The sequence below is a fragment of the Kineococcus lubricus genome, from assembly GCF_050871965.1.
GTDB lineage: Bacteria > Actinomycetota > Actinomycetes > Actinomycetales > Kineococcaceae > Kineococcus.
In genome coordinates this window covers 57,672-112,157 of sequence record NZ_JBJLSK010000014.1, presented here as the reverse complement: position 1 = coordinate 112,157, position 54,486 = coordinate 57,672, and the positions used below count along the sequence as shown (strand labels likewise).

64 protein-coding genes and 3 tRNA genes (1 of these 67 cut by a window edge) are annotated in these 54,486 nt (G+C 74.0%); 37 read left to right on the top strand and 30 right to left on the bottom strand.

All coding sequences use genetic code 11. From position 1 onward, the window contains the following. A protein-coding gene (locus ACRYRX_RS12590) for a SpoIIE family protein phosphatase (protein ID WP_432512276.1) crosses the window boundary here: on the bottom strand, positions 1-93 show its 5' portion. The gene continues 1,884 nt to the left of window position 1, outside the view; 93 of the gene's 1,977 nt are visible here — the first part of the coding sequence; it begins with the start codon at positions 91-93; the stop codon falls past the left edge of the window. 431 nt (positions 94-524) lie between these two features. After that, complete coding sequence (locus ACRYRX_RS12585; protein WP_432512312.1) at positions 525-1,175, bottom strand: ANTAR domain-containing protein; 651 nt, start codon at positions 1,173-1,175, stop codon at positions 525-527. A 636-nt stretch (positions 1,176-1,811) separates the two neighbouring features. Here ACRYRX_RS12585 and ACRYRX_RS12580 point away from each other — a divergent pair. Next, positions 1,812-2,417 (top strand): hypothetical protein, encoded by a 606-nt coding sequence (locus ACRYRX_RS12580; RefSeq protein ID WP_432512275.1) that lies wholly within the window; start codon positions 1,812-1,814, stop codon positions 2,415-2,417. A gap of 97 nt (positions 2,418-2,514) precedes the next feature. Here ACRYRX_RS12580 and ACRYRX_RS12575 read toward each other — a convergent pair whose 3' ends face one another. Next, on the bottom strand, positions 2,515-4,008 hold the full coding sequence (locus tag ACRYRX_RS12575) for a hypothetical protein (RefSeq protein ID WP_432512274.1): 1,494 nt from the start codon (positions 4,006-4,008) through the stop codon (positions 2,515-2,517). 593 nt (positions 4,009-4,601) lie between these two features. On the opposite strand from ACRYRX_RS12575, the gene ACRYRX_RS12570 reads away from it, so the two are divergent. Continuing rightward, the gene (locus tag ACRYRX_RS12570) at positions 4,602-5,255 is read left to right on the top strand and encodes a hypothetical protein (protein ID WP_432512273.1); all 654 of its coding nucleotides are present in this window, start codon (positions 4,602-4,604) and stop codon (positions 5,253-5,255) included. Positions 5,256-5,404: 149 nt separating this feature from the next. Here ACRYRX_RS12570 and ACRYRX_RS12565 read toward each other — a convergent pair whose 3' ends face one another. Beyond that, positions 5,405-5,854 carry a hypothetical protein gene (locus tag ACRYRX_RS12565; RefSeq protein WP_432512272.1) on the bottom strand — a complete coding sequence of 150 codons (450 nt, stop codon included), beginning with the start codon at positions 5,852-5,854 and terminating at the stop codon, positions 5,405-5,407. Between the two features lie 484 nt (positions 5,855-6,338). Here ACRYRX_RS12565 and ACRYRX_RS12560 point away from each other — a divergent pair, with 484 nt between their 5' ends. The 3 genes from ACRYRX_RS12560 (at position 6,339) to ACRYRX_RS12550 (ending at position 7,819) form a co-directional block, all read left to right on the top strand. Continuing rightward, complete coding sequence (locus ACRYRX_RS12560) at positions 6,339-6,815, top strand: DUF6157 family protein (RefSeq protein WP_432512271.1); 477 nt, start codon at positions 6,339-6,341, stop codon at positions 6,813-6,815. A 55-nt stretch (positions 6,816-6,870) separates the two neighbouring features. Continuing rightward, entirely contained in the window at positions 6,871-7,311 is a 441-nt protein-coding gene (locus ACRYRX_RS12555) for a grhN (RefSeq protein ID WP_432512270.1), read from the top strand. 172 nt (positions 7,312-7,483) lie between these two features. Continuing rightward, positions 7,484-7,819, top strand: a complete 336-nt coding sequence (locus tag ACRYRX_RS12550; RefSeq protein WP_432512269.1) for a hypothetical protein — start codon at positions 7,484-7,486, stop codon at positions 7,817-7,819. Between the two features lie 193 nt (positions 7,820-8,012). Here ACRYRX_RS12550 and ACRYRX_RS12545 read toward each other — a convergent pair whose 3' ends face one another. Next, a complete protein-coding gene (locus ACRYRX_RS12545) occupies positions 8,013-8,993 on the bottom strand; it encodes a hypothetical protein (protein WP_432512268.1) in 981 nt (326 codons plus the stop codon). Between the two features lie 496 nt (positions 8,994-9,489). Further along, positions 9,490-10,332, bottom strand: a complete 843-nt coding sequence (locus ACRYRX_RS12540; RefSeq protein ID WP_432512267.1) for a helix-turn-helix transcriptional regulator — start codon at positions 10,330-10,332, stop codon at positions 9,490-9,492. 206 nt (positions 10,333-10,538) lie between these two features. Between ACRYRX_RS12540 and ACRYRX_RS12535 the strand changes: the two genes are divergently transcribed. From ACRYRX_RS12535 to ACRYRX_RS12520, 4 genes are all read left to right on the top strand, one after another. Further along, positions 10,539-11,297, top strand: coding sequence for a DUF3159 domain-containing protein (locus ACRYRX_RS12535; RefSeq protein ID WP_432512266.1), 759 nt, complete (start codon positions 10,539-10,541; stop codon positions 11,295-11,297). 104 nt (positions 11,298-11,401) lie between these two features. Further along, positions 11,402-12,352 (top strand): SDR family oxidoreductase, encoded by a 951-nt coding sequence (locus ACRYRX_RS12530; RefSeq protein ID WP_432512265.1) that lies wholly within the window; start codon positions 11,402-11,404, stop codon positions 12,350-12,352. A gap of 272 nt (positions 12,353-12,624) precedes the next feature. Further along, positions 12,625-13,131, top strand: a complete 507-nt coding sequence (locus ACRYRX_RS12525; RefSeq protein ID WP_432512264.1) for a DUF1648 domain-containing protein — start codon at positions 12,625-12,627, stop codon at positions 13,129-13,131. A 173-nt stretch (positions 13,132-13,304) separates the two neighbouring features. Continuing rightward, complete coding sequence (locus tag ACRYRX_RS12520; RefSeq protein WP_432512263.1) at positions 13,305-13,904, top strand: hypothetical protein; 600 nt, start codon at positions 13,305-13,307, stop codon at positions 13,902-13,904. Positions 13,905-14,197: 293 nt separating this feature from the next. Here ACRYRX_RS12520 and ACRYRX_RS12515 read toward each other — a convergent pair whose 3' ends face one another. Further along, positions 14,198-14,728, bottom strand: coding sequence for a GNAT family N-acetyltransferase (locus ACRYRX_RS12515; protein WP_432512262.1), 531 nt, complete (start codon positions 14,726-14,728; stop codon positions 14,198-14,200). A gap of 49 nt (positions 14,729-14,777) precedes the next feature. Further along, positions 14,778-14,933 (bottom strand): hypothetical protein, encoded by a 156-nt coding sequence (locus ACRYRX_RS12510; RefSeq protein WP_432512261.1) that lies wholly within the window; start codon positions 14,931-14,933, stop codon positions 14,778-14,780. A gap of 317 nt (positions 14,934-15,250) precedes the next feature. Here ACRYRX_RS12510 and ACRYRX_RS12505 point away from each other — a divergent pair, with 317 nt between their 5' ends. Continuing rightward, positions 15,251-15,472, top strand: coding sequence for a hypothetical protein (locus ACRYRX_RS12505; protein WP_432512260.1), 222 nt, complete (start codon positions 15,251-15,253; stop codon positions 15,470-15,472). Positions 15,473-15,589: 117 nt separating this feature from the next. On the opposite strand, the gene ACRYRX_RS12500 is transcribed toward ACRYRX_RS12505, so the two are convergent. Genes ACRYRX_RS12500 through ACRYRX_RS12480 form a run of 5 tightly spaced genes read right to left on the bottom strand, consistent with a single transcriptional unit; the run spans position 15,590 to position 19,568 of the window. Beyond that, complete coding sequence (locus ACRYRX_RS12500; protein WP_432512259.1) at positions 15,590-16,216, bottom strand: class I SAM-dependent methyltransferase; 627 nt, start codon at positions 16,214-16,216, stop codon at positions 15,590-15,592. 27 nt (positions 16,217-16,243) lie between these two features. Then, entirely contained in the window at positions 16,244-17,035 is a 792-nt protein-coding gene (locus tag ACRYRX_RS12495) for an SDR family NAD(P)-dependent oxidoreductase (protein ID WP_432512258.1), read from the bottom strand. Positions 17,036-17,077: 42 nt separating this feature from the next. Continuing rightward, positions 17,078-17,815, bottom strand: a complete 738-nt coding sequence (locus tag ACRYRX_RS12490; protein ID WP_432512310.1) for an SDR family NAD(P)-dependent oxidoreductase — start codon at positions 17,813-17,815, stop codon at positions 17,078-17,080. Next, the gene (locus tag ACRYRX_RS12485) at positions 17,812-18,438 is read right to left on the bottom strand and encodes a response regulator transcription factor (RefSeq protein WP_432512257.1); all 627 of its coding nucleotides are present in this window, start codon (positions 18,436-18,438) and stop codon (positions 17,812-17,814) included. The genes ACRYRX_RS12490 and ACRYRX_RS12485 overlap by 4 nt, the downstream gene beginning before the upstream one ends. Then, entirely contained in the window at positions 18,435-19,568 is a 1,134-nt protein-coding gene (locus ACRYRX_RS12480; protein WP_432512256.1) for a sensor histidine kinase, read from the bottom strand. Before ACRYRX_RS12480 ends, ACRYRX_RS12485 begins: the two co-directional genes overlap by 4 nt. A gap of 77 nt (positions 19,569-19,645) precedes the next feature. Between ACRYRX_RS12480 and bla the strand changes: the two genes are divergently transcribed. Further along, positions 19,646-20,572 (top strand): class A beta-lactamase, encoded by a 927-nt coding sequence (gene bla / locus ACRYRX_RS12475; RefSeq protein WP_432512255.1) that lies wholly within the window; start codon positions 19,646-19,648, stop codon positions 20,570-20,572. 17 nt (positions 20,573-20,589) lie between these two features. Here bla and ACRYRX_RS12470 read toward each other — a convergent pair whose 3' ends face one another. From ACRYRX_RS12470 to ACRYRX_RS12450, 5 genes are all read right to left on the bottom strand, one after another. Continuing rightward, positions 20,590-21,399, bottom strand: coding sequence for an ABC transporter permease (locus ACRYRX_RS12470; RefSeq protein ID WP_432512254.1), 810 nt, complete (start codon positions 21,397-21,399; stop codon positions 20,590-20,592). Further along, entirely contained in the window at positions 21,396-22,316 is a 921-nt protein-coding gene (locus ACRYRX_RS12465; RefSeq protein ID WP_432512253.1) for an ABC transporter ATP-binding protein, read from the bottom strand. Before ACRYRX_RS12465 ends, ACRYRX_RS12470 begins: the two co-directional genes overlap by 4 nt. Positions 22,317-22,557: 241 nt before the next feature. Continuing rightward, positions 22,558-23,397, bottom strand: coding sequence for a MaoC family dehydratase (locus ACRYRX_RS12460; protein WP_432512252.1), 840 nt, complete (start codon positions 23,395-23,397; stop codon positions 22,558-22,560). Then, the gene (locus tag ACRYRX_RS12455) at positions 23,397-24,701 is read right to left on the bottom strand and encodes a 3-oxoacyl-ACP reductase (protein WP_432512251.1); all 1,305 of its coding nucleotides are present in this window, start codon (positions 24,699-24,701) and stop codon (positions 23,397-23,399) included. The genes ACRYRX_RS12460 and ACRYRX_RS12455 overlap by 1 nt, the downstream gene beginning before the upstream one ends. Continuing rightward, positions 24,698-25,942, bottom strand: coding sequence for an acetyl-CoA C-acetyltransferase (locus ACRYRX_RS12450; protein WP_432512250.1), 1,245 nt, complete (start codon positions 25,940-25,942; stop codon positions 24,698-24,700). The genes ACRYRX_RS12455 and ACRYRX_RS12450 overlap by 4 nt, the downstream gene beginning before the upstream one ends. A gap of 85 nt (positions 25,943-26,027) precedes the next feature. On the opposite strand from ACRYRX_RS12450, the gene ACRYRX_RS12445 reads away from it, so the two are divergent. After that, positions 26,028-26,663, top strand: a complete 636-nt coding sequence (locus tag ACRYRX_RS12445; protein WP_432512249.1) for a TetR/AcrR family transcriptional regulator — start codon at positions 26,028-26,030, stop codon at positions 26,661-26,663. Beyond that, positions 26,660-28,645: an acyl-CoA dehydrogenase family protein gene (locus ACRYRX_RS12440; RefSeq protein WP_432512248.1), complete on the top strand. Its 1,986-nt coding sequence runs from the start codon at positions 26,660-26,662 to the stop codon at positions 28,643-28,645. Before ACRYRX_RS12445 ends, ACRYRX_RS12440 begins: the two co-directional genes overlap by 4 nt. Before the next feature lie 9 nt (positions 28,646-28,654). Here the strand turns inward: ACRYRX_RS12440 and ACRYRX_RS12435 are convergent, their stop codons facing one another. Further along, entirely contained in the window at positions 28,655-29,179 is a 525-nt protein-coding gene (locus ACRYRX_RS12435) for a hypothetical protein (protein WP_432512247.1), read from the bottom strand. Positions 29,180-29,252: 73 nt separating this feature from the next. Here ACRYRX_RS12435 and ACRYRX_RS12430 point away from each other — a divergent pair, with 73 nt between their 5' ends. Further along, positions 29,253-30,302 carry a lipoate--protein ligase family protein gene (locus ACRYRX_RS12430; RefSeq protein ID WP_432512246.1) on the top strand — a complete coding sequence of 350 codons (1,050 nt, stop codon included), beginning with the start codon at positions 29,253-29,255 and terminating at the stop codon, positions 30,300-30,302. Positions 30,303-30,777: 475 nt separating this feature from the next. On the opposite strand, the gene ACRYRX_RS12425 is transcribed toward ACRYRX_RS12430, so the two are convergent. Beyond that, positions 30,778-31,251 carry a hypothetical protein gene (locus ACRYRX_RS12425; RefSeq protein WP_432512245.1) on the bottom strand — a complete coding sequence of 158 codons (474 nt, stop codon included), beginning with the start codon at positions 31,249-31,251 and terminating at the stop codon, positions 30,778-30,780. A 376-nt stretch (positions 31,252-31,627) separates the two neighbouring features. Here ACRYRX_RS12425 and ACRYRX_RS12420 point away from each other — a divergent pair, with 376 nt between their 5' ends. From ACRYRX_RS12420 to ACRYRX_RS12395, 6 genes are all read left to right on the top strand, one after another. Next, positions 31,628-32,629 (top strand): NAD-dependent epimerase/dehydratase family protein, encoded by a 1,002-nt coding sequence (locus ACRYRX_RS12420; protein WP_432512244.1) that lies wholly within the window; start codon positions 31,628-31,630, stop codon positions 32,627-32,629. A 135-nt stretch (positions 32,630-32,764) separates the two neighbouring features. Beyond that, positions 32,765-33,625, top strand: coding sequence for a hypothetical protein (locus ACRYRX_RS12415; RefSeq protein WP_432512243.1), 861 nt, complete (start codon positions 32,765-32,767; stop codon positions 33,623-33,625). A gap of 292 nt (positions 33,626-33,917) precedes the next feature. Continuing rightward, entirely contained in the window at positions 33,918-34,148 is a 231-nt protein-coding gene (locus ACRYRX_RS12410) for a FitA-like ribbon-helix-helix domain-containing protein (RefSeq protein ID WP_432512242.1), read from the top strand. Further along, the gene (locus tag ACRYRX_RS12405) at positions 34,135-34,527 is read left to right on the top strand and encodes a type II toxin-antitoxin system VapC family toxin (protein ID WP_432512241.1); all 393 of its coding nucleotides are present in this window, start codon (positions 34,135-34,137) and stop codon (positions 34,525-34,527) included. The genes ACRYRX_RS12410 and ACRYRX_RS12405 overlap by 14 nt, the downstream gene beginning before the upstream one ends. Positions 34,528-34,657: 130 nt before the next feature. Beyond that, positions 34,658-35,095: a GNAT family N-acetyltransferase gene (locus ACRYRX_RS12400; protein WP_432512240.1), complete on the top strand. Its 438-nt coding sequence runs from the start codon at positions 34,658-34,660 to the stop codon at positions 35,093-35,095. An 87-nt stretch (positions 35,096-35,182) separates the two neighbouring features. Continuing rightward, positions 35,183-35,617, top strand: a complete 435-nt coding sequence (locus ACRYRX_RS12395; RefSeq protein WP_432512239.1) for a hypothetical protein — start codon at positions 35,183-35,185, stop codon at positions 35,615-35,617. 149 nt (positions 35,618-35,766) lie between these two features. Here ACRYRX_RS12395 and ACRYRX_RS12390 read toward each other — a convergent pair whose 3' ends face one another. Further along, positions 35,767-36,021, bottom strand: a complete 255-nt coding sequence (locus ACRYRX_RS12390) for a hypothetical protein (protein WP_432512238.1) — start codon at positions 36,019-36,021, stop codon at positions 35,767-35,769. Between the two features lie 856 nt (positions 36,022-36,877). Here ACRYRX_RS12390 and ACRYRX_RS12385 point away from each other — a divergent pair. The 4 genes from ACRYRX_RS12385 (at position 36,878) to ACRYRX_RS12370 (ending at position 38,336) form a co-directional block, all read left to right on the top strand. Continuing rightward, complete coding sequence (locus tag ACRYRX_RS12385) at positions 36,878-37,069, top strand: hypothetical protein (protein ID WP_432512237.1); 192 nt, start codon at positions 36,878-36,880, stop codon at positions 37,067-37,069. A 274-nt stretch (positions 37,070-37,343) separates the two neighbouring features. After that, entirely contained in the window at positions 37,344-37,886 is a 543-nt protein-coding gene (locus ACRYRX_RS12380; protein WP_432512236.1) for a tyrosine-type recombinase/integrase, read from the top strand. After that, a complete protein-coding gene (locus ACRYRX_RS12375; RefSeq protein ID WP_432512235.1) occupies positions 37,841-38,017 on the top strand; it encodes a tyrosine-type recombinase/integrase in 177 nt (58 codons plus the stop codon). The genes ACRYRX_RS12380 and ACRYRX_RS12375 overlap by 46 nt, the downstream gene beginning before the upstream one ends. A gap of 136 nt (positions 38,018-38,153) precedes the next feature. After that, a complete protein-coding gene (locus ACRYRX_RS12370) occupies positions 38,154-38,336 on the top strand; it encodes a hypothetical protein (protein WP_432512234.1) in 183 nt (60 codons plus the stop codon). A gap of 67 nt (positions 38,337-38,403) precedes the next feature. Here ACRYRX_RS12370 and ACRYRX_RS12365 read toward each other — a convergent pair whose 3' ends face one another. The 3 genes from ACRYRX_RS12365 to ACRYRX_RS12355 form a co-directional block, all read right to left on the bottom strand. Further along, a complete protein-coding gene (locus tag ACRYRX_RS12365) occupies positions 38,404-38,775 on the bottom strand; it encodes a type II toxin-antitoxin system VapC family toxin (protein ID WP_432512233.1) in 372 nt (123 codons plus the stop codon). Continuing rightward, a complete protein-coding gene (locus tag ACRYRX_RS12360) occupies positions 38,775-39,023 on the bottom strand; it encodes a type II toxin-antitoxin system Phd/YefM family antitoxin (RefSeq protein ID WP_432512232.1) in 249 nt (82 codons plus the stop codon). The genes ACRYRX_RS12365 and ACRYRX_RS12360 overlap by 1 nt, the downstream gene beginning before the upstream one ends. 189 nt (positions 39,024-39,212) lie before the next feature. After that, a complete protein-coding gene (locus ACRYRX_RS12355; RefSeq protein WP_432512231.1) occupies positions 39,213-39,896 on the bottom strand; it encodes a LysE family translocator in 684 nt (227 codons plus the stop codon). 442 nt (positions 39,897-40,338) lie between these two features. Here ACRYRX_RS12355 and ACRYRX_RS12350 point away from each other — a divergent pair, with 442 nt between their 5' ends. Further along, on the top strand, positions 40,339-40,506 hold the full coding sequence (locus ACRYRX_RS12350; RefSeq protein WP_432512230.1) for a hypothetical protein: 168 nt from the start codon (positions 40,339-40,341) through the stop codon (positions 40,504-40,506). A 639-nt stretch (positions 40,507-41,145) separates the two neighbouring features. Beyond that, positions 41,146-41,364, top strand: a complete 219-nt coding sequence (locus ACRYRX_RS12345) for a hypothetical protein (protein WP_432512229.1) — start codon at positions 41,146-41,148, stop codon at positions 41,362-41,364. Here ACRYRX_RS12345 and ACRYRX_RS12340 read toward each other — a convergent pair. Then, a complete protein-coding gene (locus ACRYRX_RS12340) occupies positions 41,324-42,268 on the bottom strand; it encodes a hypothetical protein (protein WP_432512228.1) in 945 nt (314 codons plus the stop codon). The two genes, ACRYRX_RS12345 and ACRYRX_RS12340, sit on opposite strands and share 41 nt — an antisense overlap. After that, the gene (locus ACRYRX_RS12335; RefSeq protein WP_432512227.1) at positions 42,265-42,930 is read right to left on the bottom strand and encodes a MerR family transcriptional regulator; all 666 of its coding nucleotides are present in this window, start codon (positions 42,928-42,930) and stop codon (positions 42,265-42,267) included. The genes ACRYRX_RS12340 and ACRYRX_RS12335 overlap by 4 nt, the downstream gene beginning before the upstream one ends. Before the next feature lie 38 nt (positions 42,931-42,968). Here ACRYRX_RS12335 and ACRYRX_RS12330 point away from each other — a divergent pair, with 38 nt between their 5' ends. Together ACRYRX_RS12330 and ACRYRX_RS12325 are read left to right on the top strand one after the other, a co-directional pair. After that, entirely contained in the window at positions 42,969-43,340 is a 372-nt protein-coding gene (locus ACRYRX_RS12330) for a DUF2834 domain-containing protein (RefSeq protein ID WP_432512226.1), read from the top strand. Positions 43,341-43,378: 38 nt separating this feature from the next. Further along, positions 43,379-44,548 (top strand): phytanoyl-CoA dioxygenase family protein, encoded by a 1,170-nt coding sequence (locus ACRYRX_RS12325; protein WP_432512225.1) that lies wholly within the window; start codon positions 43,379-43,381, stop codon positions 44,546-44,548. A 51-nt stretch (positions 44,549-44,599) separates the two neighbouring features. Here the strand turns inward: ACRYRX_RS12325 and ACRYRX_RS12320 are convergent, their stop codons facing one another. Next, positions 44,600-45,058 (bottom strand): Lrp/AsnC family transcriptional regulator, encoded by a 459-nt coding sequence (locus ACRYRX_RS12320; RefSeq protein ID WP_432512224.1) that lies wholly within the window; start codon positions 45,056-45,058, stop codon positions 44,600-44,602. 93 nt (positions 45,059-45,151) lie between these two features. On the opposite strand from ACRYRX_RS12320, the gene ACRYRX_RS12315 reads away from it, so the two are divergent. Then, entirely contained in the window at positions 45,152-45,577 is a 426-nt protein-coding gene (locus tag ACRYRX_RS12315; RefSeq protein ID WP_432512223.1) for a rhodanese-like domain-containing protein, read from the top strand. Between the two features lie 44 nt (positions 45,578-45,621). On the opposite strand, the gene ACRYRX_RS12310 is transcribed toward ACRYRX_RS12315, so the two are convergent. After that, positions 45,622-46,317, bottom strand: coding sequence for an SDR family NAD(P)-dependent oxidoreductase (locus tag ACRYRX_RS12310; RefSeq protein ID WP_432512222.1), 696 nt, complete (start codon positions 46,315-46,317; stop codon positions 45,622-45,624). A 103-nt stretch (positions 46,318-46,420) separates the two neighbouring features. Between ACRYRX_RS12310 and ACRYRX_RS12305 the strand changes: the two genes are divergently transcribed. After that, entirely contained in the window at positions 46,421-47,296 is an 876-nt protein-coding gene (locus ACRYRX_RS12305; protein ID WP_432512221.1) for a helix-turn-helix domain-containing protein, read from the top strand. Here the strand turns inward: ACRYRX_RS12305 and ACRYRX_RS12300 are convergent. Continuing rightward, on the bottom strand, positions 47,232-48,275 hold the full coding sequence (locus ACRYRX_RS12300) for a PHP domain-containing protein (RefSeq protein ID WP_432512220.1): 1,044 nt from the start codon (positions 48,273-48,275) through the stop codon (positions 47,232-47,234). The two genes, ACRYRX_RS12305 and ACRYRX_RS12300, sit on opposite strands and share 65 nt — an antisense overlap. 68 nt (positions 48,276-48,343) lie before the next feature. On the opposite strand from ACRYRX_RS12300, the gene ACRYRX_RS12295 reads away from it, so the two are divergent. From ACRYRX_RS12295 to ACRYRX_RS12265, 7 genes are all read left to right on the top strand, one after another. Further along, on the top strand, positions 48,344-49,450 hold the full coding sequence (locus tag ACRYRX_RS12295) for a DNA topoisomerase IB (protein ID WP_432512219.1): 1,107 nt from the start codon (positions 48,344-48,346) through the stop codon (positions 49,448-49,450). A gap of 91 nt (positions 49,451-49,541) precedes the next feature. Continuing rightward, positions 49,542-49,614, top strand: a tRNA-Glu gene (locus tag ACRYRX_RS12290). Positions 49,615-49,724: 110 nt separating this feature from the next. Then, positions 49,725-49,798, top strand: a tRNA-Asp gene (locus ACRYRX_RS12285). Between the two features lie 29 nt (positions 49,799-49,827). Continuing rightward, a tRNA-Phe gene (locus ACRYRX_RS12280) sits at positions 49,828-49,900 on the top strand. 293 nt (positions 49,901-50,193) lie between these two features. Further along, positions 50,194-51,690, top strand: coding sequence for a hypothetical protein (locus ACRYRX_RS12275; protein WP_432512218.1), 1,497 nt, complete (start codon positions 50,194-50,196; stop codon positions 51,688-51,690). Positions 51,691-51,876: 186 nt separating this feature from the next. Then, the gene (locus tag ACRYRX_RS12270) at positions 51,877-52,197 is read left to right on the top strand and encodes a hypothetical protein (protein ID WP_432512217.1); all 321 of its coding nucleotides are present in this window, start codon (positions 51,877-51,879) and stop codon (positions 52,195-52,197) included. Continuing rightward, positions 52,194-53,024, top strand: a complete 831-nt coding sequence (locus ACRYRX_RS12265) for a GGDEF domain-containing protein (RefSeq protein ID WP_432512216.1) — start codon at positions 52,194-52,196, stop codon at positions 53,022-53,024. The genes ACRYRX_RS12270 and ACRYRX_RS12265 overlap by 4 nt, the downstream gene beginning before the upstream one ends. A gap of 7 nt (positions 53,025-53,031) precedes the next feature. Here the strand turns inward: ACRYRX_RS12265 and xylB are convergent, their stop codons facing one another. Further along, positions 53,032-54,459 (bottom strand): xylulokinase, encoded by a 1,428-nt coding sequence (xylB, locus tag ACRYRX_RS12260; protein ID WP_432512215.1) that lies wholly within the window; start codon positions 54,457-54,459, stop codon positions 53,032-53,034. Between the last annotated feature and the right edge of the window lie 27 nt (positions 54,460-54,486).

Here is a 54,486-nt window from a genome sequence, read left to right as displayed (position 1 = left end):
CTCGGTCACCAGAGCGATCACCGGCAGGCGCTCGAACGCGTCCGCCGCCGCCTGCACGTCGCCGAACACAGCGCGGCCCCCGGCGTCCTCCACCCCGACCTCCCACGCTCCGACTCACAGCCCGTCCCAACACTTCTCAACACTGCCTAGCACCTTCACGCCACGACGGCTCGTGCGCACCCCGCACTACCGCAGAGCCCGGTGCCGCCACGAAGCCCGGTGCCGCTGCAGGACCCGCACCACGAACACCGGGCTCCGCGTTCCAAAGACACCGTCACGCGTCGGTGAACACCTCCGGTCTTCCACGCCTCCCTCGGCCTGCTCGACGACCCCGGGTGCCCGCCGGGATTCCGAGGACGACCCGGGGACGACCTGGGGACGACCCGGGGACGACCCGGGGACGACCCGGGGACGACCCGGGGACGACCCGGGGACGACCCGGGGACGACCCGGGGACGACCCGGGGACGACCCGGGGACGACCCGGGGACGACCCGGGGACGACCCGGGGCCGACCGGGCCGGCTCAAGGGTGGGCGGAGTTGCGCACCAGCTCTTCGGCGATCTCGCGCAGCTTGCGGTTGGTGTGCTGGGACTGCCGGGCCAGGTGGGCGAAGGCCTCTTCCGGGCTGCAGTGCAGCCTGGCGATCAGGATGCCCTTGGCCTGCTCGATCACCGCTCTGCTCTGCATCGCGGCCTGCAGGTTCGCGCTCAGCGCCACGGAGGAGGCGTACAGGGAGTGGTTGGCGATCGCCACGGCGGCGTAGCCGGCGAAGACCTGCAGCAAGCGCACCGCGTCCTCGTCCAGCGGGGTGTCCTCGAAGCGGTAGACGTTGATGCCGCCCAGGAGGCGCTGGGGCATGGGCATGCCCACCGAGACGGTGCTGCGCACGCCCTGGCGGGCGGCGGCGGCGGCGAAGTCCGGGTAGGTCTGCTCATCGGTGGTGTCATCCACGCGGATGGTCTGACCGGACTGAGCCGCGTCGATGCACGGGCCGAAGCCGGCCTCGTACTGCCGCTCGTCCAAGGCGGAGGCCAGTGAACCGGTGAAAGCCGCGCTGTGGGCCCGGCCGTCCTCCAGCACGGTCACCGAGACCTCCTCAGCTCCGGGCACGCACGCCCTGGCCAGCTCAGCCACGCGGGTCAAGACCTGCCCCAGCGGGGTCTCACCGACCACGAGACGGCCCAGCTCGGCGAAGGCGCGCTCCGGCTCCAGCAGGTCACGGCCCCCGCGTCCGGAAGGATCCGAGCGGGTGGCCTCGGCGGGGGCACGGGCGGAAGCGGCGTCAGGTGTCTGCGGCACGGGCGGGCCCTTCCGTCTCCTGGTCTCCGAGCAAGGGGTGCACCCGTGCCCCATCGGGGACACCGCCCCCACAGCGAGTGCGGTGCTGCGAGGGCCGCCGTCTCGACCCGGTCGGTCACGCGCACCCACCTGGCGCGGTGGGCCCCAGGCGGCGGTGCAGCGCCACGAGTGTAGAGCTCCAACCCTCGAAGTCGTCCAAGGTCGAGCAGCCCGGGGTCGAGCAGCCCGGGTCGAGCAGGACGAGGACCCACCGACGACCACCCGACCTCACCAGTGATCGCCCTGAGCGGCTGGTCGTCGACCGGACCCGGCGGTGGACCTTCCCGCGGCGCGCGCGGCCTCACGGTCATCCCGCAGACCGCGGGGTGCTAAGCCATTTCGATGCCGTAGGCAGTGTCGTTCACCCGTGTCGACGGCAGACGCCCGGCTTTCGTGCAGGGCTTGTGTGCACCTGCGGGGGTCTGACAGAACCAGCCGCTCTAGAGGTACCTGGCACCGAACATGAGTGGGGTGAGCCGCACCTTCGTCCCCAGCCGATCAGCTACCTGGCTGTGGTGCCTCGGAATCATCAGCCTGATCGGATCCACTGTCGTTGCCAGCACAACGATGGGCTGGGATGACGTCTGGGTCATCGGGTCCTGGGTGCCGCGTCGCACCAACGCCGTCGGTGCCCTCACCGGGGTCGGCCTGCTACTCCTCGTCGTGGGAACCCGTTGGAGGATCGTGCTGACCCGCCGCGGAGCACTACCCCGGAACAGGCACCGGGTACGGGTAGCCGGGGTTCGAGTGCTGACCGTCCTGGTACTGATCGTCGCGCTCCCGCTGACCCTGTTCGTCGCGTGGCTGGATGGCTGGGACGCTTTCCACGTGCTGCACCCCGTCAGCGCTGACGGTTGCCGGATCGTGGTCCAGGAGAGCGACTCCTTTGACGGCGATGGCACGATCACGGTGTACGTCACGCCCGCGGGGGAGCATCGCGCACGGCGGGTCGGCTACCGCGGTAGCGATAGCCGGATGTTCGGCGCGGACCGCTACGAGCTGACCTGGCACGGTGAGAGTGCTGCCCTGCGACTTCCTGCCGGCTCCGCTACCGGGCCGTGGTCCTGTTCTGGTTGAGCGCCGATGCAACGCAGCAGCCTCCACCCGTGGCGTCGAGCGAACGCTCGGTCATCCCGCCGTCCGCGCGGTCCGCAATCTTCCAAGCCGTAGCGCCTCACATGTCGAGGAAGCCGTCGCGGGCATCCTCCAGCGGCGGCACCCGCTCCGTGTCCAGGTCCTCCATCAAACCGATATCAGCGTACTCGGGGTTGTCGATGGCCCCCAGCTCATCGAACAAGGCGATGTAGCGCCGCAACCGCACCCCCGGACGGGGCGCGTAGTCGAAGGTGAACTCCACCCGCGTCGCCGGCCAGTCCCCGACCAACCGCGCCCGACTGCCGCTGACCCCGGTCGTCAACGGGTGCCACCCATCGGGACCCCGCCAGTAGTGGTCCATCCGGCTCCACGACGCCAGCACCTGCTGGGCATAGGAGTCCGCGTCCAACGGCTGGGGCAGCAGCGGCCAGCACAGATCGCTGATGTCGACCTCGTCCCCGCTCAACCACAGCCGCAGCTGACCGGTGCCCGGCTGCAGCGCCACGACGCATGGTGAGGACTGCTCCCGCCGTCCTGCACGCCTCTCCGCCTCCGGCCCGCCCGCCTGCAGCCCACTCGCCTGCGACGCGCCCGCCTCTGAACCACCTGTCTTTGGCCCGCCCGGGGTCGGCTCGAGCGAGGGCGGCGGAGCGCCGGCCACCACCACCAGGTGCTCGCCCACCCCGGCCGCCGCAGTGATCCCATAGCTGCCCATCTGGAAGACCCGTACCGGTTCGGTGCTGGGCTCATCCACCCGCGGATCCGGCTTCACCAGCGGATCCGGCACCGCGAAGGCCGCAGCGACGAACCGGCCAGGACGGCGGCCCCCCGACTCGTCCTGCGCATCCGGCTCCCACCCCATCCGCCACAACGATCCGGCCGCCTTCACGACCTCTTCGCTGTCCGCATCGGCGTGCGGGTCGTAGGAGTAGCCGGACCAGTACCCCATCCGGCCCAGGTCAACAGCTGCCGCGGTCGAGGGCAGCTGCGGCTGCCCGCTCGCCGCCTCGATCCGCTGCGGAAGGTCCCCGACCCAGGGCAGCGGCACCCAGCGGCTGGACCAGTTCACCTCGTAGGTTTCCCCACCCAGATTCCGCAGCACCGCCGGCTCGACGTCCAGCTGCACCCACACCGCGTCCTCGGTGGTGGCCAGCGCACTGACCGGGGCGTCCGTGAACACCTTCCGCACCGTGCCGTCGGGTCCCACCCGAGCCACGGTCGCGCCGCTGGTGAAGGTGACCGGTTTTGCCCTGGCGCCGTGCACCAGTTCCTGCGCCGGGGGTGGCGAGGTGCACCACGCGCCTCCGAAGCCAGCTGCGGCCAGGACCAGGCCCTGGGTCCACACCGCGGTGGCGACCCCGTCCAGGTCTACTCGCACCAGCGGGCCGAGGCGGGAGTGCTGGACCCACAACCCGTCCTCGTCGGCGCAGACCACCACGTCCTCCCCGGCAGGTGGTGGGGGCAGCTGGGCCCATGAGACGAGTCGGCGCATCGCCCCGGTGTCCGGATCGAGGACCGCCGCCACCGGTTGCCGCTCGTCCAGCACCCAGACCCCTGATGAGGTGACGATCATCCGGTCCGGCCGTAGCGTCCGCATCCAACGATCATCGCGAACGGGAGCGGCCAGCGGGACGACTTCACGGTCATCCCGCAGACAGCGTGCGGTCAGGGGCGGGCGGCGACGTCACGGACTTGCCGATGTCCGGATGCAAGTCGAGCACGATGATCACCCGCATATCGCCGATGACCGGTCACTCACATGCGCGCCGTGTGGTGCCCTCGCACGGCGCACCAGCGAGGATGCAGATCATGTTTCGGCCTTGGGGCAACGTCGTGCTCATCGTCGGTGCTCTCGCTCTGATCGTCGTCTCCCTCGTCGACGTCAAACGGCGGCGACGGCGCGGGGAGCAGGGCTGGACGACAGGTCACAAGCTGGGAGTCGTGTCCATGTCCCTCGTCGTCCTGTCGCAGGCTCTACCCCTGATCTAGTCGCACGGTCATCCCGCGCTCAGCGCACGATCACGGCTGGTCGAGAACGCCCGCATCTGTCGATGACCGAGGTCAAGATGGCACTCCACGGCCCACCGCAGCTACCGTGATCAGGTCGTCCACCTGGTGAGCGGCAGCGCCCGCTGCCCGGCTACGCCGAGACGGCAAAGGAGCACCGTGAGCGGCACGGTCCACGACTACCACCGCCTTGACCAGCTCAACGTCTTCGACCACGTCCGCTGGCGCGGACCCGACGAATTCGCCCGCCGGCTCGGCCTGCAACCAGACCACCCCGGGCAGCTCCTGTGCGCCGATGAGACCCACGCCGTCATCGACTGGGTCGACGTCCCCGGCATCGGCCGCTACGACGGCCGCTTCGACCCCCACTGGGTCGAACGCATCTCCGAGCAGGAGTACGAGCAGGCCGCGCACCAGCTGCGCAGTCGATGGCCCGGCTTCGACCTGAGCGAGCGCGACGTGCGCGCCGCCTGGACCCAGAACCGCTGGATCGGTCCGGACGACCCGTTCCTGCCCGATACCCGGGTGAAGTGGATCGGCGACCAGCAGGCTACCGACCACCTGGGTCTTCAGCCGGAGCACCCGGGCACCGTCCTGAGCAGTTCGGAGAAGCACGCCATCGTGCACTGGGTGGACGCCGAGGGGATCTTCGAGCACGAGGGCGTCATGGATCCCGGCCACCTGGAGGCCATCGACGAGGAGGACTTCCAGCGACGTGCGCAGGTGTTGCGCGACTCAGGTTGGCGCTGGATCTACTACAACGCAGCCGACGGCTGGGTGGACCCGGCTCTGCGAACTCGTCCTGGTGAGTAGTCGTGGCGATTGCCGTGCGCCGGTCCAAGCAACCGCACGGTCATCCCGCGGTGCGCGCACGGTTGTCTCGCGCTCAGTGCGGTAGACCACCGTGGAGCGACTACGCCGACCGTGCCGTCCCCCGCGTGCCGCAGCGGGCACCGACGTCCTCACATGCCGGCGTCGGCGATCTTCCACGCTTCAGCGTCGGTGTTGCGGACCAGTTGATACCCCCACGCGGTGGGACCGTCCGGCATGCTCTCGTCCGCACCGTGCAGGGTGAACCTCACCGGCACGTACACCGCCTGCTCGTACCGCCCCTCGGCCGCGGTGCCCTCCGGTGACTCCGCCACCGCGTCGAGGACTTCGACGTCCTCGATGCTCGGAGGGTCACCGGCCCAGCTGTCGCGTTCGGAGTACGGAGCGGTCGTCAGCGACACCGCAGCGGACTCGTCGTCCTCCTGCAGAGCGCCGAGGTAGCTGCGCACCACGTCCTCGGGGGTGGTGTCCGCGCCGACCGAGGCCGCACCCGACGGCTGCGTATCTGCAGGAGGTCCGCCGCACGCGGTGAGGACGGCGACAGCCGTGATGAGGGGGCTGACCAGGAGCGGCTTCTTCACCCTCCACGGTGTAGCACCACGAGGTGACTGTCCGCAGTCGACGAGGAAAGGCTCCACCTCGGAGGCACGCTCTGGGCACCAGCCGTCGACACCTCGTGCTCGACGTCACGGTCATCCCGCCGCCCGATTGTCATTCCGCGCGTCCTCAGCGAAGCAGCTTCCGTCGGGGTGCGTTGCCTGGAAGGGTTGACGAGTGACAGACGAAGGCAAACCTGGTGCCCGATCGAACCGGCGCCGCATCTGGCCGTGGTTCGTCGCGGCGGTGGTCACGGCGGTCTTGGTCGCTGAGCTTTCAGACAGCTTTGGATGGCCGTGGTGGGTGCGGGGGGTGCTGTTCGGTGGGTGCATCGGCGGCTTCAGTGCCGTCGGAGGTCGCCTCTGGCGTCAACGCCTGGACGACACGTACCGCTGAGGCCCCTGACTTCACGGTCATCCCGCGTTGTGCGCGCTGACGCTGGCGGCCGACGACGTCGCAGTCTTGCCGATGTCCGCCCTACCGCAGTGTCGGTCCGACGCGATAGGAACGGGCATGGGCTACCGCGGCACCTTCATCTCCGTGGCCGAGGACTGCCGGGCGAGCACCGGCGAGACACCACCCGCACGCGGCGGAAAACCTACCGTGGCCGGTCTGCAGCACACGATGCTCACCACGCGCCCGGGTCATTACACCCAGGAGGAGGTGCTGCTGGCCTCCTCACCGGTGTTCCGCTCCCGCGAGGACGTCGACGCCCTGGAGGACCTGCCCCGCGAGGAGCTGCAGCGGATGTTCGCGGAGTACTTCGTCCAGCCGCGCGCCTGCCTGCGCGCCTCCCCGCTGAGCAAGACCTACGGCTGGGGCCTGCACTACGACGACCAGGGCCGCATCACCGCCCACCCCGTGGACTCGGACGAGTACGCCCGCTTGAGCCAGGACGCCTCCCTGACCCAGCTGAGGGCGATGCGCTCACGACGCGCCGACTGAACTCGCCCCCACCCCCTACCGGCTCTCCACCGCGGCAACGCAGGACAGGACGATCGTGAGCCCGCACATCCAGGACCGGCGCCCACCGCGCTGGCTGACCCACCACATCGCCAACCCCCTGGTGCGGCGCCTGATGCTGACCCGGTTCGGCGCACGCCTGCCGGTGGCGGTGCTGAAAGTCACCGGCCGGCGCAGCGGCCGGCGCTTCGAGGTTCCCGTCGGCGTGCACGAGGTCGCCGGACAACGCCTGGTCTTCACCGACGCACCGTGGCGGCTGAACTTCCGCGGCGGTGCCGCCGCAGAACTGCTCAGCGCGGGGCAGTTGAGCGCGGTGCAGGTGCACCTGGTGGAGGACCCCGCCGAGGTGGGTGCCCTCTTCCGTGCCGCCTTCGCGGCGGGCACCACCCCGGCGCAGATCGCCATGGCCATCCCTGCCGGGTACGACCCCAGCGATGAAGAGCTCGCCGCACGACGCAGCGTGCTGGTACTGGCCTGAGTCCGAAGTCCTGGGGACCTCACGGTCACCCCGCGTTGTGCGCGCTGACGCTGGCGGCCGACGACGTCGCGGTCTTGTCGATGACCAAGCGGCGGTACATCACCGCTGTCGCGGATTCCTACGCCCCACTGCCTCGGCCCTGAAGCCGAGCGCCGGATGCCATGATCGTCAGATGGAGGAGCCTTACCGCCCCGTCGCCCTGCGGGTGGTGGCGGAGTGGGTCGAGCAGGATCCAGTCTGGGACGGCGACATCGACCACATGGGTCCCGTCGACCCGACCGAGTTCGGTGCCAGCGACGTGCTCGTCGAGCAGCTGCGGAGATGGAACAAGCGCTCCAACGCTCTGGAGGAGACCGGCTACGACTGGCTCGACGCCGAGCAGGTGCGGGCCTGGCGAGACGAGGGCTTGGGCTTGGCCTACCAGCTGCAGAACGAACTGCCCGACATCGAGATCAGCTACGCCCACGACGGTGACGACCGGCCCCTGCGGCAACGCCGCGGTCGTTGAGGGCAAGCCTCTGACCTACCGGTCATCCCGCGTTGTGCGCGCTGCCGCCGCGGCCCGCGACATCACGGTCGTGCTCGGTGCGTGGGTGATCGAGGGCACGTGACTTCGACCGTCGACGCACATCGACGTGGCTGGAGAGCTACCGGGACCGATCGGCGCGCAGCCACCGGCGCTGAACTGGCGGCACCTGAGCTCACGGCGTGCAGGGCGGGCGACCAGCCATTCCGGAGAAGCACTCGGCAACCGCCTGGAACGCCTGCTTGCGCACCAGGACACCATCGACGTCGACGACCAGGGCGAAGCCCGCCTTGTCCAGGTCGGCGGCGGGGTCCTGGCTGCGGGGGTAGCCGGGCATCGCGTAGGCGAAGACGAAGCAGCCACGGGCTCCCTCGGCGTCGTAGAGGCCGATCAGTTCACGGAGGTAGCTCGCCTGCACGGACTCGTCGCGAGGGAGGTCGCCGTCGATGCGTGGAGGGTCGCTGAACCAGTTGACGGCGTGGAAGGAACCGGCGCCGCGGTCATTCGCGCCGACGAACGCTCCACACCCGAACTCCGTGATGAGCAGCGGCCGGCCGTGATCGCGGGCCAGGGCCCGCACACGTTCCCGGTAGCCGTCCCGGTTGCGGGCGGAGCGGTAGAAGCTGACCCCGACGTGGTCGAAGACCGCCCAGTCGACCTCTTCCCACCCCGCGGCGGCGTAGGTGACCGGACCGCGGAAGTGCTCGCGGGCGACGGCGACGGATCGGGCGAGCAGGGCGTTGAGGCGGTGGTGCAGCCAGCGGCGCAGGATGCGGCGGTGGCGCACGACGAGGCGGAGGCGGATGAACGACCGCGGACCGGGAACGATCCCGGAGACGGTGTGGGAGAACTCGCTACCCACCAGGAGCACCACCCGGTGCGGGTGTTCGACGCGCAGCGCCTCCGCGGCCGTGGCGGCAGCGGCCAGCCGGTTCAGCATCGTCGCGGGCCGCAGATCGGTGGCGTCGGGACGCAGGTACACCGCCAGGCCCAGCTCCAGCGCTCTGCGCGCGCACGACACGAGGCGCTGGGGGTCGTTGCTGATCAGCATCACCGCGTTGCAGTGCAGCTCACGGCTGATCACGGTGAGGTCCCGGTCGACGTCGCCGGGCTCTGCGCCGTCCACCAGGTAGCAGACCCCGCGCACGGTCAGCACGGGGAAACTCCTGCAGCCGGGCGGTCGGGGTCGTGACCGGTGCTGCACTGCGCGGCGTTGCGCACCTGGTCATCGTCGACCGCGTCCACGCGCCCCCCTCTGGCCGTTGCCCGCCCAGGGTGTCGCAGCACCGGGTGAAGCTTCAAGCCCGCCGAGCCGGCCGTCACGCCTCGCGCTCGGTCGTGGCGCCGCGACTCTCAGTCACGACACCGCCCACGAGGTCTCGGTGGTGCGGCCGGTCGCCTGGTGCGGAGTCGTTCAGGAACTGCTCACGACCTCCGGACGATGGACGGGGTTCGATGCGGTGACCCGACGCCCATCAGAGGTCCGGCACTCCACACGCACCCAGGCACCGGCGCTGAGGTGAACCCTCCGCAGCGGGTCCAAGACCGCTGTCGATCCCGGTTCGCAGGCGCACACCGGAGCGGGGCGGACCCGGTGGGCGCGCCGCGATCCCGGCGCGACCGCCTCGTCCGTCAGCCGGCGCGACGTCGCCTCAACTCCCGGACGGCGCACCGAGGACCGAGAGCAGTTCCAGCTTCTCCTGGTCCCGCGTCCCGGGGACCGCGGTGTAGACCAGCAGCAGGTGCGACTGCTGCGGGTCCAGCAACGTCTGGCAGTGCAGCTGGATCTGACCCACCGACGGGTGCACGAAGCGCTTGACGTCATCGGGGCGGACGCCCACCTCGTGCATTTCCCACAACCGGCGCAGCTCCTCCGACTCCGCCAGGGCCAGATCGGCCAGCTCAGCAGCCCGGGAGCCGGGCCCACGGCGGGTGACGACCTCGCGCAGGTGCGAGGCGTACAACCGGGACAGGAACGCGTGGTCCTCGGGCGCGTACCGCGCTCTGGTCCCGGGGTCGGTGAACCACCGGTAGCCCAGGCTGCGGGCCGGGCCGGTCCACCGGGCGGCGTCGCCGGACAAGGCGACGCCCATCGGGGTCTGGCGCAAGGTCACCCCCAGTTCGGTGACGATCTCCGCGGGGGTGTCTCCCAGCCGGTCCAGGATGCGCAGCAGTCCGGGGCTGACGTGCTCGCTGAGGGCGCCGCGCGGCGGCGGCTGGTGCCCGGCCAGGCGGAACAGGTGATCTCGCTCGTCCAGGCCCAGGTGCAGCCCCTGGGCGATGGAGGCGATCATCTGCACCGACGGTTGCGGCCCGCGTTCGCGCTCGAGCCGGGCGTAGTAGTCCGTCGACATGTGGGCCAGGGCGGCGACCTCCTCGCGCCGCAGCCCGTTGGTGCGCCGCCGCTGCCCGCGGGGTAGGCCGACGTCCTGCGGTTGCAGGGCTTCGCGCCGTTGCCGCAGGAACTGCGCCAGTCCCGTCCTGTCGATGTCCATGGTTCTCCCTCGCCGTCCTGCGCCCTTCCTACCTGCTGCGGTCGACGCCGGCCACGGCCTGACGATCCCCCTCTCACGACTCCTCCCCGACCGTGGTCACCTCACCGTGGAACCGGCGCCGGTCGCTGGGGTGGATCGGCAGGTCCTGGATGCGACCGCGGACCCTGGCTGAGGCTGGTCTCACCGCCCCCGACCCAGGAGGACCCGTGACCCAGCGAGCCACGCCCGGAGCCGAACTCCTCGAGCACACCGGCCCGGGCCACCCGACCGGCCCCCGGCGGCCGGTCGCCAGTCCCAGCGCCACCACCCGACGCGTCCTGGGCCTGGACGAGGTCGCGGAGCGGTCCCTGACCCGCACGACGGTGGACGGAGCCCTCCAGCGCGTCGGTGGACCGGTCGGGCTGATCTCGGCCGCAGCCCCCACGACCGCCTTCGTCATCACCGAAGCCGCTGCCGGTCTCGGGCCGGCCCTGATCGCCCTGCTGGTCACCGCGGTGGCCGCCTGCGTCGTGCGCCTGGCCCGGCGGGAACCTGCCGGGGCCGCAGCGGCGGGGCTGGTGGTGGCCGCGGTGTGCGCCGGGGTCGCATCGGTGACCGGGCAGGCCCGGGACTTCTTCCTGCCGGCGATGGTGGTGCCCGTGCTGTTCGTCCTGGCGTACACCGGGTCCCTGCTCGCCCGGCGCCCGTTGATGGGCCTGATCGTCAACCCGCTCTCCGGTGGGCCGCGCACGTGGCGAACCCACCGCGGGCTGCGGCGGCTGTACACCGCCAGCACGCTGGTGGGTCTGGGGCTGGCGGGGCTGACCCTCCTCGCCCGGGTCCTCCTCTACCTCGCCGACCAGCCGGCAGCCCTGGTGGTGGTGCAGGTCGTGTCCACCACCAGCTTCGCCCTGCACTTCGCCGCGACCGTGGTCCTGGCCCGCCGCAGCGCCGACGCACCGGCCAACGCCGGCGCTGCCCACTAGCCGCCCACCGGACCACTCCCCCGGAACTCTCCCCGTCCACCACGTCGCCGCGCTCGACCTCCCTGCATCCCCACGACCGCCACCCTCGACCGTAGGAGAACGTCATGCCTCGCACTCCCCAGTTGTCCCTGCCCGACCTGTCCGGGCGCCGTGCTCTGGTCACCGGAGCCAGCGACGGCATCGGCTTCGGCATCGCCCGCCAGCTCGCCGGCGCCGGCGCCGAGGTGCTGATGCCCGTGCGCAACCGCACCAAGGGCGAGGCCGCCCTGGCCCGCATCCGCGACCAGCACCCCGCGGCCGAGGTCACCCTGCACGACCTGGACCTGTCCTCGCTGTCCTCGGTCGCCGCTCTCGGTCGCCGCCTGCAGGCCGAAGGGGCCCCGATCAACCTGCTCGTCAACAACGCCGGGGTCATGACCCCACCGCAGCGCCAGACCACGGCCGACGGGCTGGAACTGCAGCTGGGCACCAACCACCTCGGCCACGTCGCCCTGGTCGCCCACCTGCTGCCCCTGCTGCGCGCCGGCCGGGCCCGGGTCACCTCCCAGATCAGCGTGGCCGCCCGCAGCGGCTCGGTGAACTGGCCGGACCTGAACTGGGAGAACAGCTACCGCGGCATGCACGCCTACCGGTCCTCCAAGATCGCGTTCGGCCTGTTCGGCCTCGAGCTGGACCGCCGCAGCCACGCCGGGGGCTGGGGCATCACCAGCAACCTCACCCACCCCGGCGTCGCACCCACCAGCCTGCTCGCCGCCCGCCCCGAACTGCAGCGCGAACGCAACACCCCCCAGATCGCCGTCATCCGCCGGCTCTCCCGCGCAGGCGTCCTGGTCGGCACCGTGGACAGCGCCCAGCTCCCGGCCCTCTACGCCGCCACCGCACCGCAGGCTCGGGGTGGACGGCTGTACGGGCCCACCGGGCCCGGGAACCTGGGCGGCGGCCCCGGTGAGCAGCCGCTGTACCGCCCCCTTCGCGACCGAGCCGAAGCCGGCCGCGTCTGGACCGTGTCCCAGGAGCTGGCCGGGGTGTCCTTCACCACCGCTGCCTCAGCGTAGGAGTGGACGCGATCCCGTCATCGCGGGGTGCTCAGCGACGAAGCCACCGCTTCTGCGCGACCGACTGCCAGGTGGGTGGTCCCTCACCTGCGCCAGCTCGCGGACCAGGTGCCTCAACGGTGTCGCGTCGTGGCGGTCCGCGGAAGACGCGGCAGGACTTCACGGTCGTCCCGCGGTGCGCGCGCGGGCGCCGGCGGCCGACGACGTCGCGGTTCTGACGATCTCCGGGCGGTCGCCACCAGCGCGGTACTACGAGTCGCTAGCGTCGCTCCATGCGTCGCCCCACCCTCGCTGTGCTGACCTTCACGATCACCACGGCGCTGGCGCTCATCGCCGTCGCTGTCTCCGCGACCCTGCTGCCCGAGCGGGTACCCACCCACTTCGGCGCCAACGGCGCAGCCGACGACTGGGGCACCCGCACCGGCGCCGTCGCCTCCCAAGCTGCGATCACGGCAGGTCTGGCGGCCCTGTTCGCGGTGCTGGCCTGGCAGGTGCCGAAGGTGTCCTGGGAGTGGATCAACCTGCCCGGCAAGCAGCGCTGGGCTGAGGCGGGCCTGCAGGATGAGGTCAGACGCCGCCTGCGCACCGACCTGCTGTGGATGGGCAGCGCGATGGCCCTGCTCAACACCGCGCTCACCTTCTCCACCGTCGACGCCACCCGCAGCGGCACTGACCGCCTGCCGTGGTGGTTCTTCCTCGCCTTCGGCGCCTGGCTGGTGGCGATGGCCGGCTACGTGGCCTTCATGGTTCTGAGGCGCTACCGACTGCCTGAGCGTTGATGAGGTACCCCGACCGACCTCACGGTCATCGCGCGGTACGCGCGCGACGACCGCTGACGACGCCACTCTCGTGCTGAGTCCAGGTGATCGACTCCTCACTCCACGACCACCTGCACGGTCCTGCCGCGAAAGCAGCAAGACCTCCGCCCCCGGGGTGCGGCAGGGTGAGCCCAGTGAGCGTGACCCTGTGCAGCGACGTCTCCGCGGCCGCGTGGATCGACAGCACGGACCTGTCCTGGGGACGGCTGGTCTGCCTCGGCCCCGACGGTTTCGAGCGCTACGCCCGGCTGCGCTTCATCCCCGACCCCGAACGGCCCGACCAGCACGAAGGTGACGTCCTCACCACCGGTGACCCCCCTCCCGAGATCGAGCAGCTGCGCGCGGCCGCGGACGTCCTGCGCGCCCACACCAGCACCCCCGGATCCTGCTTCTTCGGGCTGTGGGACGGCTGGGGGGTGTTCCCCGCCGAGGGACCGGCCAAACCCGCCTGGGTGGTGCCGGACCGCGACTTCTTCCTCTTCCACGGCCCCCTGGACGCTCTCGGCGACCAGGAGCAGTGGCGCCCGGTGCTGCGGTCGTCCGGTCAGGGGTGGTGGCTGCCCACCCCCGCGTTCGTGTGGCCCGAGGACCGGGCCTGGTGCCTGACCAAGGACGTCGACCCGCACTACGCCGGCATCGCCGCCGCACCCGCCGCGATCGAGGACCTGCTGGCCCACCCGCACCTGGACGTCGTCCCCGCCGATCCCACGCGAGTACCGCCGCACTACTCGTGACATCTGGCCTCAACCGCAGGTACGTCCGGTCATCCCACGTTCACCGCGACGCGACCCCGCTCAGGACGCACGACGGCCGCCGAGCCCGGTAGCCCGGCGGCCGCGACGTGGTGGCCGGCTCGGCAGCCGCCTCTCGGCGAGAGGCCGCTCGAAGCGGCTGGAGGTGAGGCCCGGGGACGTGCAGCGGAACGACCACCCTCCACGAGCCGTCGCCGGGCAGCGGCATTCCCGGTGTCACGGCGCTTCACCCGGTCCGTCAGGTGCCCGCTCGCCCCGCGCTGCGGGTCGTCCGCTCAGCCGACCGCGGCGAACAGCAGACTGTCCTCACGACGCCCACGGATGAGCATGTGCGAACGCAGCAGCCCCTCCTGCTGCATCCCGATCTTGCGCAGCACCCGCTGGGAGGCCACGTTGCCCGGCCGGCACGTGGCCTCCACCCGCGCCGACCCCCAGTCCTCGCGGGCGAACCGCAGCACCGCGGCCGCGGCCTCGGTGGCGTAACCCCGACCCCAGTGCGCCCGGGCCAGGACGTAACCCATCGCCGCGCGCCGGTGCTCGCGACTGGTGATCGTCACCGAGCACGCCCCCACCACGGCCCCGGCTCCGTCACCGGTGACGGTCACCGCCCACGTCACGGAGTCGGCCCGCTCGGCTGCGGAGGCGGCGAGCACGTCGTCGACGAAGGTCTGCGACTGGGCCGCGGTGTTCGGTCCCCAGTCGGTGTAGCGGCACACCTCGGGGTCACCGGCGTAGGCGTGCACCGCCTCGACGTCGTCGGGGGTGAAAGCCTTCAGCAGCAGCCGCTCCGTCGTCAGTTCCCTCATCCTGCGACCCTAGGAGGGCGTCGAGACCGACGTCACGGTCATCTCGCGATCAGCGTGATCGTCTGGACAGGAGCAGGTCCCGCACCCGACGCCACGCCGCGGTCTCCCCTCGACGCCACCCCGTCCGGTGGAGACCGTCGAACAGGAACCCCGCCTCGGCGACGGCCTCCCGGTCCAGCTGGCCTCCCGCGAGGACGGTCTGCACGCAGCCACCTCAGCAGTCTGGCGTCTCCACCGATCTCACGGTCGTCCCGCGCGGTGCCTGCCCCGCACTCAGCAGGTGCCCTCGATCCTCGCCCGCGTGACCAACCCGTCGTACCGGTCATCGCCCTCATCGACCACCGCGGGTGGCACCACCGCACTGGACCACGGGATCTCGCACGGCCCGTCGTGTCCCGGCTCGGGGCACGAGGCCCTCGTCGAGCGTTCCTGGACCTCGAACGCCTGCTCCTCCGAGTCAGCGCACGTCTTCGTCAGTCCCGGCTCACCACCGTCGACGACGGGAGTGCCACCATGATCACCGTGGCTCCCCGGCGCTTGAGGGTCGACGGGCGCGACTGGGTGGTCGAGGAACGACCCGGCACCCCCGGCTGCTACGACTTCGACTGGCTCTCCGGTCCCGACCCCGGCTACGGCTTCACCTCGCAGACCTCCGACGGGTCACCCGTCGACGAGCAGGAGGTGCGTGACGCCATCGCCGACTCCACGGCCGGGATCAACCCCGAGACGGGCCACCTCGACTGAACCCTCGGTGACGACGACCACCTCGAGCACGTGCTCGGTGGTCCCGCGACACGGGCGCGGCCACGGCCGGCTGCGATCTCGCGGTCGTGTCGCAGACCGGGTCCGCCCCTGCGGCCGTCACACCGCCCGGACGGCGAGGACCGCGTGCGGGCGTCGTTCGCCCTCCTGGGGCCGCTGCGAGCGTTCGACCTCCGCGAAACCGGCCGGCCCCAGCAGGTCGGCCATCTCGTCCACCGGCCACCGGTACGCCGTCGTGACCCTGTGCTCGAACGGCTCGCACACCGGACCCTCGAAGAAACCCACGACCAGTGCCCCGCCGGGCGCCAGGACCCGGCGGATGCCGCCCAGGACACCGGCCAGCCGCCCGGGTTCGACGTGGATGAGGGAGTACCAGGCGAGCACCCCGGCCACGGAGGCGTCCGCGCGGGTCACGTCGGTCAGCGATCCCACCTCGAAGGGGACGCCCGGGTGGGTCCGACGCGCGTGCACGATGAACTCCGGCACCAGGTCGATGCCCACCACCTCACACCCTGCGGCGTGCAGGTGGCCCGTCAGGTGCCCCGGACCGCAGCCCAGGTCCAGGACCGGGCCGCTCAGGTGCGCCAGGTGCCGCTCGATCAGCCGCAGGTCCTCGCGGTGCACGGTCTCCACCGAGCCCAGCAGGTCGACGTACTGCTGGGCGAGGGAGGAGTAGGCCTGCTGGACGTCGCGGGAGCTCACCGCGCGCACGCTACCCAGGGCCACCGACGAGACCTCGAGCGCCGGGTGGGCCTAGATCGTCGCGACGGACCCCGAGTCCACCCGGTAGTTGCTGCCGGTGACGAAACTCGCGCGGTCGGAGACGAGGAAGGCGATGACCGCGGCGACCTCGTCGGGTTCCCCGCGCCGCTTCAGCTCCATGGACGGCCGCTCCTCGTCGAGGAAGCTCTCGATCGCCTCCGGGACCCCGACGCCCAGTTCCTGCGCGCGCTGCTCCATCATCGCGTCCGTCATGGGGGTCGCGATGAACGCGGGCGAGACGGCGTTGACGAGGATCCCCTCGCGGCCGTACGTCTTCGACAGCCCCTTGACGAGGCTGAGGACGGCGGCCTTGGCCGCGCAGTAGGGCAGTTCGTCGGGGTAGGGCTGCACGGCGTCCTCGGAGGCGAGCAGCACGATCCGTCCCCGGCCCGCGCCGCGCATCCCGGGCAGGAACGCGCGGACCACGCGGACGGCGGCGAGGAAGTCGGTGTCCAGCGTGGAACGCCAGCCGTCGTCGTCGATCTCGTGGAACAGCCCCTGCGCCCCGGTGACGCCGGCTGCGTGCACGAGGATCTCGGGTTCGCCGACGGCGGCGACGACCTCCCGATGCAGGCGGTCGACGGCCGCGGGGTCGGTGAGGTCGGCCGCCACGGCAGTCACCGGTCCGGGCAGCTCGGCCGCCGCCGCGTCCAGGGCGTCCTGACCGATGTCGGTGACGGCGACCCGGGCGCCCTCGTCCAGGAGCAGACGTGCTGTGTGCCAGCCGATCCCGGAATCGGCGCCGGTGATCAGGGCGGTTCTCCCCCGCAGTCCCAGGTCCACGGGGCCACGGTAGGCACGCCACCGCGCGGTCGCGCGCCGAACTCAGCGGGGCGCGCGCCGCCACACCGCGCGCGGGGTCACCGCCATCGCCGCCGCGAGCGCCCGCAGCGTCCCCGGGACCCAGACGGTCCCGCGGCCGGCGGTGAGGGCGGCCACGACGGCGTCGGCGACCTGGGCGGGGGTGGAGGCCAGCGGCGCCGGGGACATGCCGGTCGTCATGCGCCCGACGACGAAACCGGGCCGGGCCAGCAGCAGGTGCACACCGCTGCCGTGCAGGGCGTCGGCGAGGCCGGAGGCGAAACCGTCGAGGCCGGCCTTGGCGGAGCCGTACACGTAGTTCGCGCGGCGCACCCGGGCCCCGGCGATGGAGGAGAACACGACGATCCGCCCGGACCGCAACGGCCGCAGCAGGTTCGCCAGGTGCGACAGGACGCTGACCTGGGCGACGTAGTCGGTGTGGACGACGGCGAGGGCGTGGGCGACGTCGCGTTCGGCGCGGGTCTGGTCGCCGAGGACCCCGAAGGCGACGACGGCGTCGAGCGCGCCGTGGCGGGCCACGACCGCCGACAGCACGGCCTCGTGGGCGGCGAGGTCGTCGGCGTCGAACTCGACGGTCTCCACGGTGGCGCCCAGCGCGGTCAGCCGCGCCGACTCCGCGGTGAGTTCCGCGGACCGGCGGGCGGCGAGCACGACGGTGCGGGCTCCGGCCCGGACGAGCCGTTCGGCGACCTCCAGCCCGATCTCGCTGCGTCCACCCAGGACCAGGACGGGGTTCATCAGATCCAGCCCGCTCTCCGCGCCACGGCGACGGCCTCGTGCCGGTTCGCCGCGCCCAGCTTCCCCGACGCCGACGACAGGTGGTTGCGCACCGTCCCCGGTGACAGCGACACCTTCAGCGCGATCTCCTCCACGCCCGCGCCGTCGGCGGCCAGTTCCAGGACGTCGGCCTCCCGGGCGGTCAGGGGGCTGGCGCCGGCGGCGATGGCGTCGGCGGCCAGCGTCGGGTCGACGTAGCGGCCACCGGCGGACACGGTGCGGATCGCGTCGGCCAGCACCTGACCGGACGACGTCTTGGGCAGGAAACCCCGCACGCCGGCCTCCAGGGCCCGTTTGAGGTGGCCGGGGCGGCCGTGGCTGGTGAGCAGGAGCGTCGTGGTGCCGGGCAGTTCGGCGTGCAGGGCCGCGGCGAGCGCGATGCCGTCGGCGGGGGCGCCGGGGGCGCCGGCGGGCATCTGCAGGTCGAGGACCGCGACGGCGGGTTCCTCCTTGCGCGCCACGGCGAGCGCTTCGGCGCAACTGGCGGCCTGCCCGACGACGGTGAGGTCGTCCTGCAGGTCCAGCAGCCCGGCGACGGCGCTGCGGACGAGGTGCTCGTCGTCGGCGAGCAGGACGGTGGTGGTCACGCGATCTCCAGTCGGGCTTCGAGGGTGAACGTGCCGGGTCCGCGTTCGGTGCGCAGGTGGCCGCCGAGGGGGTGCAGCCGTTCGGCGAGGCCACCCAGCCCCGATCCGGGGGTCTGGTCGGGTCCGGGGGCCGGGACGCCGTCGTTCTCCAGCCGGACGACGAGTTCGCGGCCGCGGCGCTGCACCCGCAGGCGGCACCACGTCGCGCTGCTGTGCCGGACGACGTTGGTGACGCCCTCGCGGATCACCCACGCCGCGGCGGACCGGACCTGCTCGGGCAGGTCGTCCGCGTCGTGCTCGACGACGGAGGCGACCCCGGCGGACTCCAGCAGGGCGACCGACCCCTGGAGCTCGACCGCGAGGTCCACGGCGCGGTACCCGCGGACGACGGCGCGGATCTCCTCCAGGGAGTGCCGGGCGATGCGCCGGACCTCCTCGGCGCGGTCGGCGGCCTCGGGGCGGCCGCGGCGGGCGAGCTCGGCGACGAGGTCGCTGGTGACGGCGATGACGGACAGGTCGCGGCCGACGACGTCGTGCAGGTCGCGGGCGAACCGCAGCCGTTCCTCGGCGACGGCGAGCCGGGTCCGGTCGCGTTCGGCGTCGGCGAGCCGGCGCACGACGTCGAGCAGCCACAGCGACATCTGCAGGACGGCGGCGAAGAACAGGCCGTAGAGCACGTACAGGACGACGGTGAGGACGTCGCCGGCCAGCGGGGCGCTCGCGGCGCCCACGACGAGCACCACGACGGGGCCGTAGCGGCGGAACCGGTACCGCCCCAGCGGGATCACGGCCACCACGGCGGCGGCCGCGGCGGCGGCGTCCACGGCCGGGACACCGCGCAGGGCCACGACGCCGACCGCGTACGCCAGCACCGACCCGGCGATCCACAGCGCCAGGACCGGCCGGCTCCAGGGCCGGCGCAGCACGACCCGGCTGAGGGCGGGGGCGACGGCCAGCGCCTGCGCGCAGGAGGCGGCGGCCGCGGTCCAGGCGGCGGCCCGGTCGGCCCCGATGGCGACCCCGAGGACGACCAGCGGGGCCAGGAACACCGCGGGCACCAGCGACCAGTGGGTGTACAGCTCGACGCGCCGGGGGTCGTCCGCGGCGCGCCAGCGGCCCAGCAGGTTCACGGGGGCGACTCTGCCAGACGCCGCCGCGCGCGGGGCCGGTCGTCGACGCCGCGGGCGCGGGGCGGGAGGCTGGCCCCGTGAGACGCGCCCTGCCGTTCGCCGCCCTGGTCCTCGTCCTCGCCGGGTGCGGGTCCGCCCCCGCCGACGACACCGCCCCCGCCGAGGCGCCCGCCGCCCCGGCGGGCACCGTCACCTCGCCCGCCGGTCCCACCGCCGAGGTCGCCGGGGCGCGGTTCGCGCAGCTGGAACGGGAGTTCGACGCCCGCCTGGGGGTGTTCGCCGTCGACACCGGGTCGGGGCGGACCGTCGCCCACCGCGCCGGTGAGCGCTTCGGGTTCGCCTCCACGTACAAGGCCCTCGCCGCGGGGGCGTTGCTGGCCGCGACCACCGAGGCCGAGCTGGACGCGGTGGTGACGTGGGCGGCCGACGAGCTGGTCGTCCACTCCCCCGTCACCGGGCAGCACGTCGGGTCCGGGTTGCCGTTGCGGGAGGTCGCCGAGGCGTCCGTCACCGTCAGCGACAACACGGCCGCCAACGTGGTGCTGGACCGGCTGGGGGGCCCGGCCGGGCTGGAGGCGCGCCTGCGGGCGCTGGGCGACGGCACCACCGAGGTCGAGCACGACGAGCCGGACGTCAACGACGTCCCCCCCGGGGACGTGGAGGACACCAGCACCCCGCAGGCCCTGGCCACGACCCTGCGGGCCTACGCCGTGGACGACGCCCTGGAACCGGCCGACCGCGCGCAGCTCGTGGAGTGGCTGCGGCGGAACACCACCGGGGACGGGCTGATCCGGGCCGGGGTCCCGCGGGGCTGGACGGTCGGGGACAAGACCGGCAGCGCCGGGGTCCACGGCAGCCGCAACGACATCGGGGTCGTCTGGCCGGCCGGGGGCCGCGCGCCGTGGGTGCTGGCGGTCCTCACCGACCGCGCCGACGCCGCCGCCGAACCGGACGACGCCCTGCTGGCGGCGGCGACGGAGGCCGTCGTGGCGGAACTGGGCTGAGGGGGCGCGCCGCCCCCTCAGACGCGCGGCGACCACCGGAACCGGGTGCGCACCAGCGCGGACGTCACGACGACCCAGGCGAGGGCCACCCCGGCGGCCCGCCACACGTCGGCGCCGGCGGGGTCGCCGATCCACCCGGCGTTCACGAGGTCCAGGACGGGGCTGAGGGGGGTGTAGTCCGCGAACCGGGTCAGGTTCCCGGGCAGCAGGTCCAGTGGCAGCGCCATCCCCGCGCCCAGGACCGCGACGCCGAGGACGGGCAGGCTCGTCATCTGCACCGATTCCAGGGTGCGGGAGAACACGGCGGTCACCAGCGCCAGGCCGGTGAACACGGCGGCCCCGACCAGCACACCGGCCAGGGACAGCAGCGGGTTCGCCGGGGCGGGCAGGTCGAGGACGACGCCGCCGACGACCGCGAGCAGGACGGTCTGGAGGAGGGTGAGGGCGACGGCGGGGACGGCGAGGGCGGTGAGGATCTCGGCGTCGGACGCCTCCCCGGTGCGCAGCCGTTGCAGCACCCCCTCTTCCCGGCGCGCGACGGCGGTCGACAGGACGTTGTAGTACACGACGAACAGCAGCAGCATCCCGACGATCGAGGCGACGGCCAGGGCGGCGGTGTCGCCGCCGTCCCCGACGCCCTCGATCGAGCTGAACAACCCGATGACGCCGACGGGCATGAGCACCGCGATGGCCATCAGCGTCTTGTTGCGCTGCAACAGGATCAGCTCGGCCCGGGCCAGGGACCAGGTGCGGCGCAGGGTTCCGGGGACCCGTCCGGTGGGCGCGGTCCGGACGGTCGGGGTGTCGGGGCGGGTGAGCGAGCTCATCGGGCGGCCTCCTCGTGCTGGTCGTGGGTGGTGGCGAGTTCCAGGAACGCGGTCTCGAGCGAGGCGGGGGTCGCCTTGAGCTCCGGCAGCGTCAGGTCGCGGCGGTCGGCCCAGGCCAGGACCCGGGAAAGGCTGCGCTGCAACTGGTTCGTGCGGACGACGACGTGGCGGTCCTGCACGGTCAGGGCGTCCCCGGGCCCGAGGTCGGCGAGTTCGGGACGGCCCGCGCTGGCCCGCCAGCGGATCTCCGAGCGGTGGCCCGCGACGACGTCGGCGATGGTGCCCTCGGCGGCGACCAGCCCGCGGTGCATGATCGCGAGGCGGTCGGAGAGTTCCTCGGCCTCCTCGAGGTGGTGGGTGGTCAGCAGGACGGCGGTGCCGCCGGTGACCAGTTCGCGCACGAGCTGCCACACCGACCGCCGGGACTGCGCGTCCAGGCCCGTCGTGGGTTCGTCGAGCACGAGCAGTTCGGGGCGGCCCAGGAGCGCGACGGCCAGGTCGAGGCGGCGGCGTTCCCCGCCCGACAGCGACTTCACGGTGGCGGACAGCTTGTGCTGCAACCCGACCACCTCCACGACCTCGGCGGTGGGACGGCTGCGGGTGAGCGTCCCGCTCCACGTGCGCAGCGACTCGGCGACGGTGAGTTCACCGGGCAGGTTGCCGGACTGCAGGACGACGCCGGTGCGGGGGCGCACGGCGCGGCGCTCCCGCACGGGGTCGTGCCCCAGGACGCTGACGCTGCCCGCGGTGGGCCGGGCCAGGCCGGTGACGACGTCGACGGTGGAGGTCTTGCCGGCCCCGTTGGTGCCCAGGAGGCCGAACACCTCGCCCCGGGCGACGGAGAAGCTGATGCCGCGCACGGCCCGGGTGCCACCGGAGTAGGTGCGTTCGAGGTCCCTGACGACGACTGCGTTCATGCCCTCCAGGCTGCCGCCGGATCCGGGCCCGGCCCCGTGCGCGCGGTCACGACTTCCCGCCCGTCGTGCACGCCCGACCCGTGAGGAACCTCACGGGTCCCCACCCTCCCCCCTCGGCGATCAAGGACTCCCCCTCCGCGATCAAGGACACACGGGCCCCTCAGCCCGGAGGGTTTCCTTGATCGCGGAGGGGGAGTCCTTGATCGCGCAGGGGGCGTCGGTCGGGGTGGTCAGGGGGTGGTCAGCCGGTGGTGAGGCGGGTGGTGAGGTGGACGCGGGACTCCCCGCTGCGGACCGCTCCGGCCCAGCCGCCGTCGAGGCGGCGGGTGACGTGCCGCACGGTGGCGGGCAGCAGCAGCGGGGACCCGAACTCGACCTCGTACCGGGCGGCCCCCGGCGCCGGCCCACCGAGGTCGGCGAGCGCGCGCGAGGCCGTCCACATGCCGTGCGCGACGGTGCGCCGGAACCCGAAGGCGCGGGCGGTCAGCGGGGACAGGTGGATCGGGTTGACGTCGCCGCTCACCGCGGCGTACCGGCGGCCGGTGTCGGCCGGCACGCGCCACGTGGTCCCGTCGCCGTCGGGGGCCTCGAGTCGCTCGCCCTCGCGGGGTTTCCCGGGCCAGCGCACACCGCGGGCCAGGTAGCGGCTGCGGCCGGTCCAGACGACGTCGGACCCGACGCGCAGCTCGGTGCGCAGGTCGACGGTGGCCCCGCGCCGGTGCGCGTGCATCCCGACGGCCTGCACGGCCAGCTCGAACTCCTCCCCGATCCCGAGCGCGCGGGTCTGGGTGACGTCCTGGGCCAGGTGCACCAGCCCGGGCAGGGTGAACGGGAACGGTTCGCGCACCATGAGGTCCACCTGCGGCCCGAAGGCGACGACCTGCGGGTACGGCAGGGGCACGGTGTCGCGCACGGGGAACCCGGTGAGGCGGCAGAACGCCGCGACGCGGTCGACGTCGAACCGGCCGCGGCGCAGCACGACGCGGCGACGGGGGACGTCGAGGGACCGGCTGGGGCGGCTCAGCAGCGCCCGGGCGTACAGGGGCGCGAACGCGGGGGCCTGCGGCAGGACGCGGTCCATCACGCCCCCACGAGGTTCTGCCCGCACACCCGCAGCACCTGCCCGTCGATCCCGGCGGCGTCGGGTTGCGCGAGCCACCCGACGGCCTCGGCGACGTCGATCGGCAGGCCGCCCTGCAGCAGGCTGTTCGCCCGCCGGGCGACCTCGCGCTGCACCGGCGGGATCGCGGCCGTCATGGGGGTCTCGACGAACCCGGGGGCGACGGCGTTGATGGCGAACCCCCGCTGCGCCAGGGGCTCGGCCAGCGCCTGCACGAGCCCGACGAGACCGGCCTTGCTGGTCGCGTAGTTCGTCTGGCCCTTGGCTCCGGCGAGCCCGTTCACCGAGGACAGGCAGACGAACCGGGCCCCCGGGGCGAGGGCGCCCTCGTGCTGCAGGAGACCCTCGGTGAGCCGGATCGGGGCCGCGAGGTTCACGGCCAGCACCGACCGCCACGCCGCCTCGTCGAGGTTCACGAACGAGCGGTCGCGGGTGATGCCCGCGTTGTGGACCACGGCGTCGGCTCCCCCGAACCGGTCGGCCAGGTGCGCGGCGAGGGTCCGCGGGGCGTCGTCGGCGGTCACGTCCAGGTGCAGCGTCGAGCCGTGGACGCGGTTGGCGACGGCGGCCAGCGCCTCCCCGGCCCCCGCGGTGTCCACGCACACGACGTGGTGCCCCGACCGCGCGAGGACCTGCGCCGTGGCGGCCCCGATCCCCCGCGCCGCGCCGGTGACGACGGCCACCCGGCGCTCGCGGGCCGCGACCGGCACCCCGGCGCCGACGACGAGGGGCTGGCCGTCGACGAACGCGGAACGGGCCGAGCAGAAGAACTCCACGGCGCTGCGCAGCGCGGTGCCGGCCCCGTCCCGCACGCGCAGCAGGTTCACGGTCGTCCCGCCGCGCGCCTCCTTGGCGAGGCTGCGGACGAAACCCTCCAGGCCGTGCTGGACGGCGCGGGCCTGCGGGCCGTCGAGGTCGCCGGGGACGGCGGCCAGCACGAGGACCCGTCCCCGGGTGCGGCGGAACGCCGGGGCCAGCGTCAGCAGCTCGTCGAGCTGGTCGACGGTGCGCAGCCCGGTGGCGTCGGCGACGAGCGCCGACAGCCGGCCCTCCCCCGGCTCGACGGCGGTCCCGCCCTCGCGCAGCCAGGACGTGACCTGCCCGGTCCACGCGGCCCCGCTGAGCCCGACGACGAGCGCGGGGTCGGCGGCCCACTCCTCCCCGGCGACGTACCGGCGCAGGCGCGGCGGCTGCGGCAGGCCGGTGCGGGCGGCGAGGAACCGGCCGGGGCCGGTGCGGACGAACGTGCCGTACGGGTCGCTCACGACGCCTCCACCAGCGCGACGATGCCCTGCCCGCCGGCGGCGCACACGGAGATCAGGGCGCGGCCGCCGCCGCGTTCGCGCAGGAGCTTGGCGGTGGTCGCCAGCAGGCGCGCTCCGGTCGCGGCGAACGGGTGCCCGGTGGCGAGGGAGGAACCGGTGACGTTGAGCCGGTCCCGGGGGACGGTCCCCAGCCCGCGCTGCTCCCACGCGTCGAGGGTGGCCAGGACGGTGGAGGCGAACGCCTCGTGGACCTCGACGAGGTCGACGTCGGCCAGGGTCAGCCCGTGGCGCTGCAGGAGGCGGGGCGCGGCGGTGACCGGCGCGGTGAGCAGCCCCTCGCCGTGGACGTGGTCGACGGCGGCGGTCTCGGCGTCGACGAGGTGGGCCAGCACGGGCAGCCGCCGTTCGGCGGCCCACTCGTCGCCGGCGAGCAGGACCACGGCGGCGCCGTCGGTGAGGGGGGTGGAGTTCCCGGCCGTCATGGTGGCCTCCCCGGCGAGGTCGCGGCCGAAGACGGGCTCGAGCGCGGCCAGCTTCTCGGGGGTGGTGTCCGGGCGCAGCGGTTCGTCGCGGCGGACGCCGAGGTAGGGGGTGAGCAGGTCGTCGAAGAACCCGCGCTCGTAGGCGGCGGCGAGGTTGCGGTGGCTGGCGAGGGCGAGGTCGTCCTGGGCCTGGCGGGTCACCCCGGCCTCCAGCGCGGTGCGGGCGGCGTGCTCGCCCATGGACAGGCCGGTGCGGGCCTCGGCGTTGCGGGGCGGGGCGGGGCGCAGCTGGCCGGGGCGCAGCTTGGCGAGGGCGGCGAGGCGGGCGCCGGGGGTGCGGGCGCGGGACAGTTCCAGCAGCACGCGGCGCAGCCCGTCGTCGACGGCGACGGGGGCGTCGCTGGCGGAGTCGGTGCCACCGGCGATGCCCGCCTCGATCTGGCCGAGGGCGATCTTGTTGGCGACCAGGACGGCGGTCTCCAGTCCCGTCGCGCAGGCCTGCTGCACGTCGTAGGTGGGGGTCGCGGGGTCCAGGGCCGTGGACAGGACGGCTTCGCGGGTGAGGTTCAGGTCGCGGCTGTGCTTGAGCACGGCACCGGCCACGACCTCCCCGAGGCGTTCCCCGGCGAGCCCGTAGCGGGCGACCAGGCCGTCGAGCGCGGCGACGAGCAGGTCCTGGGCGGAGGCCTGCGCGTAGGCGCGCCCGGCCCGGACGAACGGTGTGCGGTTTCCCCCGATGATCGCAGCCCTGCGTGCCACGGAACCCCCTCGTCGTCGCTGAGATTCCCGAAGTTATCAGGTACTTGCAGTACCCGATACCCCGTTCCCGGGGTACCGTCGAGGAGTGGAGGTCGTCGAGGACGGACGCAGGACGCGGTGGGCCGAGCACCGCCGCCGCCGCCGGGAGGAACTGGTGACGGCCGCGCTGCGCGCCATCACCTCCAAGGGCGCCGGGGTCGGCATGGACGAGGTCGCCGCCGCCGCCGGCACCAGCAAGACCGTCCTGTACCGGCACTTCTCCGACAAGGAGGACCTCTACCTCGCGGTCGCCGAACGGGTGAACTCGCGCATCCTGCGCGAACTCGGCGCGGCCGCCCGGCAGGCCGCCGGGCCGCGGGACGCGCTCGCCGCGATCATCGGCGTGTACGTCGGTCTGGTGGAGGCCGACCCGGAGGTCTACCGGTTCGTCGTCTCCCACCCGCTCCTCGAACGCCCCCTCAGCTCGGACCCGGTGCAGCGGATCTCGGCGACCGTCGCCGACGAGACCGCCCGCACCATCACCGCGCACCTGCGGGTCGGCGGGGCGCGGGACTCCTCCGCCGACGCCCTCGCGCACGGCCTCATCGCCCTGATCCGCACCGCCGCCGACCGGTGGATCTCCACCCCGGACCGGGTGCCGGCCGCCACGCTCGTCAGTGATCTCACCCAACTCGCCTGGGGCGGCCTGAGCGCCGTCCTGTCCCCGCAGGAGGTTCCGTGACCGCCGTCGACACCGCCCGCCAGAACCCCGCCGAAACTCCCACCGAAACCCCCGCCGAAACCCCGGCGGGCGCGCCCGTGGACACCGCCGTCCTGCGCCGCCTGCTCGACGGCCGCTTCGGCGACCTCAAGGAGGAGTTCCGCCGCAAGGCCCCCGCGCACCTGTTCGACCCCACCGGTGACCTGTCCACCCGCGAGCACCGGGACCTGACGCGGGCGCGGCTGCGCGCCCTGGCCGAGCTCGGCGGCCACGAACTGGGGTACTCCTCCCGGTGGGGCGGCGCCGACTCCCCCGGCGGGCAGGTCGCCCAGTTCGAGATGCTGGGTCTCGGCGACGCCTCGCTGATGATCAAGTCGGGTGTGCAGTGGGGGTTGTTCGGCGGCGCCGTGCAGGCCCTGGGCACCGAACGCCACCACGCCGAACTGCTCGGCCCACTGCTGCGCCTGGACCTCGTGGGCTGCTTCGCGATGACCGAGACCGGGCACGGGTCCGACGTCTCCTCGATCGGCACGACCGCCACGTACGACCCGTCGACGCAGGAGTTCGTGGTGAACACCCCGGACGTCCGCTCCCGCAAGGACTACATCGGCGGCGCGGCCGAGGACGCCGACGTCGCGGTGGTGTTCGCCCAGCTCCTCACCGGCGGCGAGGCGCGCGGCGTGCACGCCTTCGTCGTCCCGCTGCGCCGCGACGGGGTCGACGCACCGGGCGTGTGGCGCGGCGACGACGGCCGCAAGATGGGCCTGAACGGCCTCGACAACGGCCGCCTGGCGTTCGACCGCGTGCGGGTGCCGCGGACGGCGCTGCTGAACCGGTACGCCGACGTCGCCGAGGACGGTACGTACTCCTCGCCCATCGCCAGCGCGAACTCCCGGTTCTTCACGATGCTCGGCGCCCTGGTCAAGGGCCGGGTCAGCGTCTCCGGGGGCGCGCTGTCGCAGACGAAGGTGGCCCTGGAGATCGCGCTGCGGTACGCCGGGCACCGGACGCAGTTCCGCCGCCCGGACTCCACCGAGGAGGTGGTGGTGCTGGACTACCTGGCCCACCAGCGGCGCCTGCTGGTCCCGCTGGCCACCACGTACGCCCTGAGCTTCGCCCAGGACGACCTCATGGGCGAGATGGACGATCTGCTGCGGGTGCAGCTGGCCGGCGACGACCCCGACCCCGCGCGCCAGCGCGCGTTCGAGGGGCACGCGGCGGCGCTGAAGGTGGCCTCGACCTGGCACGCGACGCGCACCATCCAGACCTGCCGGGAGGCGTGCGGCGGCAACGGTTTCCTCGCCGACTCCCGGCTGCCGCAACTGAAGGCCGACACCGACGTCTTCACGACGTTCGAGGGCGACAACACCGTCCTGCTGCAACTGGTCGCCAAGGGGCTGCTGACGTCGTACGCCCAGCAGTTCTCCGACCTCGACACCCTGGGCATGGCGCGGTTCGCGACGCGCGACCTCATCGCGACGTACGCCGGCCGCAGCCCCGCGCTGTCCCTGGTCGCCGACGTCGTGGAGGCCGGCCGGGTCCCCGACGACCTGCACGACCGCGGGTGGCAGTTGCGGATGCTCGCCGACCGCGAGCGCCACGTCGTGGAGTCGCTGGCCAAGCGGATGCGCAAGGCGCGCTCGAAGCCGGAGGCGGAGCGCTTCGCCGCCATCGACGACCTGCAGGACCACCTGCTGCTGGCGGGCCGGGCGCACACCGACCGGGTGGTCGCGGAGGCGTTCGCGGCGGCGATCGCGCGCTGCGAGGACGCGGCCGTCGCCGCGCTGCTGGCCGACGTGTGCGACCTGCACGTGCTGGCGCTGCTGGAGGCGGAGAAGGGGTGGTACCTGGAGCACCGGCGGATGACGACGCTGCGGGCCAAGGCCATCACCAAGGCGGTGAACGCGCTGTGCCGCAGGCTGCGGCCGCGCACGGAGGAACTGCTGGCGGGGTTCGGGACGCCGCGGGGGTGGCTGGGGTCGTCCCTGGTCCCCGCGGGCTGAGCCGCCGCCTCAGTGGCTGGTGGTGCCGCGCCGCGACTCCAGCACCGGCTCGACGAGGCGTTCCACGACCGCCCCGGTGGCCACCGCGGCGACCGCGGCGTGCAGGACCTCCACGACGCCCTCCCCGCTGCGCCAGGTGCGCGGCGGGGCCCCGGCGCCGGTGGCGTTCTCCAGCGTCTGGTCCACGACGATCCGCGTCAGCGTCTGGGCGACGTCGGCGCGGACCCGCAGCAGCCCGCTGGCCCGCCACACCCCGCGCAGCGCACCCAGCGCCGCGCTGGTCGCCACCACCATCGTCAGGGTCGCCGCGCCGGGCCGGTCGTCCTCGGAGGGGGAACGCCCGGCCAGGAGCAGCAACGTCCGGCCCGGCACGTGGGAGGCGGGACGGCCGGTGACGGCGCGCTCGAGGCGCTGGCTGGCGGTCATGGCCGCCGCCCCGGCCAGCCCACCCAGCAGGCCGCGGGCCGCGGCCGCGGCGAGCACCGCCCGCCGTCCCCGCCCGCCCGTGCTCGAACTCGTGATCACCAGGGGCACGGGGTCACCCTGCCCCGGCCGGGCCCGCGCCGCCAGCCGGGCGGCTCCGGGGTCGTCACGTACCCTCACCGTCGTGCACGGTGAGTACAAGGTCCCCGGGGGCAAGCTCGTCGTCGTCGACCTGGACGTGGTCGACGGCCGGCTGTCCGACGTCCGCCTCAGCGGCGACTTCTTCCTCGAACCCGACGACGCCCTGGAGGCGATCGACGCGACGCTGACGGGGTTCACCGCGGAAGCCGGCGCGGACGAGATCGCCGCGCGGGTGCGGTCGGCGCTGCCGCGCGACGCGGTGCTGCTCGGTTTCACCCCCGAGGCGGTCGCGACGACGGTGCGCCGCGCGGTCGGCGGGGCGACGGGGTGGCTGGACCACGACTGGCAGTTCGTCCACACCGGGCCGCAGTCGCCGTTGACGCACATGGCGCTGGACGAGGTGCTGACCCGGGAGGTCGCGCAGGGGCGGCGCGGGCCGACGCTGCGGGTCTGGGAGTGGGCGAGCCCGGCCGTCGTCCTGGGGAGTTTCCAGTCGGTCGTCAACGAGGTCGACACCGAGGCCGCCGAGCGGCTGGGGGTGCAGGTCGTGCGCCGCGTCTCCGGCGGCGGGGCGATGTTCGTGGAACCGGGGAACACCATCACGTACTCGCTGTACGCACCCGGGTCGCTGGTGGAGGGGCTGAGCTTCACCGAGTCCTACGCGTTCCTGGACGACTGGGTGCTGGTGGCGCTGGGCGACCTGGGGATCAAGGCCTGGTACCAGCCGATCAACGACATCACCACCGAGCAGGGGAAGATCGCCGGGGCCGCGCAGAAGCGGCTGGCGGACGGGACCGTCCTGCACCACGTGACGATGTCCTACGACATCGACGCGGCGAAGATGCTGCAGGTGCTGCGCATCGGCCGGGAGAAGCTGTCCGGCAAGGGCCTGGCCAGCGCCGCCAAGCGGGTGGACCCGCTGCGCCGGCAGACCGGCCTGCCGCGCGAGGAGGTCATCGCGTCGATGGTCGCGACGTTCCGCCGGCAGTACGGGCTGGACGACTCGGAACTGACCGCCGAGGAACTCGCGGCGGCCGAGGACCTGGTCGCCTCGAAGTTCTCCACGCCGGAGTGGGTCCACCGGATCCCCTGAGGACCCGCTCCCCTCCCCCGTCGCGTCGGACCTGGTCGACGCCTCAGCGCCGGCCGGGACCGGTGCGGAGGGTGATCACGGATGGTCAGGGTGCGACCCGTGAGCGGACTCCGCGAGATCCCCGCCGGGCAGACCCACCTGGCCGCCGCGGCGATGCCGGCGCTGCGCCCGCGCTGGGACGACCGCGACGGCCCGGTCGACGTCGTCGACACCCGGCTGCGGCCGGCGGCCACCGCCTCGTCGGCGTCTTCCCCCGCCCGCGGCAACGGTCACGCGGACCAACTCCTGACCTGGCTGGAGACCGAAGCGCGGCGCCTGGGCTGCGAAGGTCTGCACCTGGACTCCGGCGTCGCCGCTGACCGGGCCCCGGCGCACCGGCTGTCCATGCGCCACCGGCTGCGCATCTCCGCCCACCACTTCGAGGAGGAGCTGCAGCGACCGCCTCGGGCGGCGCCGGCCACCTGGACCCTGGACGTCACCCCGACGAGGCCCGCGGCTCCCCCTCGTCCGCCGGAGCCGCCAGGTTTTCGCTCACCCTCACCCAGTCGTCCTCCACCGCGGCGTCGGCCAGGTCGAACCCCTCCGGGACCAGGAGCCCCGTGGCCGACACGTCCAGGGAACTCGTGCTCACCCGGACGCCGGACTCCTCGAACCTCCCGGCGTCCGCGCAGGAGGCCCCCACCGTCCCGGTCCCGCGCAGGGACTGGACCAGGCAGATCTCCTCCCCGTCGAGCCCCACCCAGTACTCAGCCACCTGCGTCCCTCCCAGGTACCTGGTCGACTCGGCGTCGACGACGTCGATGCTCGCCCCGCCCTCACGGGTCGGCAGCCGGTCCTGCTCGGTCTGGGGCTGGGAGAGGGCGGGCACCACCTCCTCGAACGACGGGGCACCGCACCCACCCGCCACGAGGACCACGGCGGCCACCGGCCCCCAGCGCCACCGACTCATGCGCGCCGTCCCCCTCGATCGGATCGAGCCACCGAAGCTAGCCGACGGCGAGGGAGCGCGCTGAACTCCGGCATCGGCGTCACGGTCACGCCCCGGGTCGGCAGGTGCCCAGCGCGGTGGGTGGAACCGCCGCAGGGCACACCTGGTGCTCCCACCCACCGCCGTAGCGGTCACCACCCCGGTCGACCCACGCCTCCAGCCCCGCCGTCCGCGCCGGGCCGGCGCGCCGAACAGGCAACCGGCTCCCGCCTGCGGGTGGCCACCGCCACCGCGGGGAGCACGGCCCGCCGACGCCGGCGGGGCGCCCGGGGTGGCCGGCCCTCTGCTGGGAGGAGAACCCCTACCGCGAGGGTGGTCCAGCCTGGAGAGTCACCGGATGAGACTCCTCGTCCTGGGCGGGACCCGCTTCGTGGGCCGCGCCGTCATCGCCGACGCCCTCGCCCGCGGGTGGGACGTCACCGCCCTGCACCGGGGGATCACCGGTGGACCGCCCCCCGGGGTCCGGGTCCTGCACGCCGACCGCACCGACACCCCGGCCCTGGCCGCCGCCCTGACCACGCCGCCCGGGGACCAGCGGTGGGACGCCGTGGTGGACACCTGGTCAGGAGCACCCCGCGCAGCCACCGTCGCCGCCCGGCTCCTGACCGGACGGGCAGAGCGCTACGCCTACGTCTCCAGCGCCTCCGTCTACCGCTGGGGTCAGCACGTCGACGAGACCTCACCCCTGGTCCAGGCCGACCCCGCCGACGACACCGCCGACGACTACGCCGCCGCCAAGCGCGGCGCCGAACTCGGCGTCCTGGCCTCCTTCCCCGACGCCCTGCTCGTGCGGGCGGGCCTGATCCTGGGCCCGCACGAGGACATCGGGCGACTGCCGTGGTGGCTGGGCCGCATCGCCGCCGGCGGGCGCGTCGTCGCCCCCGGAGCCCCCGACCGGCCCCTGCAGCACGTCGACGTCCGCGACCTGGCCGCCTTCACCCTCGACGCGCTGCAGGCCGGGACGAGTGGGCCCTTCGACGTGATCAGCCCCTCGGGGCACACCACCACCGCCGGACTGCTCACCGCGTGCGTGACGGCGACCGGTGCGGACGCCGAACTGGTGTGGATCCCCGAGGCGGACCTGGCCGCAGCGGGAGCCGAACCGTGGACGCACCTGCCGTGCTGGGTCCCTCAGCACGGGGAGTTCGCCGGGTTCCTCGAGGTCGACACCACCCGGGCCGCCCGGGCCGGGTTGGTGTGCCGGCCGGTGGAGGAGACCGTGGCCGACACGTGGGCGTGGATGCAGCGCGAGCAGCTCCCGCCGCAACGTCCCGACCGCGACGTGCACGGCCTGCCGCGGGAGATCGAGGAGCACCTGCTGCGCCACCGCTCCGGCTGAGCACCACCCGGGGGAGCTCACCGGCGCGCCGTCGGCCGTGCAGGTGCCGGAAGGCACGTGGTCGTCGGCGACTCCACTCCCACGTCGATGACCGACCTCGCTGACAGGAGCGACCGGAACCGCCACGATCAGCCGATGAGCATGGAAGGATTGCGCGCAGCCCTCGCTCCCACGGCCGGGGAGTGGATCGCTGAACGGCTGCGCGGCTTCGGCAGCACCGTCGCCTGCAACGTGCCGACCGGGTTCGCGGCCTACGCGCGCGTCCTGCACCCCGTGGACCTGTTCGCACCCCCCGCGGACTTCGCGAACGACCCCGCAGCCGACCCGGCAGAGCACAGCGCGACGCTGACGTGGACGCAGGTGTGCGAACGCACCGGCCGCACCCCGCACGCCCTCATGCAGTGGCGTTCCATCACCACCCCCGCTTCTGGTGTGCAGCTGCCGCTGTCCTCCGAAGGGCGGTGGGACGAGGTGAACGTGCAGGAGGGGACGCTGGAACCGCCGGCGCTGAGCTCGCTGCTGGACGTCCTGGCCCCCTTCACCGGGGAGCAGGAGTGCCACCACGCCCTGTGGGAGGGCTACGGCTGGCTGACCGGCGCCAGCTCCTTCGTCGTCTTCGCCCACGCCGACAGCGCAGGCGGACCGCCACCTGCGCCCCCACGACCTGCGCAGGTGCCGCCCCAGCTGCAGCAGGCCTTGGCCGCGCCGCGCCTGTCGCTGCCCGGACGCGACTACCTGCTCCTCGCCGGGCCGCTGCGCGCGGCACTGGCCACGGGGCACCAGGTCACCGACGACTGGTTCGACCCGCAGTCGCCGAACCTGCTGTGGCCGGCGGACCGCTCCTGGTGCCTGGCCAGTGAGATCGACTTCGACTCCACGCTGATCGGAGGTTCGGTCGAACTCATCGAGGCGGTGCTGGCCGCACGGGGGTTGGAGGCGTGGGCGGTGCAGGAGGAGGACGACCTCGGCCTCTTCGCCGACACGCTCAACCCGTGAACGTCGGCGAGGTCGGAGCGACGCACCCAGGCAAGACGGTACCCACGCGCGCGGACCGGCCGCGGCTCCACGGTCTTCCGCCGTCGTGCGCCGTCGCCGGCGGCCGCGACGTCGCGGTCTCGTCGATGTCGCGCCGTCCACGGAGGGGCGGTGCGTGACGTTCTCACGAGCCGTCCCGCCGACCGCACGGTCCTCCCGCGTCGTGCGCGCTGTCGCAGGCAGTTGGCGACCTCACTCATCTGCCGATGACCACGTGATTGCCTACTGACGCTGATGGCGCCAGGATGGCGCCATGCCGAGCGTTCAGATCAAGGACGTCCCCGCCGAGACGCACGCCGTCCTGCGCCGCCGCGCTGCCTCGGCCCACCAGTCCCTGCAGGAGTACCTCCTCGCCAAGCTCGTCGAGGAAGCCAGCACCCCCACCCTCGACGAAGTCCTCGAACGAGCCGGCGGACGAGCCGGCGGCAGCCTGTCTTTCCGCGACGCCGTGAAGGCGGTGCACGACGACCGTGATCGTCGTTGACGCCAGCGTCCTCGCCCCCGCCCTGGCCGACGACGGACCTGACGGGGACCGGGCCCGGGACCGTCTGCGAAGCGAGGTGCTCACCGCTCCCGAAGTGATCGACCTGGAGGTGGCTTCCGTCCTGCGTCGCGCCGCTGCGGGTGGACGCCTCCCCGATCGCCGCGCCGACCTGGCGTTGAACGACCTCGTCGACCTGCCCCTGCGCCGCGCCGGTCACCGGCCGCTGCTGCGTCGTTGCTGGGAGCTGAGGCACACCGTCACCAGCTACGACGCCGCCCACGTCGCTCTGGCCGAGGCCCTAGACATCGTCCTGGTCACCGCCGACGCCCGCCTGTCCCGGGCACCGGGCATCACCTGCGAGGTGGAGGTCCTGCGCTGACCCCAGTGCCCCACGTACCGCCGAGCAAGGAGTCGTCGATGTCCGCACATGACGAGTTCCGGACGACTCAGCCCTTGTCCGGCACCAACCCTGCCGACCGGTGGTGATCATGGATTCGTACAGTCCCCCTGTGAGCGACGTACTCGAGATCCCCGCCGGTCAGACCCATCTAGTAGCGCCAGCCCTCCTGGCGTTGCGCCCCCGCTGGGACGACGAGCAAGCTCTGGCTGAGGTCATCGACGCCCAACTGCGCCCGAGTGGCTACCGCGTCATCGGGGTTTTCCCCGAACCCGGCAAGGAGGCCGTGGCCGCCGCAGGCTTCCGCGAGGTGCACGCCCTGGCCTGGGGGCACTACCTCTACGTCGACGATGTCTCCACCCTTCCCCAAGCCCGGGGCAACGGCTACGCCGATCAACTGCTGACCTGGCTGCAAGCCGAAGCACGCAGGCTGGGCTGCCAGGGCCTGCACCTGGACTCCGGCGTCGGCGCCGACCGCGCCGCCGCCCACCGCCTCTACATGCGTCACAAGCTGCGCATCTCCGCCCACCACTTCGAGCGGAACCTGTAACCAGCACGATGGCGGGATGACCGCGCCGACCACCTCGCGGTCGTACCGCCTTGAGTGCGCGATCGATGCCCACTCACCGTGCGAGCCATGGACGACGGATCGGCGTGTTCCAGCAGGCTGACGCTCACCTTCGGTGCATCCAGCGGGCCCATTCACGCACGGCCAGGTGACGTCACCGACGCCGAGGACGAGCACCTTCGCGTGCTCAAGCACACCGTGGCCCTGCCCGTCGTGACCTCGCTGCTGAGCGACGAAGAGCTGGAGCAGGTCACGATCCATCGGGGCATCGATGGCGACCCCGGTGACGTGTGGATCACCGTCGCGGCCGCCGGGGAGGAGTTCCAGGACCTGCTGACGACACCGCCGTGGCACGGAGGCGATCCCGACGGCGAGCAGCACTCCCCGCTGACCGCGGAGGACTGCGCGCAACGCTTGGCCGACCACCTCGAGGACTGGATCGCTGAAAGTCGCTTCGGGTGGGGACAGCAGCGGATCGCGCACTACGTCCTTCCGCAGTCCTGAGCAGGGGGCTCCTTGACCGACTTCACGGTCATCGCGCGTTGTCGCTGGCGGCTCGCGGCGTCACGGTCGGGTCGATGACCACGCTGTCGCGGTCATGGCGATGACCGAGATGTCGGACGCGGTGGCGCCCCAGGCCACGGCCGCTGACGTCAGCAGGACGCCGGCCCGTCAGCCAGCAGAGCGGCCAGCTCACGGACCGCTGCTTCCGGCGCCCACACGACGAACTCGACGACCTCGCCGTCAAGAAGGACCACGCCCATCCTGCGCTTCCACGTCCCGATGCGGCGCCGCCCCTCGACCAGCTCGGTACCGCGGAGCTGCGACCGGTCCCAAGACTCAGCGCGCAGGATCAGCGACTCCACGCTGTTCGGCTGGAACAGCAGCCGACGGTCGGTGAGGTTCAACGTCCCACCCCGCGCGATACCGCGTCGCAGCCAGTTCGCGTGCCAGGTGCGCAGGACCCGCTCGCCAGGCCCCAACTTCGGGCGGAGGAGGAAGATCCGTGGGCGCATCCCTGCACCCTTCCACGCCCCCGCCTCGGGCCATGACCTCGCGCCCCAGCGCACGGTCATCCCGCTGTCGTAGACGTCGTTGTCTCCTCGAGTCACCTCTGGGAGCTCAATGCCTCGTCTGGTGAGTCGCCCTAGACCCAGGCCCGGTCAGCGGCCGACCGAGCGCCCACCCGCACCGGACCGGCGGCGACTACGATGGAGCCATGCTCAGCGACCAGACCCGGCAGGCACTTCGCGTCCTGCGCTGGCGCGGCGCGGACCACCTCGAGGACGCCGCGCGAAGTCTGCTGCGCCGCCCCCGCCCGGTTCCGGCACCCCCGACGGGGCGCCCGCGGTTGGGCGGAGCTCAGATGGACCAGCTGATCGAGCAGACCGTCCTAGCACCGCGACGGGTCCAACCGCAGAGCCGGTCACAGGTCCAGTCCTGAACGACTGGGTCCCGCTGCACGACGGCCCCACCTCCCGACGAGAGCTGAAGGACTTCATCGCAGCCCTCAGCCGCCGTCCCCCGCTGTGGGAGCGGCACGTCATCGAGGAGCTGCAGTACCTGGCCAGCACACTGCCCTCCCCGCGCCGCGAACCGGACCGGCGTCCACGAGCACTGCTGTACCGCGGCCAAGACGGGGTCCTAGAACGCGTCTGCGAGTACGAGCCGGCAACCCTTCGCCCCAGCGGAGTGGCCGCAGGCCAGCTCAGCGTCCTCGCCGTGCGGGCTGATGCCCGGCACAGCGGGGTCGGTGGCTCGGCGGTGGACGCACGCCTGCAGCTGCTGCGCGCCGGTGCGGCGCAACTGCAGGCGGCCGAGGTCGTCGTGGCCGCGGTGGTCCACGACCAGAACCAGGAGATGGCCCGCGTGCGGTCACGCCGGGCCTTCCAGCGCTCTGGTCCGGTCGGCGACGGCGGGTACGCCATCTGGGCCGCGACCTTGACGACGTCGTGAGGTTTGAGCGACTCGCATTCTCTTCGCTGACTCAGCAGCGGCGCCACGTTGCCTACGCCATCCTCGCGGCCTTCAGGGCCATCGAGCGTGACTGACGAAGGGCCTGCCTGCGGCGCATGCTCGGTCATGACCGAGCACACCGACTCCCCCGCTCACCTGCCCATCGCCCTCGGTGACGGGACCTGGCGCACCGACCCCCGCGCCTCACGTCGAGCTGTACGTGCGGTGGATGCAGGAGACCCAGCGCTTCGCCGCATCCACCGTGTCAAGGCGGATGTCGGTCGTAGCCGGCTTCTACCGGACCTGCGTCATCGACGCCGCGCTGGAGCACCCACCAGCGGACTACGCCCGCCGCCCCAACGTCCCGCCGGAATCACCCACCCCGGGCCTGTCGCACCTGCAGCTCGAAGCGATGCTCGCCACCTCCCGGGACTCGGCCAACCCGTGCGACTTCGCTCTGGTCTGCCTGCTGAGGCTGCTGGGCCTGCGCATCGTCGAAGCCTGCGCCCTGGACACCGCCGACCTCGGTGAGGAGCACGGCCACCGGGTCCTGCGGGTGGTGGGCAAGGGGCACAAGGTCGTCCTGGTCCCGCTGGCTGCGGCGGTGGGGAGATCGGTGGACCGCGCCATCGGCAACCGCTCACGAGACCACGGACGGCAGCCGCTGCTGTTGAACACCCGCGTCGGGCGCCTGGACCGCCACTCCGCGACCCGCGGCTACGGCACCTCGCCGCTGATGCCCGCATCCGGCTGCCGAGGATGCACCCGCACATGCTGCGCCACACCTACGTCACCACCATGCTCGACGCCGGAGTAGATCTCAGGGACGTGCAGATCGCGGCCCGCCACGCCGACCCGCGCACCACGATGCGCTACGACCGGGCCCGCACCACGCTGGACTGGCACCCCAACTACATCCTCGCCGCGTACATGGCCTCCGGCACCTGACCGACTTCACTCATCTGACGATGACCGCGTGCAAGCGGAGAGGGTGGAGCCAGGTGCCGCCACCCCCCACAGGCTGGCTCCTGCACCCCAACCGATCTTCATGCGCTGCGTACGCGGCGGGCGTTACCGTCCCCGCATGCCCACCGTTCCCCACCCGGGCGAGCTCGTCGTCAGCCTCGTGTCGGCTGGCTTCGTCGTGCTCCTCATCGTGGTGCTGGCCGCGGTCCTGCTGCGCCGCAGACGCCGCACGCATGCGGCCGGCCCTGACCTCACAACTCCTCACGATGGGCGGGGCGAGAGGGTCGGCCGCGGTCGCTGATCGGGCGCAACGTGGTCCCTGGCCGTGATTTGACGGTCGTCCCGCTGCCGTGGAAGTTCGCGACCGGTCACAGGAGTCGCACGTCGTAGTCGCTGAAACGTCGATCGACGCTGAGCAGCCGCAATCCCCGCCGGCCGGCCTGCGCGATGAGCATGCGGTCGAAGGGGTCGTCGTGGTGACGCGGCAGGGCGCCAGCGGCCAGACCGTCCTCCACGGTGACGGGCAGTTCGGTGAAGCCTTGCTGCTGCAGCTCCTCGCGCAGACCGTCCGGGACGGTCAGCTTGCCCAGCGCGGCCTTGACGGACATCTCCCACGCCGAGGCCGCGGAGACGAACACCTCGTTCTCGCCGTCGGCCACGGCGGCTCGCATGCGCTCGGGCAGGCGCTCGTCGTCGCTCAGCCACCACAGCAGGACGTGGGTGTCGAGCAGGAGGGCCATCAGACGTGCGGCTCGGCGTCGTCGCCGAAGGCGGCCACCAGGTCGTCGGGGGTGTCGTCGAAGTCGTCGGCGATGACCACCTGCCCCTTCCACACCCCGGGACGGCGCGCTCCGCGCGAGCGGGCGGGCACCAGGCGGGCCACGGGCTTGCCGGCGCGGGCGATCACCACGTCCTCGCCGCGCTCGACCGCTTCGAGCAGGCGGGACAGGTGCGTCTTCGCCTCGTGCACGTTCACCGTCTGCGTCACGGCTCCACGGTATGGACTAAGTCGGACTAAGTCCACTGCTCGAGCGGTGTGCGGCGGGTTGCCGCGACGTCACGGTCATCCCGCAGACCTCGCACGGTCCCACCGAAACGCGTGCGACCCGCGCGAGGTGGGACGAGGTCACCGCCGTCGGCCACGAGCACGTGTCAGCCCGCTGACCAGGCGCAGGGGTCAGTGTCCTGAATCGGTGGCGGCCAGCAGGAACCCCAGTCCGATCATGGACGCACCTCCCACCCGACCTGTGGTCCGCAGGCGGGCCGGGGTGCCTGAGAGCCACGTGCGCGCGCGACCGGCGACCATCGCCCACGCGGTGTCGGAGACCAGTCCGAGGGTGATCGGCACCAGTGCCAGGACCAGCAGCTGCTGCAGGACGTGCCCGGCGGCCGGGTCCACGAACGGCGGCAGGACCGCAGCGAAGACGACGTAGGGCTTGGGGTTGGTCACCGCCACGACCACGCCGGTACGCATCGAGCGCCACGGCCGCCCACCGGCAGTGCCGCGCCGATCAGCGGGCGCAGCCACGGGGGCGTCGACGTGCGAGTCGTGGCCGCTGGAGGGGGCGCGGCCGGCGTGGCGGACGGCCTGCACCCCCAGCCAGACGAGGTAGGCCGCGCCGATGTGCTTCAGGACGACGAAGACCGTCGCCGAGGCGGTCAGCAGGGCCCCGAGGCCGAGGGCGACGCAGACGGCCACGAGGTAGCAGCCGACAGCGTTGCCGACCACGCTGGCCAGGGCGGTGCCGCGGCCGTAGCTCAGGGCGCGGCCGACGATGAACAGGACGCTGGGGCCGGGCACGACGATCAGCAAGGCGCAGGCCGCGGCCAGGCCCCACACCTGACTGCCGGCGATCAACACGGGGACGTCCGGTCCTGCCGGGTCCTGGTGACCATCGTGGGCTCCTCCGGTGATCGCGGGTGCTGCGACAGCAGCTCGCTTGACAGCGCGGTCGTGCCGAACCCCACGATGCCCGACCAGCCCACCAGTCGAGCCGACGGACGGGCTGGACCGGGGGCCACGAGCCACGTGTCGTCGCGATGCTGCTGCTCGTGCTGAGTCAGACCCTCCTGCTGGTCTGACGCCACCGTCATCCGTCGGTGCGCGGGCGCGCGGTCATCCTGCGGTACGGGCGCGGTCCCTCCAGGGCAGCGCACCACAGGTGAGTCAGGTCGCAGGCCCGAGGCATCGGCGGGGGCTCTCCGCCCCACCACGACAGGCGCAACTCCTCCAGCAACCCGTCGGCGGTGACCGGGGTGACCACCCCACCCCCTCCGGGAGCGGCGGAGTCAGCGGTCGCCGGGTGCGCGTCGATGACGCCCGCGCGCGGGACCTGCGCGTCGGCGACCTCATCGTCGGCGTCACCGTGCTGCACCCCGCCCAGGACGCGGTCGGTGAACTCACCACCTTGCTGACCGCAGCCGTCGCGGACCTGCGGGCGAGCGGCCCACCGGCCGCGGAGGGGCGATGAGCGACACGGCCCGGTCCCCCCGACGACGCCCGGCAGGGGCCGCCGGAACTCCCCCGGTCCACCGACCGCGCCGTCGTCGTGGACGTCGCGGAGGTCCCACCCCGCAGCGTCGACTCGGTGGTCTGCGCGCACGGGCCGGGGTTCGCCCGCGCAGGCCGGTGGACGGGGCCGCCTGGGGTCCTGCCCCGCACCGGTCAGCCGACCGGCTGCGCCGCAACGGGATCGCCGGAACCACCGGATCGACTCGCGGGCCGGGCACGGGTGAGCGTGCACAGCACCGGGGCGGGGTGCACGGAGGGGGACGTCGCGGTCACCTTCCCCTCGGGCAGGACCGCCACCGTCGCGGACCCGGTGCGCCCCCGACCGGGGAGTCGTCATCCACGACCAGGAGGTCGACGTCCGTGCCCGTGCCGACGGCTGGGCCGACGACGCGGTCGGTCGCCGGCGAACTCGGTGACCTGCGGGACCGCGCGGCCCTGCGCGGGGGCGTCCACCGCCTCCTCGACCCCCTCCGGGGCGGTTCGGCACGCGGTTCGCGGTGCGGTCGTGGAGGAGCCCGCGGCCGGCGGAGGAGTGGACCCCACGAGATCCACAGGTCGTTCCCTGGACACCCCCGGCCCGGCGGCGCAGACTCGGTGGATGGGGAACGCGGTGGGGCACGGGGTGCGCACCGGTGTCGTGCGCGACGCCGACCGGCCCGGTCGTGCGGTGCGGGTGACCACCCACCCCGAGGCCGACCGGGTCGTGCTGTCGACGTGGCAGGACGCGGTGTGCGTCTCGACGGTGCGGCTGGACCGGGCCGAGGTCGTGGAACTGCTCACCGCCCTCGGCGCAGCGCTCCTGCCGCCAGACCGGTGAGGCCGACCGCGCCGCCGACGGCGACGGTCAGGACGAGCGGCGAGGGTTCCAGCAGCGGCTGGCCGAGCAGGGCCTGGACGGTGAGCAGCGCGACGAGCCCGGCGTAGCCGACGGCGGCGACGGCCACGAGGCGGAAGCGGACGCCTTCCTCGCGCAGGGCCGCGACGCGGCGGCCGGCGACCTCCAGGGCCAGCAGGCCCAGCGGGAGGACCTGCAGGGCGTGCAGCCCGACGAAGTGGCCGATGCGCAGGTCCCCGCCCTCGGTGCTCCACCCCAGGAACGGCAGGCCCGGGCCGCCGTCGGGGACGCCCACGGCGTGCGCCCCGGCGACGCCCCGGAAGTCGGCGAGCTGGGCGGCGGTGGGCGTGGTCATGAGGAACGCCAGCGCCATCCCGACCAGCCCCAGGACGACCCCGGCGCGGACGGCGAGGGTGCGGGCGCGGTCGGGCAGCGGGCTGCGGAACACGAGCAGGCCGACGACGGCGGTGGTGACCCACACGACGGCGATGGAGACGCCCATGACCGACCACAGGGTCGTGGACAGGGCGGTGGCGACGTTGAAGTGGCTGGTGGTGCCGGTGGCGGCGGCCCACACGATGATGACGATCTCGACGGCGAGCCCGGCGGTGGTGACCGCGGCGGCGCCGGCGGCGAGGCGGGGCCGGCGCAGCCCGGGCAGGCCGACGAGCCAGGCCATCGTGAGGGCGTAGACGCCGATGGACAGGGCGAACTTCAGGGGTTTGAACCAGGCGTTCTGCCCCAGGACGCGCTGGGGGTCGACGACGGCGAGGACCGCGGTGACGACGGCGAGGACGGCCATCGCGGCGGCGAGGACGACCAGCGGGCGGTTCCAGCGGGAGGGGGTGGGGACGGCGGGGGCGGGGCGGAGGTCGAGGGTGCTCACGAGCTGGTCCCTTCGGGCGGTGGGCCGTAGCGGCGGAGGGCGACGTTCTGCTGGGCGATGCGGCGCAGCCCGGCGAGGAGCTGGTCGCCGAGGACGGTGCCGACGACGACGGTCTGGGCGGTGGCCTCCCGGTCGCCGTGGTCGCCGCCGGCACGGGCGGCGTCGACGGAGGCGGCGACGGCGTCCAGGTCGGCCTCGGCGACGAGGTCGGCGGCGTGGGCGTAGGCGGGCAGGCTGGCGGCGAGGTCGTCGCGGCCGACGGCGCTGTAGGCGTCGAGGACGGCGGCGGCGGCGCGCACCGCGGGGTCGCCGTGGTGGACGTGCCAGCCGCGGGCGGCGGCGAGTTCCTCGACGCGCCGGACCGAACCCGCCGTGGGTGGAGTGATCCCTTGCGGCAGAGCCGATTGCGCGACGCCCATGACCTCGGCGAGGGGCAGGCCGGGGTCGTCGACGGCGGACAGGACGCGGGCGGTCGCCGCGACGGTCAGGCCGCCGACGTCGATGAGCGAGCGGATGAGGCGGAGCCGTTCGAGGTGCGCCTCGGAGTAGTCGGTCTGGTTGTAGCCGGTGCGTTCCCCGGCGGGCAGCAGCCCTTCGCGGGCGTAGTACTTGATGGAGGCCGTGCTGACGCCGCTGCGGTCGCTGAGCTCGGAGATGCGCACATCGACAGTTTCGCTATCGATAGTGTTACTGTCAATACGTGACCGCCTCTCCCCGCGGGAACCTCCCGCTCGCCGCCCTGTGGTTCGCCCTCGCGCTCGCCGGCCTCGCCGGCACCTGGGCCCTCAACCTCCGCTTCATCGCCGACCCGCAGGGCCTCGGCTACGTCGAGGCCTGGTTCGTCAACCCCGCCAGCTCCTCGGCCGCCGTCGACGTCGTCGTCACCGCCCTGGCCACCTGCGTGCTGTTCGCCGTCGAGAGCCGGCGGCTGGGCTGGACGCGGTGGAGCTGGCTCCTCGTGCCGCTCACCTTCGCCGTCGCCCTCGCGTTCACCTTCCCGCTGTTCCTGGCGCTGCGGGAACTGACCCTGCGCCGCCGGAGCCGCCGCGACCCCGCACCGCCCGGCGCCTAGGCTCCCGGGTGCGCCCGACCCGCGACGAGGAGACGTCCATGACCACCCACCCCATCCGCTTCCGCGAGAGCGACTGCGACCTCGCCGAGTTCGCGAAGCTCGTCGACCGCACCACCGACCTCGCCGACTACCCGCACGCCGCCGACGTCCAGCAGAACGTGCTGGTCTACGACGCCGCCTCGCTGCGCTCGGCCGTGACCCGCGACCGCGAGGCCGTCGAGGCCGAACTGGTCCGCGCCCTCACCGACGGCCCGGGCGTGGCGGTGTTCAAGGGCGCCTTCGACGACCTCGGCGTCGTCGACCGCGTCAGCGCCGTGTTCGACGCGGTCATCGCCGACGAGAAGGCCGCAGGCACCACCAAGGGCGACCACTTCGCGAAGGCCGGCGCCAACGACCGCGTCTGGAACGCCCTGGAGAAGCTCGCCGTCCGCGACCCGGAGGCGTTCGTCGACTACTACGCCAACGACGTCCTCGCCCTCGTCGCCACCGCCTGGCTCGGCCCCGGCTACCAGGTCACCTCCCAGGTCAACCTCGTCCGCCCCGGCGGCCGGGCGCAGGACCCGCACCGCGACTACCACCTCGGCTTCCTGTCGAACCCCGTCGCGGCCCGCTACCCCGCGCACGTGCACCTGCTCTCCCCCGTCCTCACCCTGCAGGGCGCCGTCGCCCACAGCGACATGCCGGTCGAGTCCGGCCCGACCCTCTACCTGCCGTACTCCCACCAGTACCCGCAGGGATACCTCGCGTGGCGCCTGCCGGAGTTCCGCGAGCACTTCGCCCAGCACCACGTTCAGCTGCCGCTGGCCAAGGGCGACGCCGGGTTCTTCAACCCGGCCCTGTTCCACGGCGCGGGGTCGAACGTGTCCGCCGACGTCCAGCGCTCGGCGAACCTCCTCCAGGTCTCCTCGGCGTTCGGCCGGGCCATGGAGACCGTCGACCGGGTGAAGGTGGCGAAGGCCGTCTACCCGGCCCTGTTGTCCCGCAAGGGGTCCGGCGCCTCCGAGGAGTTCCTCACCAACGCCGTCACCAGCGCCGCCGACGGGTACCCGTTCCCGACGAACCTCGACCTCGACCCCAACGTCGGGGGCCTGACCCCGCTGTCGCAGACCGAACTGCTGCACCGGGCCCTGGCCGAGGGCTGGGACGCGCAGAAGACGTCCGCCGAGCTCGACGCGTACGCCGCGCGGCGCCGCACCGACGCGGTCTGACCGGCCCGCCGGCCGGCGGGTGGGCGCCGGGGGTCGGGTCGACCCCGGCGCTCACGCCGGGCTCAGGCGCCGACGCGGCAGCGGGCTGGAGTACACGACGCTGGTGGTGATGCCGCCCAGGGTCGCGATCCTGCCGGTGACCCGTTCGAGGTCGCGCATGGACCGCGCGAGGACCTTCAGGACGAAGCAGTCGTCCCCCGTCACGTGGTGGGCCTCGACGACCTCCGGGGTGGTGTCCAGCAGGTCGTGGAACGGCTTGTAGTTGCCGGTCGGGTACGCCAGGCGCACGAAGGCCGTGACGGCGTACCCGAGCGCCTCCGGGTCCAGGACCGCGCTGTAGCCGGTGACGACGCCGGTGTCGGTGAGCCGGCGCAGCCGGTCGGCGGTCGCGCTGGCGGACAGGTTGATCGCGCGGGCCAGGTCGGCGACGCTGGCCCGGCCGTCCCGCTGCACCTGCTCCAGCAGGGCGTGATCGGTCGCGTCCAGGGTGGGCCGGGGATTCGTCGTCACGACACCGAAACTACCGGTGGACCACCGGCCGGAGAGCCAGATCACCGGGGAACGCCCCTGGTCCGGGGCCCGCCGTCCCGGTTCGATGGCGGCATGACCCACGAGAACCCCGCCCTGGCCTTCTTCGCCGCCCAGCTGGCCTTCCAGACCGACCCCGCCGACCTGGCCGCCGCCCGGGCCGCCGGCGAGGCGCCCGTGGTCCTGGACGTGCGCTCGGCGCAGAGCTGGGCGCAGGGCCGCATCCCCGGCGCCCTGCACCTGCCCGGTGCGCAGCTGCGCGACCGCGTCCGGCAGCTGGTGCCGGACCTGGACACCCCGGTCGTCGTCCACTGCTGGGGCCCGGGCTGCAACGGCGCCACCAGGGCCGCCGCCACCCTGGCCACGATGGGGTACACCTCGGTGCGCGAACTGATCGGGGGGTTCGAGTACTGGGCCCGCGAGGGGCTGGCGACCGTCAGCGACGCCGGGCGCTCCCGCCGCGCCCCGGACCCGCTCGTCGCCCCCGTGCCGCTGCCCTGAGCGACCGCACCCGGCGGGGCGCTCACCGCGCCCCGCCGGGGACCTCACCAGGCCACGGTCCCCGACCGGTCGCGGAACTGACCCGTCGGCCCGTCCACCCCGATCGTGGCGAGCTCGACGATCGCGTCGGTCCCCTCCGTCACCGTCTGCGGCCCGGAGTGCCCGTTGAAGTCCGTCGCCGTGTACCCGGGGTCGGCCGCGTTGAACTTCACGTCCGGCAGCGCCTTCGCGTACTGCGTCGTCAGCATCGTCAGCGCCGCCTTGGAGGAGGTGTACAGCGGGAGCGCGAGCGTCGACTCCACCCGGCCGGGGTCGTGCGTCGCGGCGAACGACCCCATCCCGCTGGACACGTTCACGACGACGGGGTTCGACGACCGGCGCAGCAGCGGCAGGAACGCGTGCGTGACCCGCACGACCCCCGCCACGTTGGTGTCGTAGACGGCGTGCAGGTCGGCGGCGGTGATCTCGTCGGCCGGTTTGTGCGGCCCCCCGACACCGGCGTTGTTGACCAGGACGTCGACGGTCCCCTCGTGCGCGGCGACGTCGGCGGCCGCGGCCTGCACGGACGCGTCGTCGGTGACGTCGACCTGGACGAACCGCGCGCCGAGGGCCTGCGCGGCGGCCCGGCCCCGCTGCGGGTCGCGCGCGCCGACGACGACGGTGTGCCCGGCCTCGACGAGCCGGCGGGCGGTCTCGTAGCCGAGGGACTTGTTGGCTCCGGTGATGAACGTGGTGGTCATGGCTGAACCCTCGCCCCGGGGACGGGGTGGGACCAGTGCCCCCCGCGACGGTAGGACCACCGGTACCAGGCAGGTCCCCGGGCGCGCGGGGCACGATGGGGCGGTGGAGGACCTGGGAACCGCCCTGCGCCGCTGGCGCGACCGGCTGTCGCCGCTGGACGTGGGGCTGAGCGTCCGGTCGGGGCGCCGGGCGGTGGGGCTGCGGCGCGAGGAGCTGGCCGACCTGGCCGGGTTGTCCGTCGACTACGTGGTGCGCCTGGAGCAGGGCCGCGCGACGAGCCCGTCGGCGCAGGTGGTCGCAGCGCTGTGCCGGGCGCTGCAGCTGGACCCGGGCGAGCGCGACCACGCGTACCGGCTGGCGGGGCTGCTGCCGCCGGCGGACGGGGTGGTCTCCGACCACGTCCCGCCGGGGGTGCAGCGGATGCTGGCCCGGTTGCGGCAGTTCCCGGTCGGGGTGTTCAGCGCCGACTGGCGGTTGCTGTCGTGGACGCCGTCGTGGGCGGCGCTCATCGGGGACCCCGCGGGGCTGGCCGAGGAGCAGCGCAGCCTGGTGCGGGCGGTGTTCACCGGCGCGTCGGCCGGGTTGTCGCGGTGGCCGGTGCGCAACGCCGACCCGGGGATGCCGGCCGCCCTGGTCGCGGACCTGCGGACGGCGCTGGCCGACCACCCGCGCGACCGGCGGCTGGCGGGCCTGGTGGAGGAGGTGCGCCGGGACAGCGCCGAGTTCGCCCGGTTGTGGGACACCGGGGCCGTCGGGCGGCACGTGTCGGCGCGCAAGACGATCGAGCACCCCGACGTGGGCGACGTGACCTGCGACTGCGACGTGCTGACCGCCCCGGGCTCGGACGTCCGGCTCGTCGTCTACACCGCGCCGGCGGGGTCGGCCGACGCGGAGAAGCTGGATTTCCTGCGCGTCACGCGGGGGCGGGGCGTCGTCGCCGCGTCCACTCCAGGACCTGCTCGGCCGGCCAGGTCGTGACGACCCGCTCGGCCGGGACGCCGCACTCCTGCGCCCGGGCGCACCCGTAGGGCTGCCAGTCGAGCTGCCCGGGGGCGTGGGCGTCGGTGGACAGCGTGAACAGGCACCCGGCCTCCACGGCCTGCCGCAGCAGCGCGCGCGGGGGGTCCAGGCGTTCGGGGCGGGCGTTGATCTCGACGGCGACGTCGAACTCGACGCAGGCGGCGAAGACGGCGTCGGCGTCGAACTCGCTGGGCGGGCGTCCTCCCGGCCCCACCCGCCCGTGGCCGCCGGCGACCATCCGGCCCGTGCAGTGGCCCAGGACGTCCACGCGCCCGGACCCGATCGCCGTCAGCAGGCGGCGGGTCATGGCGGCGCGGGGCATCCGCAGCGCGGAGTGGACGGAGGCGACGACGACGTCGAGCCGGGCGAGCAGGTCCGGCGGGCAGTCCAGGGTGCCGTCGCGGTCGATGTCGACCTCGATCCCGGACAGCAGCCGGAACGGCGCCAGCGGCGCGGCCAGCGCGGCGATCTGGGCCAGTTGCCGCTCGCGGCGCTCCCGCGTCAGGCCGTTGGCGACCTTCAGGCCCTCGGAGTGGTCGGTGACGGCGAGGTACTCGTGGCCGAGCTCGGCCGCGGTGAACGCCATCTCGGCCAGGGGGCTGCCGCCGTCGCTGGCGTCGGTGTGGGCGTGCAGGTCCCCGCGCAGCTGCGCCCGCAGCTCCTGCCCGCCCTCGACGAGGGGACCGGCGGCCTCCTCGAGCGCGGCGAGCCGGTCGGGGGTCCGGCCGGCGGCGGCCTGGGTGACGACCTCGGCCGACGACTTCCCGATGCCCTTGAGGTCGGTGAGCGTCCCGGCGGCCAGCCGGGCGTCGAACTCGTCGGGGTCCAGGGCCAGCAGCACCGCCGCGGCCCCGCGGAAGGCCTGCACCCGGTAACTGCTGGCCCGTTCGCGTTCCAGCAGGAACGCCGTGCGCCGCAACGCCTGCACGGGATCCACGAGTCCACCCCCGGTGTTCGGCACCCGTTCGGGGTGCGCGGTCGCGGCCCACTCTGCACCATCGGCAGGTGGCCCGTCTGCGTCGTGTGTCCGCCTCCTCGCCCGGTTTCTCCCGGCGCCGCAGGGGCCGCGGCTGGACGTACCTGGACACCGCCGGGGAACGCATCGCCGACCCCGACGTCATCGCCCGGATCAACGCGCTGGCCATCCCGCCGGCCTACACCGACGTGTGGATCTGCCCCCACCCCAACGGGCACCTGCAGGCCGTCGGCACCGACGACCGGGGCCGGCGCCAGTACCGCTACCACCCGCAGTGGCGGCTGGAGCAGGACCGGGCCAAGCACGACCGGGTGCTGGAGGTCGCCGCCCGGCTGCCCGCGGCCCGCGAGCGCGTCAGCGATCTCCTCCAGGGGTCGGGCCTGACCCGCGAGCGCGTCCTGGCCGCCGCCTTCCGGCTGCTGGACCTGGGGTTCTTCCGGGTCGGCGGTGACAGCTACGCCGAGGAGAACGGCTCGTACGGGCTGGCCACGCTGCGCCGCGACCACGTCCACCAGCACGGCGAGGACCTGGTGTTCTCGTACGTGGCGAAGTCCGGCAAGGACCGGACGGCGGTGGTCTCGGACCCGGCGGTGCGCGAGGTGGTGCGTTCCCTCAAACGCCGCCGCGGCGGCGGGGACGACCTGCTGGTGTGGCGGACGTCGCGCGGCTGGCACGACGTGACGGCCGACGACGTCAACGACTTCCTGCACGAGACGATCGGGCCCGACGTCAGCGCGAAGGACTTCCGGACCTGGCACGCCACGGTCCTGGCCGCGGTGGCGCTCGCGGTGTCGCTGCCGGTGGCCGCCACCCCCACGGCCCGCAAGCGGGCGGTGACGCGGGCCTGCGCGGAGGTCTCGGAGTACCTGGGCAACACGCCGACCGTGTGCCGCAGCAGCTACATCGACCCGCGGGTGATGGACCTGTTCGGCGACGGCGTGACGATCGCCCCGGCCCTGGGAGACCTGGGCTCGGAGGGGTTCGGCAACCCGGCCACCCACGGCGCGGTCGAGCAGGCCGTGCGGGACCTGCTGCACACCGACCCCGAGGCCGTGACCCGCTCCATCGCGCGGGGCCGCCGGCCGGTGGTGGCGTCGCGGCGGCTGTCGGTGCCGGGGACCGGGCGGGCGGCCTGACCGCGCGGCGACCGCGGGTGCCCGGGCCTCGTCGGCAGCACCTGCGCGCGTCCCCTATGCTGGACGGGCTCCGGCAGCAGTGCCGGGGTGCGCCCCCATCGTTTAGTGGCCTAGGACGCCGCCCTTTCAAGGCGGTAGCACGGGTTCGAATCCCGTTGGGGGTACGCAGGGACTCCGGTCCAGAGGGTGGTCACCACCACCCCCGCGGATCGGGTAAGGTTCTTGCAAGCAAGGCCGCGAGGCGAGCAAGACAGCAAGACCAAGGCTTCATTGAGGCCCCGTAGCGCAGTTGGTTAGCGCGCCGCCCTGTCACGGCGGAGGTCGCGGGTTCGAGTCCCGTCGGGGTCGCTCGTCGTGCCGGTTCACCGGCCCGGCACGGCCAGGTAGCTCAGTTGGTAGAGCGTCCGACTGAAAATCGGAAGGTCAGCGGTTCGACCCCGCTCCTGGCCACCTGGACTGACCAGGTCTTCTGCATCGCGAGGCCCCTCTTCGGAGGGGCCTTTCGCGTACCTGCCGCACAGCGCCCCGTGAGTGCTCGTCGTCCGACCCGCGGGGGCGCGGTGGCCGAACCGGTGGGCCGCACCCGCTGCGGGCCGACCTCGTGGTGGCCCCGTGCGGAGCGGCCCCGGTCCGGGCGTCTGCGCCCACCACCGGCCGGGACCGCGACGCGGTGCGATCCCCCGGGCGGGTGACACCCGTGCCCGGCGCACCGGCCGGCCGTCACCGCTGCCTACGCTCGACGGGTGCGCCTGCTCGACGAGATCCCCGCCACCGAGGTGGACGGCGTGCCCGTCCTGTGGGCAGCCGGCCCCGAGCCGCTGTCCGCGGCCCTCGTCTTCCGCGTCGGGCGCGCCGACGAGTCGTTCGTCGACGGTGGCGTGACCCACCTGGTCGAGCACCTCGTGATGCGCGGCGTGGGCCGGGTCCCCATCGAGGCGAACGCGCACGTCTCCGCCCACACCACCACCTTCGAGGCGACGGGCTCGGCCCGTCACGTCGTGGACTTCCTGGCCCGGGTGTGCCGGCAGCTCGAGCGGCTGGACACCACCGCCCTCGAGGTCGAGCGGGGCGTCCTGACCGCCGAGGCCGAGCGCTCCGGCGGCGGGCCGGCCGCCGAGGCCGCGAGCCTGCGGTACGGCTGCCGGGGGGCGGCCCTGACCGCCTACCGCGACCTCGGCGTCGCGCACCTGGGTGCCGCCGCCGTCGAGGCGTGGGCGGCGCGCTGGTTCACCCGCGGCAACGCCGTCCTCGCGCTGACCGGGCCGGTGCCCGACGGGCTCCGCCTGCCGCTGCCGCCCGGTGAGCGCGCCGCCGTGGCCCCCCTGGCGCCGCGCGCCCTGCAGCTGCCCGCGTGGGACTCCGCCGCCGGCGGCACGGCCGTCTCCCTGCGGCTGCGCACCGGGGACGGTACCGACCTGGCGATCGCGCGGATGCTCGCCCGCGCGGGCGAGGACGCCGTGCGCCACGAGCGGGGCCTGGCGTACGACGTCGGCACCGACGGGCTGCGCGTGGACCTCACGACCAGCGAGGTGGCGCTGCACGCCGACAACGACCCCGAGCGGGCCGCTGCGGTCGCCGGGCTGCTGCTGGACGTCGTCGAGCGCTTCGCCACCGCGGGACCGTCCGCGGCCGAGGTGGAGGCGGACGTCGAGCAGGCCTTCGAAGCGCTGGCCGACCCGCGCGCCACCGGTGACGCCACGGCCGCGGCGGCGCAGGAGCTGCTGCTGGGCCTGCCCGTGCGCACACCCGCGCAGCGGTTCCAGCAGACCCGCGACCGCGACGCCCACCGGCTGCGCGCGGCGGTGGGCGAGGCGCTGGCTGAGGCGCTGGTGCTGCTGCCCGGGGACGCCGGGCTGGAGCGGCCCGGCCTGCGCCGCCTGGCGCCGAGCTCGCACCCCCTGCCGGCGGGGCGTGAGCTGCGTCCTCGGCTGTTCCGCGGCGTGCCCCGCGGCGTGCGCCTGGTCGTCGGCGACGACGGGGTGGCGCTGCGCCTCGCCGAGGGCGACGTGGTGGCCCCCTGGGGCGACGTGGTGGGCGTCAGCGTGCTCCCCGACGGCACGCACGTGCTGCAGACCGGTGACGGCCCGGCGGTGCCGGTGGACGCCGGCGACTTCCGCGGCGCGGGCGACGTGCTCGCGCAGCTGCGCCGCCGGGTGCCACCGGCGCTCTTCGTCCCCGAGCCGCAGCCGGCCCGCGCGGGCCGGGCGCCGGTGGGGTCGCCGGGGAACGGCTCGTCGTAGGCGGGGTGCCGGTCCCTCGGCCGGTCGTGCCCTCGCCGCGGTCGTCGTCCGCGGTCCTCCTCGTGCCGGTACCACGGCACCCACCCGGCGGGCGCGCTCGTCGGGGGGCGGAGGGCCTGAGCCGTCCCGGCCCTGGCGACCGGGAGCGGAGGGTCGGGGCCCGGGCGGCGCGGGTAACCTCCTGCCGTGCCGACGATCCCCAGCCCCGCCCTCATCGCCCCCGCCGTCCTCGGCGGCTACGCCGTCGGCCGCAGCACCGGGAACCGGCGGCTGGCGGGGGTGGCCCTGGTGGCCGGGCTCGGCGCGGCCCTGCCGCGCTGGGGCCGCCGCTCCCCCGCGCTGGCCGCCGCGCTGGCCCTGGGCACCGTCGGGCTCGTCGGCGCCTCGCACCCGCTGTCGAAGCGGGTCGGGCCGTGGCCGGCGGTGCTGACGACGACGGCCGCGGCCGCGGCCCTGGCCGCGGTGGGTGACCGCCTCGCCGGACGGTCCGGCGCCGCCGGCTCGTGACGCCCGCGGGGGCCGACTGGCGGGCCCTCGCCGCGCACGCCCCCGCGACGGTCCTGCTGTCCGGCTCGACCGTCCTGTGGGCCTCCCCGGACGTCGCCCGGTTCGTCGCGGTCGCTCCCGCCGACCTGGTGGGGACCGACGTGCTGGACCTCGTCGTCGAGCGCGACCGGGACCGGGCCGCCCGGGCGCTGGCGCGGGCGGCGAGCCGGCCGGGTGAGCGGCTGGGGCCGGTGCGGGTGCGCCCGCGGGCGCGTCCGGACCTGCGCGTGGAGGTGGTGGCCCGGTCCCGCGCCGCCGACCACGTCGTCCTGGCCGTCTGGGACGTCACCGAGCGCCTCGCCGCCCAGCGCGAGCTGGGCCACCGCGCCCGGCACGACGCGCTGACCGGCCTGCCCAACCGGGCTCTGCTGGCCGACCGCTGGGAGCGGGCCCGGGCCCGGGCGCGGACCGGGACGGGGCTGCGGACGTTCGTGCTGCTGTGCGACGTCGACGGCCTCAAGGAGGTCAACGACGCGTTCGGCCACCGGGTCGGGGACGCCCTCATCGTCGACGTCGCGCGCCGGCTCGCGGCGGAGGTGCGGCCCGGCGACACCGTCGCGCGGCTGGGCGGGGACGAGTTCGTCGTGCTCGTGGACTCGGTCCCGGCCGGGCACGTGGAGGCGCTGGCCCGCCGGCTGCGGCGCAGCGTCCTGGAGGTCGCCGAGGGGGTCCGGACCGGTCTGTCGGTGGGCTGGGCGGCCGACGACCCGGGCCGGTCCACGGACGCGGTGCTGGCCGAGGCCGACGCCCGCATGTACGAGGACAAGCGGGCGCACCGCGCGCCGTGACCGGCCCTCAGACGCGGGTGGCCGTGAGGTCGCGCACCTGCGCGTAGCGCTCGCGGACGGCCGGGGTGGGGTCGGCCTCGAACGTCTGCGAGCGGCCCAGGGACCACTGCGGCGGGCCGTCCCCACCGGCCAGCGCCCACGCCGCCTGCCGGGCCGCGCCGTCGGCGACGTACTCGCCCGGTTCGGGCACCACGACGGGGCGCCCCAGGACGGCCGGGGCCAGGACCCGCACCGCCTCCGAGCGCGCGCCGCCGCCCACGAGGACGACCCGCCCGACCTCGACGCCCTGCGCCGCGAGCGCGTCGAGGCCGTCGGCGAGCCCGCACAGCAGCCCCTCGACCACCGCGCGGGCGAGGTGGGCCGGGGTCGACGTCGACAGCGTCAGGCCGTGCAGGGCGCCGGTGGCGTCCGGGCGGACGGGGGTGCGCTCCCCCTCCAGGTAGGGCACCAGGACGAGCCCGCCGCTGCCCGCGGGCGCGCTCAGGGCCAGCCGGGACAGCTCGGCGTGGTCGACGCCGAGCATCCGGGCCGCCGAGTCGAGCACGCGGGCGGCGTTGAGCGTGCAGACCAGCGGCAGGTAGCGACCGGTGGCGTCGGCGAAGCCGGCGACGAGCCCGCTGGCGTCCCGGGTGGGCCGGTCGCTGACGACGCTGACGACGCCGGAGGTGCCGATCGAGACGACGACGTCGCCGACGCGGGCGCCGACCCCGAGGGCGGCGGCCATGTTGTCCCCCGTGCCGGGCGCCAGCAGGGCCCCGTGTGAGAGCGGGCTGCGGCTGGTGCCGGCCGCGGCGGCCGGGCCCAGCACCTCCGGCAGCGCGGGCACCGCGCCGAACGCCCGTTCCAGCAGGTCCTCGCGGTAGCGGCCGTCGGCCGGCGACCAGTAGCCGGTGCCGCTGGCGTCCCCGCGGTCGGTGACCAGCCGGTCGCCTCCGCCGAGCCGGTGGGTCAGCCAGTCGTGCGGCAGGCAGACCGCCGCGGTGCGGGGCACGTTCCGCGGTTCGTGCTCGGCGACCCAGCGCAGCTTGGTGATGGTCAGCGAGGCGACCAGGACGCTGCCGACCTGCTCGGCCCACGCCTGCGGGCCGCCGAGCTCGGCGGTGAGCGCCTGCGCGGCCGGGGCGGAACGGGCGTCGTTCCACAGCAGCGCGGGGCGGACCACCTCCCCGGCCTCGTCGAGCAGCACCGACCCGTGCTGCTGGGCGCCGACGGCGATCGCGGCGACGTCGTCGAGCCCGCCGGCGTCGGCGACGGCCTCCTCCAGGGCGCGCCACCAGTGCGCGGGGTCGACCTCGGTGCCGTCGGGGTGCGCGGCCCGCCCGATCCGCAGCAGCTCACCCGTCTCGGCGTCGCGGACGACCACCTTGCACGACTGCGTCGACGAGTCGATCCCGGCCACGGCCCGCGCGGTCCCACCGGCTCCTGTGCTGGTCATGGGGCACAGCTAACACGATCGGCGGGA

Bases quoted from the DNA above. Each gene is read 5' to 3' on its own strand.
- ACRYRX_RS12575 (WP_432512274.1), bottom strand. From the start codon at position 4,008: ATGATCGTCACCTCATCAGGGGTCTGGGTGCTGGACGAGCGGCAACCG.
- ACRYRX_RS12560 (WP_432512271.1), top strand. From the start codon at position 6,339: ATGTCCGCCCTACCGCAGTGTCGGTCCGACGCGATAGGAACGGGCATG.
- ACRYRX_RS12550 (WP_432512269.1), top strand. From the start codon at position 7,484: ATGGAGGAGCCTTACCGCCCCGTCGCCCTGCGGGTGGTGGCGGAGTGG.
- ACRYRX_RS12540 (WP_432512267.1), bottom strand. From the start codon at position 10,332: ATGGACATCGACAGGACGGGACTGGCGCAGTTCCTGCGGCAACGGCGC.
- ACRYRX_RS12530 (WP_432512265.1), top strand. From the start codon at position 11,402: ATGCCTCGCACTCCCCAGTTGTCCCTGCCCGACCTGTCCGGGCGCCGT.
- ACRYRX_RS12525 (WP_432512264.1), top strand. From the start codon at position 12,625: ATGCGTCGCCCCACCCTCGCTGTGCTGACCTTCACGATCACCACGGCG.
- ACRYRX_RS12515 (WP_432512262.1), bottom strand. From the start codon at position 14,728: ATGAGGGAACTGACGACGGAGCGGCTGCTGCTGAAGGCTTTCACCCCC.
- ACRYRX_RS12470 (WP_432512254.1), bottom strand. From the start codon at position 21,399: ATGAGCTCGCTCACCCGCCCCGACACCCCGACCGTCCGGACCGCGCCC.
- ACRYRX_RS12465 (WP_432512253.1), bottom strand. From the start codon at position 22,316: ATGAACGCAGTCGTCGTCAGGGACCTCGAACGCACCTACTCCGGTGGC.
- ACRYRX_RS12460 (WP_432512252.1), bottom strand. From the start codon at position 23,397: ATGGACCGCGTCCTGCCGCAGGCCCCCGCGTTCGCGCCCCTGTACGCC.
- ACRYRX_RS12425 (WP_432512245.1), bottom strand. From the start codon at position 31,251: ATGAGTCGGTGGCGCTGGGGGCCGGTGGCCGCCGTGGTCCTCGTGGCG.
- ACRYRX_RS12420 (WP_432512244.1), top strand. From the start codon at position 31,628: ATGAGACTCCTCGTCCTGGGCGGGACCCGCTTCGTGGGCCGCGCCGTC.
- ACRYRX_RS12415 (WP_432512243.1), top strand. From the start codon at position 32,765: ATGAGCATGGAAGGATTGCGCGCAGCCCTCGCTCCCACGGCCGGGGAG.
- ACRYRX_RS12410 (WP_432512242.1), top strand. From the start codon at position 33,918: ATGCCGAGCGTTCAGATCAAGGACGTCCCCGCCGAGACGCACGCCGTC.
- ACRYRX_RS12395 (WP_432512239.1), top strand. From the start codon at position 35,183: ATGGACGACGGATCGGCGTGTTCCAGCAGGCTGACGCTCACCTTCGGT.
- ACRYRX_RS12380 (WP_432512236.1), top strand. From the start codon at position 37,344: ATGTCGGTCGTAGCCGGCTTCTACCGGACCTGCGTCATCGACGCCGCG.
- ACRYRX_RS12375 (WP_432512235.1), top strand. From the start codon at position 37,841: ATGCTGCGCCACACCTACGTCACCACCATGCTCGACGCCGGAGTAGAT.
- ACRYRX_RS12370 (WP_432512234.1), top strand. From the start codon at position 38,154: ATGCCCACCGTTCCCCACCCGGGCGAGCTCGTCGTCAGCCTCGTGTCG.
- ACRYRX_RS12365 (WP_432512233.1), bottom strand. From the start codon at position 38,775: ATGGCCCTCCTGCTCGACACCCACGTCCTGCTGTGGTGGCTGAGCGAC.
- ACRYRX_RS12345 (WP_432512229.1), top strand. From the start codon at position 41,146: ATGGGGAACGCGGTGGGGCACGGGGTGCGCACCGGTGTCGTGCGCGAC.
- ACRYRX_RS12325 (WP_432512225.1), top strand. From the start codon at position 43,379: ATGACCACCCACCCCATCCGCTTCCGCGAGAGCGACTGCGACCTCGCC.
- ACRYRX_RS12315 (WP_432512223.1), top strand. From the start codon at position 45,152: ATGACCCACGAGAACCCCGCCCTGGCCTTCTTCGCCGCCCAGCTGGCC.
- ACRYRX_RS12310 (WP_432512222.1), bottom strand. From the start codon at position 46,317: ATGACCACCACGTTCATCACCGGAGCCAACAAGTCCCTCGGCTACGAG.
- xylB (WP_432512215.1), bottom strand. From the start codon at position 54,459: ATGACCAGCACAGGAGCCGGTGGGACCGCGCGGGCCGTGGCCGGGATC.